This is a genomic window from Shewanella basaltis, assembly GCF_023283885.1.
GTDB lineage: Bacteria > Pseudomonadota > Gammaproteobacteria > Enterobacterales > Shewanellaceae > Shewanella > Shewanella basaltis.
Window position 1 is genome coordinate 57,672 of the sequence record NZ_JAKILA010000014.1, and the last position, 57,488, is coordinate 115,159.

The window sequence follows — 57,488 nt, forward strand, 5'->3', positions numbered from 1 at the left end:
GAACAGCGTATATATCAGTGGTTACGTCAGCTAGACGAACAAAAAGCGGTCAACGAATATGACGATGAGCAAGATGAAAAAGACCGCATTATTTATGTGTTATCGAATGACCCTAACGGTATTTTTGTTGAATTCAAACGCAGTAAACTGAATAAAAAAGGCCAATATAATAAAGGCAGCAAGCTGGCATTAACCGATATTCGTTACAGTATGCCATGGTGGATTGCCCCAGAAGATAAACAAATCATTAGTTTGTTATTGTCGTCCAATAATCATGGCTCAAAAATTTATATCGATGGCGAAATATCCTATTTAGCGTTAACCAAAATGCTCGCTGAGCAAGTGTGCTTTTGGGAAGAAAATCGCACCCCACTCACCTGGGCTAAATCTATCGCGCCAGAGTTTGTCTGGTGTGAGCTTGATAAAAAGCACACACAAATGCAAATGCGCATGCCCGGTCTTGAAAACTGGGAGTTTATAGCCACAGAGCCGCCATTGTATGTTGAATTAGATTACTTACGCCTAGGTAAAATCAACACCGATTTATCGGCCAAAAAGCTCAGTTTATTGCAACACATGCCGCCAGTGCCACTGACGCAGGTGGACCAAATTAGTCACAAAATGCTGCAACACTTTTCACCTAAAACCGTGCCAGTGCCAAGTGAAATCGATTTTTGCGAAATTAACGATCCACTGAAAACAAAATTGATTTTTACTCGCGAAATTTATGCTAACAACCCCATATTACAACCGGTTATCCGAGTAGAGCAGCATTATGGTGCGGTCAGTTTTAATGCCTCACTCAAACCTGAGCGTATTAGCTTGGTTAAAAAAGGTCATGTGCAGTATCAGGTGCACCGAAGTGTTGAGCAAGAATTAGCTATATTACAGGCATTAACCGAAGCCGGTTTAGTGAGTTTTATTCCTAGTGAATATGCCAATCAGCCTGAGTATTATTTAAGCGTGGGCTTGTTGCCAGAATCAATTTTTGAATGGTCTGATTTAACTGAAAATGGCCTAGAGGCATTAACTGCATTAGGTGTAGACATTGAGTTTGAAGATGACTTTGACTTAAAAATTGTCGATGCGCAGCTAGATGTAGATTTGGTTGATGATGACGAGTCTGGCTGGTTTTCGCTGTCGTTGAGCGCCGATATAGAAGGCCAAAATGTCCCCTTGCTCGCGTTGGTTGCCCGCTGGTTACAACAAAATGGTGAACCCGCCGACGAAGACGAATTGATTTTACCCGGGCCAAATGGCGGCTTTATTAAAATTAAAGCCAAAACCATTAAGCCATTGATTTCTATTATTCAAGAATTGTTTAACCGTCATTCGGGCGAGCAACTGACAATCCCGCGTAACCGTGCCCATATTCTTAATGACTTGTCTGCCAGCGATGTGCGTTTACTTAATGGTGAACGGGTGCGCAACCTTGCGGCAAAATTAGCGGAATTCAAAGGGGTAACAGAAGTTGAGTTACCTGCAGGCTTAAATGCCACATTGCGCGACTATCAAAAACAAGGGTTTGATTGGCTGTGCTTTTTAAAAGAGTATCAACTGGGCGGTATTTTGGCCGACGACATGGGCCTTGGTAAAACCATTCAAACCTTGGCTTTTTTACTAAAAGCTAAGCAAGAGGCCACACAGCATCGCACCAGCTTAATTGTGTGCCCAACCAGTTTGGTGGGTAATTGGCTTAAAGAAGCCAACAAGTTTGCCCCGTCACTGAATGTGGTGGTGATCCATGGGCATAAACGTCAGCCATTGTTAGAGCAAATCGACGATTTTGATGTGGTGGTGACAACCTACCCGTTAATGCTGCGCGATGAAGCGATTTACAGCGATTATGTCTTTGAGCATATTATTTTGGATGAAGCTCAGCAGATCAAAAATGCTCAGGCCAAAGTGACCCAAGTCATTAAAACTTTAAAGGGTAAATTCCGCTTATGTTTGTCAGGCACGCCGCTGGAAAATCATTTAGGCGAGCTTAAATCATTGATGGATTTTTGCTTGCCGGGCTTATTAGGTCAGCACACTTACTTTAATAAAGAGTTTCGTGGGCCGATTGAAAAGCAAGCGGATGTTGAAAAATCACTATTGCTAAGCAAACGAATTTCGCCGTTTATGCTACGACGCACCAAAAAAGAGGTGGTGTCCGAACTGCCTGAAAAAACGGAGATTATCCAAACACTTGAGCTTGAGAAAGATCAGCGTAATTTGTATGAGTCTATCCGCTTAGTGATGGAGAAAAAACTTCGTGAATTATTTGCCAAAAAAGGGGTGTCGAGCAGCCATATTGAGTTTTTAGATGCATTGCTAAAATTACGTCAGGCCTGTTGTGATCCACGCCTTGTTAAACTTGAGCAAGCTCAACATGTCAAAGACAACGCCAAGCTCACCTGGTTAATTCAAAACCTGCCAGAAATGATTGAAGAGGGCCGTAAAATCCTTATTTTCAGTCAGTTCACCGGTATGTTGGCGTTGATTGAAGATGAACTTAAAACCCTGGGTATTCGCTACAGTAAATTAACCGGCCAAACACTCGACCGCCAACCCCAGATAGATGCTTTTCAAGAAGGCGATAACTCGGTGTTTTTAATCAGCTTAAAAGCCGGTGGTACAGGGCTTAATTTAACTGCGGCTGATACGGTTATTCACTTTGACCCCTGGTGGAACCCTGCCGCTGAACGTCAGGCAACCGATCGGGCTCACCGTATTGGTCAGCTTAATCCGGTATTTGTGTATAAGTTAATAGCCCAGGGCACGGTTGAAGAGAAAATTCAAGAAATGCAGCAGCATAAACAAGGTTTGGCTGACAGCATTTTATCTGATGGCACTCAAGGGCCATGGCAAGGCAACGCCGAGGATTTACTGGCGCTGTTGAGTTAAGACTGGGTCGTTAGGTGTTGATCATTTTGAGTAAACGCGAGCTAATTTGAGGTTACAGCATTGCCATCAATGTACTATAAACGTGGTTCTGGTGCACCAAGGTCAAGACGTGGTAATCGTGCAACGCCTGCATTGCACATGGACTATTTTGAGCAAGTGTTTGCTGAACTGCGCCGTCACCCAGAAAAAATCGCTATTGTGAGACACAACATTGCAGAATTTCAAGCGCAGCCTTTTTTGAAAAAGGGCTTGCATACCGCCATTGATAGATTGCTACTGGTGTTTGAAGACAATGATGACATTGAATTGCTCTATAGGCAGGTCATGAGCGACGATATTGGTCAGCGGGTAAGACGCTACCCGCTGATTTTTAAAGGCATTATTTCACCCGCTAGCAAAACAGCAGATGAGCTATAACAAGCTTTGCATTACTCTGTGAGCAAACTCAGCTGGGCCGGCTAAAATCGCCCGGCCTACCGCCACTAAATCCACTTGCTTGGTGGCTAAAATGGTTTCGATGTAATCTACGCTTTCAATACCGCCAACACCTATAACCGCCGCAGTGGTTTTGCCGGTTAACGGCGCGGCATCTTCAACTAAAAAGCCTTCTCCACGTTTATCTTTAGGGCGATTCCAGCCGCCAATACCTGACGAAACATTGAGTATTTCAACGCCCGCAGCCACTAACCATTGGCTTATTTGTGCCATGTCTGCATGAGATAACCCGCCCGGATAGCCATCTTGCCCCGGAATACGGGTCATTACCGCTAATCTCGGTGCCAGTTGTTTAATGTGAGTCACAATTTCAATTAATATTCTGGCGCGGTTTTCAAGCTTACCGCCGTAAATGTCTTCACGTTGGTTGGTTAATGGCGATAACCACTGATTAATGCCGTAGCCGTGTGCACAATGGATTTCAACTAAATCAAAACCGGCTTTGTCTGCACGTATTGCCGCTGCCACAAAATCTTGTTGCCACTGTTTAATATCGTCTATTGTCATGGTCCGTGGGGTGGGTAATACACGATCGTATGCGGGCACCGTAATGCCAGAGGGCCCCATGACATCACTGCTAATACCTGCGCTGTCTTTGCCACCGCAATGGGTAATTTGTAATCCTGTTTTAACGCCAGCGTTATGCAGTGTTGTGGCTATCTGGGTTAATCCTGGTAAACATGCGTCATCGTGGGCACCGAGCTGGTTAGCTTCACTGCGCCCTGCCAAATTAACATGGCTGTATTCAACCATCACAAGGCCCGCACCTGATTGAGCAAGATGATGATAATGCGCAATGGTGGTGGGTGTAGCTAAGCCATTTTCGTCCGCAGTTTGTGATGCCATGGGCGGTACCACTAAACGGTTTTTAAGGGTTAATCCGCTGGTTAAGGTTAATGGAGTAAAGCGCAGTGCGGTCATTGAAAATCCTATAGGGTAATGGCAACCAAGATACCTGCTAGCAGCATGATACAGCCAGCTGTACGATTAATCATAATGGCAGCTCTAGTTGAGCTAAACACTCGCTTGGTACTCGATGCCAAGTATGCATAAACAAGGTTTACTGAACCAAAAGCACCAGTGGCGATGGTTAAAATAATGATGACATCCAAAAAGCTGACATGGGTCATAGGTACAAATGCCGGGAAAAAGCTCACATAAAAAATCAGCGCTTTAGGGTTTCCTAACGTGATTACAATGCCAGTGAAAACATTTTTAGTTAAACTGGCTTTAACCGTATCCACAAGTTGGACGCCATGTGCTGTTGCGCGCAACATACTTAAACCAAGCCAACACAAATACAACGCGCTGACGTATTTAATCAGTTCAAATGCTGGTCCAATTGCCTGAGCGATGGCAGCTAAACCAAACAAGGCTAATAAAATATACAAAAAGTCGCCAAGCAATACGCCAAGTGTTAACGCTGCGCCATGCATAAAGCCATTTGAGAATGATCGTGACACCACCGCAAATACCGCAGGCCCAGGGACAATAGCCAAAATAACCATGGTAAAAAATAACGCGATAATCTGTTGGTAAGCCATGAATTGTCGTTAAATTCGGTGTAGGAACATTCGGGCGATTATATCGTAAGTTGATACAGAAAATGGCGCGATAAACTATCAATTGTGTAATCCATTATGTCTGAAAATAAGAGTGTCTAAAAATAAAAGCGTCTGAAAATAAAAGCGTCTGAAAATAAGAGTGTCAGTAAATAACAGGGGAGATGTGCTACATTATTTGCTAATTCAAGCCGATAGCCATTTTTGCAAGGAATGTTGTGCAGTTTATTTTATTAACTCATCCAAGAGAGCGGCTTCGCGCCACCAATACCGGCCAATTAGTGTTACAAGCATTAGGTGAACGCGCTCAAGTGATTGAATGGCATCGCAAACAGCCTGATGCGGCATTACTTGCAGCAATTGAGGCTGCGCGTGTGGGGTTGGTGTTTCCAACTGATGAACCGCTAAATATGACAGTCGACTCTGCTGGAGATTTACAAGCGTCCACACAAGAGTGTGCGCCGCCTTTTGAGTATTTGCTGTTGATTGATGCCACCTGGCAAGAAGCCCGTAAAATGTATAATCAAAGCCCATATCTTAAAAGCTTAGCGAAAGTGGGGTTACAGCCAGCCCACGCCTCTATTTATCCCCTTAGGCGAAATCAACTCGAAGGCGGGTTATGCACCGCAGAATGCGTGGTGTTATTGCTTAAAAAAGCCGGAGAGCTTGAATTAGCACAGCAATTAATTGAAAGCTTAATGGAGTTTATCAAGCGCTAGTTTACCCTTTATGAACAGCCTTCTCTGCGCGGCGTGATTTATACCATTCCGCGTTAGCAAGTGATCTCTCAGCGAGAATTTAAAAGGGCTTAAACAAGGCGAATGACTGAATGAATAGTGATTCTCTTTCGAAGTCATGCAACGCAGTGTAAGCCCTTTTAAAACTCGCCTGAAAGGAATGCCCCAGCGGCTTTTGCTCTGCGTTCTCGCTATTTGAAAGGGAACAACCATTACTACATAGCGACGCCTTAATCAAAAACAGCTGGACGCATTCTGAGTGGTCACTTATTAATGCGGAATGGTATTACTGAAAATCGATAAATATATTGGCGGTAAGGCGACCGGTTTGTGGGTTGGCATCGATGTCGGTTTTTGGATTAACTAGGGTTGAATGCAGCAAGTTTCCGGGGTAAATCACTACACGATTTGGCCGATATTCTACCTGGTGAAACAGAGTGTAATGTTGATTGCTGGCAACACAATAGCGCGGACTTGTTTGGGTTATGTGATCCACAAAAGCTTGGGCCTTTGTAAAATATAAGTCAATGTTGTCGTGATTAATCCGCTCAAAACCGCTGCTATTGTGCCTAAAAAAACCTGTGTTGCCATGGGGGCCGTCATTAAGGTAATGCAATATGGCAAAATAATACGGATTAGGTGTGTCAAAGTGTGGCAAACATTGCAGAGGTACTAGGTCTTTTTCCTGAGTATCGATGAGCGAAAAAACGCATTGTTGCGGTTTTAAACGCCGAGTTGTTGGTATGCGATACACGTCGTAAATAAGCTGAAATACTGCGTTAAGCACATCGATAATATACTGCCTTGGCAACGCGGTGCGCTGACCGGGATAAAATGAGCTTTTATCCCTTATAAATTGGCTGTCATTAATGGCAATATCAATTAGCTCAGAAACATCACCGACAAAGTTATCAATAATAATAACCGGTGTTTGTTGTTGGCCAATCAACTGCACCTTGGGCACAATTTGATTGACCTGTATTAGCGGTTGAGTTGCTTGTAACGACATGGTCAGCTTAGCCTTACATCGCTGTTGATTTGCAATAGTGTTGCACAAAGTCATTATGCGCGGGCAGGGTGTCAACTTTGCGTTTTACTGTGGCTTTAATGTTGTTCAAAAAGCTTTGTAACTCAGCAGGCTCCATTAAATCGACAATCGGGTGATACTCTTTGGGCATTAAGCCTTGGCCCATCATGACCTGGATCCACGAGCTTTCGCCAAACAGTTCATTACCATACTTGTACACTTTGCCAGATTGACTAAACATGTCGATACGGTGCTGTAATGAGGCTGGGATTGGCATGTTTTTGCAGTAGCGCCAAAAACGACTGTCCTCACGGTCGGTAACCTTATAATGCAAAATAATAAAGTCGCGTATGTTGTCCATTTCTATTTTGGTTTGTTGGTTAAATTCATCCACGTCAGCCTGAATGATGCCATGAGCCGGAAACAGTTGCAGTAAACGCACAATACTGCGCTGGATCATGTGAATGCTGGTGGACTCTAGTGGCTCTAAAAAACCGGATGATAACCCTACTGCAACACAGTTTTTGTTCCAGTGCTGGCGACGTGTGCCGGTTTTAAATTTAATTACCCGTGGCTGATTAATGGGAGCGCCTTCAATGTTGTTAAGCAGTAACTCGGTCGCATCAGCGTCCGAAATATATTTGCTGCAAAACACTAAGCCGTTACCTGTGCGGGTTTGCAGCGGAATACGCCATTGCCAGCCCGATTGATGCGCAATTGAGCGAGTATAAGGAATAGGTTGTTGTATCGCTTCGGTTTGTACTGCAATGGCACTGTCACACGGTAACCAATGGCTCCAATCTTCAAAGCCTGTATTTAAGGTTTGTTCAATTAATAGGGCTCTAAATCCGGTGCAATCAATGAATAAATCGCCCTCAACGAGCTCGCCATTTTCAAGTTTTAGCGCTTTAATATTGCCAGAATCATCGTGTTGTAACACATCGGCAATTTTACCTTCTATGCGTGTCATACCGTGGTGTTCGGCAAATTTGCGTAAGAATTTGGCATATAAACTGGCGTCCATATGATAGGCATGGTTGTAGTCTTGATTGGGTAATACCGCAAAACGGCCCTGACGAGCGGCTAAATGCTCGGTGCAGTAATCGCCTATCTCACTGACCATGTTTTGTTGTTTGCCTTTAACCCAAAAATGCTGAAAGCCACAGGCCCAGCAGTCTTTGCCTAAAAAACCAAAGGAATGCAAATAGTCTTTGTTGACGTCATGCCAGTTTTCAAACTGGATCCCCAGCTTAAATGTGGCATTGGTGGCGGCCATCACATCTTGTTCTTTTAAGCCTAATAATCGATGAAAAAGATGTAAGGTAGGGATGGTCGCTTCACCTACACCCACAGTGCCAATATCGTCTGACTCAACCAAAACCACCTCAAGGTTTTTACCCATGAGTTTGCTAAACGCGGCTGCGGCCATCCAACCTGCAGTACCACCGCCAGCGATAACAACTTTTTTGATTGATTTATTCATCTTAGGCTTCCTGTTTAATGGTTGCTGTGCTCAGCATTATCGTTTTAATTTATTGATTAAATCTGCGCGTAACTTACGTGCATTTAACTCATCTAATGGTTTAGTTAACATGCCTTTCGCATTCTGTGGAATATAGCTATCGTCTACGTCATCATGTTCAAAAATATAATTATCAAAAATGGCTTTCCAGGCTTGTCGTTGTGCTTTGGGCAGTGACCGTAAACTTAATATACTGTGCAGTAAGGCGTTATTTGGCCTACCTAAATACCCTGGTGTGTCACGCCACCAGTGGGTAATCAGCACGTTTATATCGTCAATGCCGCGTACATGGTGCCACCACATGCTGGGAATAAATAGCACATCACCTGGGGTTAACTCAGCGGTTAATGACGCATCTAACGCCTGCTGGAACTTAGGGAAACGCTCAAAATCTGGTTTTTCAAAATCAACCATGCTGATATCTTGCCCACCCGGAGCAAATTCCATTGGGCCAACATACAGGTTGCTGATTTGTTCTGGTGGAAACAGAGTAAAGGTTCGCCGACCCACCACGTTACAGGCTAGGTTTAGCGGAAAGTCAAAATGAGCAGCAACCTTTGTTTTATTGCCTAACCAAATGCTGGTCAGTGGATTGATAGGGTGTAAGTTCAGGCTGTTTTGCTCACCAAGTCCTGGCAAAAATTGATGGATATCGGTGGAGCCCATATAAATACCGGCAGGCGTTGAACTGGCATTTTCTTGTTGTAAGCGCGCTAATAGCTGGTTGAAATCAAGGCGGCCGGCCTGGTAATTAAAACCATCGAGCTGCTGATTGTAAAACACTCGTCCTTGTTGCTCTGGCGGCAGGTAATAGGCGGTAACGGCAGAGCCTTGATAAAACTGGCGTAAATAGTCTAATGCTTTGTCGGGTGAGTCGAGTCCTGCTTGCACTAAAGGCCACTGACGGCACAAACCTTTAAATACCATGGGTTTGTCGGCTTGTTCTATGTGCGTCATCACTTGCGATAACGTCCAATCGCTGACGCAGTCGACGGCTGTTAATGTGTCATTGGACATCAGCAGGGCTCCCTTAGCCTTGAGCATTTTTAAGGTTAAGTAAATCGCGAATGTTGCTTTGTGATGCCAGTGCCATGTAAATGGCCTGTAAGTAACCTTGTTGGTGTAATTGGGCTAATGCCTCTGCTGATAGCTCGGCTAATGTGTTTTCGTTAATGGTGTAAAAACCAATCATTTGATGCTTTTTACCGTTGTCCAGTTCGATATCTAAAGTGAAAGACTCAAGTAACTGATATTCAATTAGCGTTTCAATAAAACGCTGGCTGTCGATAAGCCCATGGTGAATGACTTCTAACATTTCACCGACTTCATCTAATAACGGGGTGTTACCGCCGTAAGGCAAAAACAGCGCTTCACCTTCAGTTTGGTTGACTCTTGGGTGATCTAAATCGATATGAATAACCCGTTGTAGGCGCTCAACCCCGTCTTCACGTACGGTTTGTTGGCCAATTAAAAAAGGCTGACGACGAACAGTGAGCGGTACATAAGTCGCATTCCAGCCAGCATCCGATAAAAACAGGTTTTCATTTTGGGCAAAACCAAATAGTGCGACTGAGTAAAACTGTCCGGTTGCCGCATCTTTGTGAAAGAAAATAGGGTAGTGGGCCTGAATACTGCGAAACTCTTGTGGAAAGGTCACACTATACCAAAGGTTATCGCCTAAGGCGGCAGAGCGGCGAGTGTTTACCTTTAGGTCTTTATGGTCGATGCTGTTCAATAATACGTGTTGGCTCATGCTGATGTCCTATCCTATTCGTTCAAATACAGTATGTTGTTTTGGTTTTTTGTAGATGATTTTGCTGGTTTAATTTGTTTGTTTAAAAAGTCTTTAAAGCTTAGGGAACCCATATTGGGCCACTTTATCTAATAAAGCACGGTTAGTGGGTAAGCTTTTACTCAATGCCTGAGTGCGCTGCTGGTTATCGGTAAACAGCCGCTGGGCAAGTTGCTGCATTGAAGGTTTAACATGTTGAGGCCATTGCGTTTTAAACCCCATCCCATAAAGCACATATTGGTAACTGGCGGCAGGAAAAAGCGCTTCTTTATAACTAATGTCATGCTGGCTGGGTGCCTGATAGCGCCACAAATCAAGTTGTGCCTGTAAGCGTTCGGGTATTGAGCTGCTGTCACGATGGTCGCGCCAATAAGCATCGGCCTCGCGCTGGCTAATAACATAATGCAGTTTTAAAAAGTCGATAATTTGTTGCCAATGCTGCTGATAACGTAAGTTGATTCGCTCAGCTATGGTGTCCATTACCTGGCGATTAGGCGGTAATTGCTGCGCTAATGTCGACGCTGTCCACTCAATTAGTGCAAGGGCTGAGGCTTCTAATGGCTCAATAAAGCCTGCCGCCATACCAATGGCAATACAGTTGTTTTGCCAGCATTTTGCATGATACCCCGGATTGATATTGAGTTTGCGTGGCTCAAGCATTGAGATCGACTCGTTACTGGTACCGTTGGCGGTTAAGTAATCTCGCAGCACTTGCTCTGCTTGGTTGTCGTTACTGTGGCTTGATGAGTAAACATACCCAACCCCTTTGCGGGTTGGTAAGCCTATATCCCAAATCCAACCATTGGTTTGCGCCGTTGAGTGAGTGCAAGAGGCTATAGGGCTGCTGGGGCTGTTGTAAGGTACTTGTACGGCCAAGGCACTGTCATTAAACAGCACTGACTTTTGGCATAAAAAAGGCACCTGTAAATGCTCGCCTAGTAGTAATGACTTAACGCCAGTACAGTCAATAAATAGTTGCCCTGAAATATCGCCATGTTGTTTTGTTACCAGTGTTTCAATGTCGCCTTGCTCATTATTAATAATCCGCTCAACATGATCGTAAATATGATTAATCCCCAATTTTTGGGTGCAATGTTCAGTCAGTAACTGGCTAAACTTACCCGCATTAAGGTGGTAACCGTAATTGTTTTGAAAATGATACTGGGCAGTGGATATGGTTTTTGGCGCAAGCCCAAGTTGCGATAATACCTCTTGGCTACAAACGGCCTGGGCAAAGCTCACTTGCTCTGAGTGTGGTAACCAAAACGGGCATAAATCGAGTTCTTGGTGGCCATGAGGCAGGCTAAATGGATGTAAATAACTGTTTGATTGAGTTGTGTTTGTATCAAAACGCCAATCAATAAATCGAGAGCCTTGTTTAAAGCTGGCATCACAACGGCGAATAAAATCATTTTCATCGATGCCTATTTTGCTCAAAGTTGAGCGCATTGAAGGCCATGTGCCTTCGCCCACACCTATGGTGGCTACATCGGGTGATTCAATCAAGGTGATATTGAGTTTTGGGGAGTGAGCCAAGATGCCCTTGTCAACATTATGCTCGGCAGCCAGTAATCCTGCCGTTATCCAACCGGCTGTGCCGCCACCAATAATGACTATTTGGGTGATTGGTTTTTGCATAATATCTACCTACGCTTTGGGCGTTATTGTTATTTTTATGATGTTGCAAGGTTATGACGTAAATTGAGCATCACTACATCATAAGTAGAAATTTATAAAATGTAAGCACTTTCATGTTTTGATTATCACATTGTGTTTTTTAATACGTTGATATTAAAGCTCGGTGCTGTGCTATCTCGTTTTGTGGTCGGTATTAAAAAAGCAGTAACGTCCATGTTACTTAATATGTAGCAACAAAAAGAGGTGCCAATGTGTGAGCACCTCAACGACCTAAATAGAACCTTGATGTATCCCGTTCAAACTGGGGTAAGACGGGATAACATCAAGTATAAGGGTGCTTAGAAGGTGTAACGTGCACCAATGCTATAACGTGCACCCGTTTCGGTGAGGTTTAGCACCTGCTCATCGGCACGACCATGAACTCGGGTATATTCTTCAGTAATGTTAAGTCCTTCGAAAAATACCGTTAAGCCTTCAACTTGCTCGATGTCATAACTGACTGATAAGTCAATTTGCGAGTAAGCTTCAGTATATTGTGGGTTAGCGCCAGTGCCTTGACCGCGAGAATTTAAGAATTCGTCACGCCAGTTGTAAGCTACACGAGCTTGAAAACCGTAGTTTTCGTAAACTAATACCGCGTTTGCCGTGTCACTTAATCCCACAAGGGCAGGTTGGTCTTCTAGTAAGAAGTTGTCATATTTGTCATCACTGTTAACTATGGTGTAGTTAGCAATAACACCAAAACCGGTTTCGCCGAAGAAATGCTGTACCGCAAATTCCCAACCATCAATGACCGAGTTACGAGTGCTGTTAGATGGCGTGTCGATGAAGAACTCTAATAGTTCATCATTATTAGCCGAACTACCTTCAATGGTACCGACTAAGTTATTTGGGTCACTGGCATCTGTAATATTAACGGCACTGTTATCGGCAAAGTTTTCAAATATGTATTGGCGAACAGTTCCGGCGTCGTTTGAGCCCGTGGCGGCCAACGCTGCTTGGTATAAATCACCAGAGGCTGGGTTATAAATACCATCGTATGTGGTGACTACGTTGGTGTTACTGATAAAGTTTTTGGTGTCTTTATAGAAGTAACCCACAGACACATAGCTAGATGGCGCATAATACCACTCGGCAGATAAGTCATAGTTTTGTGATTCTAAAGGTAATAAACTTGGATTACCTGACGAACCGCTACCATTACTTTGGTTTGCGAGCGTGCCACGTACCGTACCACCTTGAATAGACACATAGTCTGGACGACCAATGGTTTCGCTATAAGCGGCGCGCAATTTAACATCTTCTACCACTTCTATATTAAAGTTAATATTTGGCAGTAGGTAATCATAATCACCCTTTTGGGTTTCAAATACGCGATCACCAGATGCTACAAGTGCGATTTCTGTATCACCTACCCAGCTTGTGCCATTGTAACCAGCCACAGCCGAAGTTGAGGTGACGTCAGTTTGCTCGTAACGTAAACCAACATGGAAGTCGTACGGCATGTCACCGATTTCACCGTCATAATTGTACTGTACGTATACTGCAGTAGATTCTTCTTCGGTATAACGGTCAACATCTGAAGCATAATCTGTAGATGGACAGAAACCGTTACCGCAATCGCCCGCAACTGATGAGCTGTAATTTGCCGCGGCGTAATCACGTACTGAGGCAAAATCCCATACAAACATGGTGTTAAGAATGTCGTATGTGCCAGTGCCATTAGAGAAATCGCCACCGTTTGCACTAAATTTATCGTGAATAGTGTCAGCAGGGAACCAAGCATCATCTAGGTCGCCTGGGCTACCTACACCACCCCAATCGTTGCGTTGCACGTTAACTGATTGCGAATGGTTATTTACCGTTGTAAGGGCTAAACCAAAGTCGATACTGCCTGCATCTTCAAAAAGGTATTCGCCATCAAATTGGTATTGATCAATTTCAGATTTATTGCGTGAACTGCCAAATACAGAACCTGTTACGACCATATCTGCAGGGGTAATAGCATTACCACCACCCACAGCAAGAACCGGTAAATCGCCACTGAAGTCGGTTGCGGCGCTGGTGCGCACAAAACCTGCGGTACTTAACGTATTGCTTGAGCCATAAATACTATTGGGTTTGTTTTCTGCCACAGAGTTGTGAGCGTCAAATGTCAGCGTTAAATCATCACTGGCTTGCCATTCGATATTAAAACCTAATGAGCCACTTTCGTTACGCACGCCATAATCACCGGTCGCCATTGATAAATCTTGGGCGCTGGTATAGGTTTCTGAATAAATGAGAGGAGAAGAAATTGGGCCATCTGTCCAGACGTTTTCTGATGGCGCAAAGGTAAACCAAGCTGATACGTCATTGTATTGTGTATCAACATCATTACGCATGTAGGTATAGTCTAATGTCGTGGTGATGGTATCAACCGGGCGATATTGCAATACCAATTGGCCATTAGTACGTTGGCGTTGTTGCTCTTCAAAACGATAAACAGTGGTTTGTGGTACAGAGTAGATGTCACCTTCACCTGGGCGATTAACTTGCCCCTCTTGTGGTACGCCACCCCATTCTGCAGTGCCTGCGCCCCAATCGTTGTCTACTGTGCCTGGGAAGCTGCGCCAGCCAGTCCCTACTTGTGCCTGGGCATTACCTGATTCGCGCTCTTGGAAACTAGCCGATATCGATACGCCAAATTTATCATCGGCAAATGTATTTGAGTACAAACCTGACAGCTCTGGTGTCATACCGCCTTCACGAGTGGATTTGTCATCCATGGCTTTAGCGCCAAACGTGGCTTTTAATCCAGGAGCGCTGAGTGGCTTGTGAGTTAAAATATTAATGGTTGAACCAATACCACCGGTTGGGTTTTCAGCTAGTGCCGTTTTAAAAACCTCTACACCACTGATACTTTCGGAGGCAATGTTAGCAAAATCAAATGAACGTGAACCTGTGGTTACCGGCATTTGACGGCCGTTTAGCGTGACGAGGTTAAAATCTGGACCAAAACCACGAACCGTCACTTTACTGCCTTCACCGTTGACACGGTCAATCGATACACCACTGATACGTTGTAGCGATTCTGCTAGGTTAGTGTCTGGAAACTTACCAATGTCTTCAGCTGAAATAGAGTCTACAACGCCACTTGAAGAACGCTTTACATCCATCGATTTAATTAAACTGCCACGAATACCCGTAACCGAAATGACTTCGATATTTTCTTCACTGACTTCATCAGCAGCATGAGCGGGTAAAATACTGCTCATACCAAGTACAAGCGATAAACTGGTCGCTAGCTTGGTTTTATTAAATGTTCTTGTTTTCATCTAGGAAATCCCCATTGACTAGATTTTATTTCTTTCAATATTGCGAGTTGGGCGCAAATCGTTTTTTGTCATTCTTCATTGGCGCTGTGATCATTATTTATAAATTCTTGTCATATAAAACTGCTAATGTAAGCGCTTACATAAAGCTAGTGTAATTTGTGAACTTAGTCAACAAAAACAAGTTTAAATTATTACATTTCATTAACCGATGTGATAGGGAAAGTCGATTTGTTATTTTTAGTAATTGTTTTTATTAGATTAAATTATCAGCTGTTTAACTGCCATAAAATGTAAGCGCTTTCTTTTGTTGCGGGTAAATGTTGCCGAATTTGGGCATATTTATCTGATAAATAGTCGCGATAAACAGTATAGAAGGGTGGCATTGACCGAAATGTGTTAAGAATTGTTTTAAATATGGAGGTAATCATAAATGCAATAAGGCAATAAACCAGCCGCGGCCAGTTTATCACTGTTTATTATGCAATGAGATTAGTCTATTGCTTTGGTCGAGGTGCGGATAAAAAGTTCTGGCGAAAACGAGCTTTCGACCACGATTTCAGTGTCGTTGTATACGTGTTGTAATACCCACCGAGCAGCCATTTTACCCATTTCGTGGATCGGGTTACTGACCGTTGACAGTTTCGGTGAGATATATTGTGGAAAGGGGATGTTATCGTAGCCAATAAATGAGATGTCTTCTGGTACGCGAAGGCCGTGCTCTAGGCATACAGATATTGCCCCAGATGCCATTTGATCGTTTGCACATATCACAGCAGTAATGGTTTTGTTCATTGCCAATAGCTGTTCCATCGCTTCACTGCCACCGGCTTCTTTGAAGTTGCTTTCAATATGTAGGGTGGTGTCAAAATCGATGTTGTATTGCTTTAATGCACGTTTATGGCCTTTTAAGCGATCTCTTACGTCGAGCTTAAATAATGGTCCTGAAATGTACGCAATGTCTTTGTGGCCAAGGGACAGAATATGATCGGTCGCCATAAAACCACCTTGTTCATTTTCAAGGTAAACGCAACGGTCTTTAATCGCGTCGATGTAGCGGTTAATAAACACCACTGGCGTGGCCCCTTTGCTCAGTTCAATTAAGTATTCGTCTGAAACCGCTTCAATATCTAAAATCAGCGCATCGCAACCACGGCTCATCAGAAACTCGACACTGTCTTTTTCTTGGGCTTCGTCACTGTGGCCAGCGGCAATAATCACGTGCTTGTTAGCACCACGAAGTACCGATTCTATTTCGGTCATCATAGGGCCATAAAATGGACCATCGAGTTGCGACACCAATACGCCAATGCTATTAGAGCAATTGGATGCTAACGATTGGGCAATAGTGTTAGGGCGATAGCCTAACACTTGCATTGCATCTAATACTTTTTGTTTGGTTTTTTCACTGACTTTGGCGTTGTTGTTCATGACTCTAGATACTGTTGCTAGAGACACTCCCGCCATTACCGATACGTCATATATTGTTGCCATAAAGTCATTTCACGTAAATAATTTCAAGTTAGCCTTGGAGCACAAGACGCCAAGACTAACATGCTTTTATTTTACTTCTCTATTTAATTCTAAATGAATTCGATCAACTTGTTGGTTATCAAGAATATACCAACGCATCACAAACGCCACCAAAATAGAGCCAATAGCAGGATAAATGGTAAACGACAATAAGATACCTTGTTGGGTGGCTTCGGTTTGCGCAGTATCGGCTTGATAGCCGTAACCTGCTAACAACCAACCCGCAGCAGCACCACCAATAGCAACACCTAATTTAATGAAAAATATCACCGATGAGTAGATCATCCCTGTGATACGCACACCATTTTTGTATTGACCGTAATCGACCACGTCAGCCATTTTGGCCCATAACAGTGGGGTTGCCATGTTAAAAGTAAAGCCCCAGGCAATAAACATAAAGAACGCTAACACCACTTGATCGCTTGGAACAAAGTAACTGAGTACACATAACGCCGCGGCAATAATTTGCAGGCTAATATAGGCTTTGACTTTACAAATGCGCTTAGCGAGCGGTTCGGCCAAGATACAACCAAAGATATTACCCACCATACCAAGGGTAATAAATAAGGTGATTGAGTCCGGCATGTTGAGGTAATACTTAACATAGTAAATGGCTAAGCTGCTGCGCAATACCATGCCAGAGAGCAAACACACTGCGGCAACAGCCAGTACGCGCCATTGATCATTTTTAAGCATGTCGCCAAAATCTTTTTTAAAGCTAGATTGTTGATCAACAGGCGGGTGTAAACGTTCTTTTGTGCCCCAAAAGCACACTAAAAACATCGCTACGCCCAAGATACTCATGGCGGTAATCGTCAGTTGGTAGCCTTTGGCTTGATCGCCCTGGCCTAAAAATTCAACTAAAGGTAAGGTCAGTCCCGATACCAATAACCCGCCTAGCATGGCAAACACAAAACGATATGACTGCACCGAAACACGTTCTTTAGGATCGGCCGTTAATACGCCGCCCAATGCACAATAAGGAATGTTAATGGCGGTATAGACCATCATTAATGCTGTATACGTCACGAAGGCATAAATCATTTTGCCGTCTTCGGTTAAATCGGGGGTGGTAAATGCCAGCACACTGATAAAGCCAAAGGGCAGGGCAAACCATAATAAGTAAGGTCTGAATTTACCCCAACGGGTGTTGGTTCTGTCAGCCAGTGCCCCCATTAATGGGTCGGTTACCGCATCAATTAACCGCACTGCCAAAAACATGGTGCCGACAAAAGCGGGTGAAATACCAAAAATATCGGTGTAAAAAAAGGTTAAAAACAGCATAACCGTTTGGAAAACGATATTGCTTGCTGTGTCCCCAAGTCCGTAAGCGATTTTCTCTTTAATACTGATCATACGTGCCTCAATAATTGTTGTTTTTTATTTTAATATGATGCGGTTATAAGTATAAAATAAAGCCGTTCACAAGAACGGCTCTGCAGTGTCACTATGTTCTGTTAGCTAATAAGTCTTTGTAGGCATAAGCGCTCGATTTAAGCGTACGCTTTTGGGTGTCGTAATCAACATAGACAATACCAAAACGTTTTAAGTAGCCTTCAGCCCATTCAAAGTTATCCATGAGGCTCCAAGCAAAATAACCCACCACATTTACGCCTTGCTCTATTGCATTGTTAACGGCATTTAAATGGGCATCATAGTAGGCAAGTCGGTCTTGGTCATCTACTTTACCATCAATGAGCTTGTCTGCCATGGCTGCACCGTTTTCGGTAATGTAGATCGGCGGCAATGGGTACAATGCATGCAGTGAGGTTAATAAATCGGTAAAAGATTGCGGATAAATCTCCCAACCAATATCGGTTTTAGGGTTATCCACCATATCAATTTGGCTAAAACCTGTAACTGCATCTGCTTTATATACTGCACGGGTATAAAAGTTAATCCCTAAAAAATCGATAGGTTGCGCGATAATGTCAAAGTCACCTTCTTCGATGACCGGCATATCTTCTGGCTCAAAGTCGTTAATAATCTCAGGGTAGCAGCGGTCAAATAAGGGTTTGATGTACCATTGGTTAAAATACTGGTCGGCTTTACTGGCGGCTTGCACATCGGCAGCTGAGTCTGTTGCGCTGTAACAAGGGGTAAAATTAAGCACGATACCGTTTTTTGAATGAGGGCTATTTTTTTGCAGCACCTGCATTGCTAAACCATGGGCGAGTAATAAATGGTGTGCAGATTGGCGGCCATAAGATTTTTTAGCTAATCCAGGCGCATGAACACCTATTTCATAGCCTAAATACGAACTGCAAAAAGGCTCGTTAAACGTGGCGTAAGAGTAAACTCGATCGCCAAAAGCCTGGGTGATTTTGTCTGCGTAATCGGCAAACAGATAGGCGGTTTCACGGTTTAACCAGCCGCCATTGTCTTCAATGTGTTGTGGTAAATCCCAGTGATATAAAGTTACAAATGGTTTAATGCCACGGCGATTAAGCTCGTCTAATAAGTCGATATAAAACTTAACGCCTTGGTCATTTAAGCTGCCATCTTTGTGCAACACGCGCGGCCAAGAAATTGATAAACGGTATGCATCTACGCCGAGCGATTCAATTAAATCAATATCTTCTCGCCATAATTTTACATGTTCACAGGCTTGCTCACCGTTTGAACCATCACGAATTTTGCCAGGTGTTGCACAAAAAGTGTCCCAAATACAGGCTAAACGGGTGTCTGCAGCCCCCTCGATTTGAAACGAAGCAGTCGCCACACCATAGGTGAATGCTTTTGATTGCATCTTAGAGTTAGCTGGTAACATTATTTTCATATGATTATTCACTTCGCTTTAATTTAGTTTGAGTCTTTATTACTGATAGTCTTTGCGCTGAAACACCCGTGATAACTCGTTTATGTCGATTTACTCAATGATGAAATATTCTATTCGAATAATTAAAAATCGTTGACATCAGTTATCGATATGTTAAAAATGAAAGCGCTTACATTGAGATTAGTGATTAATTACACAAAGGTCAATATTTGATTTTGAAAATAGGTTGCGAACGGGGCCAAAGGGGAAATGCTTAACTTAAGTTTGTTTAGTTAATGATTTACGGACCAATTTGCAACGACTGACTCGAACTGATTAACCATATTAATTGATAACAACCCAATATAACGATTTATAACATAGGGAATGTCATGGCGACTTCACAACAGCAACCAGAATTAACAAGCGTTGATTCGACTCATCAAGTGGGCGACTTTCGTTTTGCGTTAGTTGCATTAACTTCATTATTTTTTATGTGGGGCTTTTTAACCTGCCTCAATGATATTTTGATCCCTTATTTAAAAAACATGTTTGAGCTTAATTATACTCAGGCGATGTTAGTGCAGTTTTGCTTCTTTGGTGCTTATTTTATTGTATCGATTCCGGCTGGGTCGTTAGTGGGTAAAATTGGTTACCAAAAAGGGATTATTACTGGATTAGTGATTGCCTGTATTGGGTGTTTGCTATTTTATCCGTCAGCGAGTTACGGCTCGTACAATATGTTTTTATTTGCCTTTTTTATTCTTGCCTCTGGTATCACCATTTTACAGGTATCGGCTAACCCTTATGTTAGCGTACTTGGTCCTGCTAAGACGGCATCGTCACGATTAACGTTAACCCAGGCATTTAACTCCCTTGGCACAACCGTTGCGCCATTTTTTGGTAGTTGGTTAATTTTATCAACCGTGGAGCACGATGAAAAAATCACTGAAGTAGGCGAGGTTATTGGCCAGTTATCTGTACAGCAACAAGCCACTGCTGTTCAAACGCCGTATTTAATATTAGCGGGAGCTTTATTTGCGCTAGCGGTTATTTTTATGCTGCTCAAGCTGCCTTTGTTAGGCAAAAAAGTGGCAAGTACTGATAATCAGGCTGTTGGCAGTGCCTGGCAGTATCCGCATTTAGTGTTGGGCGCCGTGGGTATTTTTGTTTATGTTGGCGCCGAAGTCGGCATCGGTAGCTTTTTGATTAGCTTTTTAACTCAAGACGATATTGGTGGCTTGTCTGAGTCACAAGCGGCGCATTACATTGCTTATTACTTTGGTGGCGCAATGGTTGGGCGTTTTATTGGCGCGGGCGTGATGCAAAAAATCAAAGCAGGTAAAGTATTAGCCTTTAATGCGCTGTGTGCTTGTGCCCTGGTAGTGGCGGCAATGTTTAGTGCTGGCACAGTGGCAATGTGGGCATTATTGCTGGTGGGACTGTGTAATTCAATTATGTTCCCGACCATTTTCAGCTTAGCGTTACAAGATTTAAAACAACATACTAGCCAAGGCTCAGGCATTTTATGTTTAGCCATTGTCGGCGGTGCTGTTTTACCTTTGCTTCAAGGGGTAATGGCTGACAGTTTTGGTATTCAATTAGCCTTTATTGTGCCCTTAGTTTGTTATGGTTTTATTGGCTATTACGGTTTAGTGGGCTGCAATGTAAAGCGTCCTCAGTTTAACGCGCAGCAGCAAGGATAAGGAAACACCATGAACAGGAATCAAGTTATTAACGGGTTAACCCCACGCCAATTTACACTGCCATTAAGTACACTGAGTTTAGCGGTACTGTTAAGCATAACAGGTTGCAGTGAATCGGCTCACGTTGAGCAAGCCCCTAACACGCCAACGGTAGCGGTTGAGGACAGTGCAGCAAAGTCTGGCATTGATTTATGGCCAGCACTCACACCTGCTATTGCTAAAGATGCAGCGCTTGAAGCTAAAATTGCGGCATTGGTTGCTAGCATGACCGTAGAGCAAAAAGTGGCGCAGATGATCCAACCTGAAATTCGCGATATCACCGTTGAAGATATGCGCAAGTATGGTTTTGGTTCATACCTTAACGGCGGCGGCGCTTACCCCAATAACGATAAACATGCCACACCAGCAGACTGGATTGCATTAGCAGAAACCCTCTATCAAGCCTCTGTTGATGACTCTGTCGATGGGATCAATATTCCTACCATGTGGGGCACTGACGCTGTGCATGGCCACAATAATGTGATTGGCGCTACGCTATTTCCGCACAACATAGGTTTAGGTGCAGCCAATAACCCCAAGTTGATTGAACAAATTGCGGCGATTACCGCTAAAGAAGTCATGGTTACGGGTATTGATTGGGTATTTGCGCCTACGGTTGCTGTGGTTCAAGACGACCGTTGGGGCCGCAGTTATGAGGGCTACTCTGAAGATCCAACCATTGTAAGAGACTACTCTTTTGCCATTGTTGAAGGGCTACAAGGCGCTGTGAGTGGTGACTTTTTATCTGACCAACGCGTGCTGTCAACCGTTAAGCATTTTCTTGGCGATGGTGGTACAGAAAAGGGCATTGATCAGGGCGACAATATTGCCAGTGAACAAACATTGGTTGATGTGCATGCTCAAGGGTATGTTGGCGGTTTAAATGCGGGGGCACAAAGTGTCATGGCGTCGTTTAACAGCTGGCATGGGGTTAAAAATCATGGCAATAAATACTTACTGACCGACGTACTAAAAGATCGCATGGGCTTTGACGGTTTTGTGGTAGGTGATTGGAATGGTCATGGGCAAATTCCGGGCTGTACTAATGAGTCATGTGCCCAGGCGGCCAATGCAGGGTTAGATATCTTTATGGTGCCTACCGCGGCATGGAAACCGTTATTTGAAAATACCGTCGCACAAGTCAACAGCGGCGAAATTAGTCAAGCTCGCCTAGATGATGCGGTGTCGCGTATTTTACGGGTTAAATTTAGAGCTGGTTTGTTTGACAAGCCAAGCCCTGCTAACCGCCCGCTATCAGGTAAAACCGAGTTAATTGGTCATGCAAGTCATCGTGAGGTTGCCCGTCAGGCGGTTCGTGAGTCGCTGGTGTTACTGAAAAACAATCAAAATATATTACCGTTATCGCCTAAGTTAACGGTTTTGGTTGCAGGCGATGCCGCCGACAATATTGGTAAGCAGTCTGGTGGTTGGACGATTACCTGGCAAGGTACAGACAATAAAAATGCCGACTTTCCAGGTGCAACCTCGATTTATGCCGGTATTGAGCAAGTGGTTAAGCAAGCTGGTGGTCAAGCGCTGTTAAGTCCTACTGGTGAGTTAAGCGCACAACAAAAACCAGATGTGGCCATTGTTGTGTTTGGTGAAGAGCCTTATGCCGAAGGTAACGGCGACATTGATAATCTAGAATACCAACGCGGAGATAAGCGCGATCTTGCCTTGTTAAAGCAACTAAAAGCTCAGGGTATTCCTGTGGTGTCGGTATTTATCAGTGGCCGTCCAATGTGGGTTAATGCTGAATTTAACGCATCCGATGCGTTTGTCGCAGCCTGGTTACCCGGTTCTGAAGGACAAGGCATCGCCGATGTGTTGTTTACCGACGCACAGGGTAAGGTGCAGCATGATTTTGTGGGCAAATTGTCATTCTCATGGCCTGCTACACCACAACAAGCCACCGTCAATGTGCCATTGCAAAGCGCGTCAGCGGAACAAAAAGCACAATACCAACCCCTTATTCCATTCGGTTATGGCCTAGATTATCAGTCGGATATGTCAAAAGCCCTGGTATTAGATAATTTATCAGAAGACAACCTTGCCGCTGAACAAACCATTACTGATTTAGCCTTGTTCGAAAGAGCCGTTAAGTCACCTTGGTCAATGTACATTGCCACGCGTGAAGAGCGTCAGGGGTTGTCTAGTAGTGTGGCGAAAAACAGTGCGTTAACGATTCGTACCATGGATCGTGTGGTGCAAGAAGATGCCCGATTTGTGTCATTTAATGGCAGTGAGCAAGGTGTAGTTGGTTTAATTAGTAACTTTCCTCGTGACTTTAGAGCCTACAGCAATAGTGATTCAGCATTATCGCTTAGTATTAAGAGTTCAGCCCTGATGCAAAAACCATTATGGCTAGGTATGGCTTGTGAAGGTGATTGTCGCAAGCAAGTTGATATTGCTCGGCAGGTTAATAGCAAGTTGGGTGAATGGCAGGCGTTAAGCTTTTCACTGGCTTGTTTTGCCGATGAGCCAATGGACTTTGGTAAAATCACCATGCCGTTTTACCTAGCGACCGACGCCAAAGTCGACATCAGTTTCAGTGATGTGGTTATTCAAGCTCAGCCGAGCGAAAACACAATAACATGTAAAAAGTAACACCCTGTTTACCGTTAGTGGGCTCATCGATTTTAGATGAGCCCCAGCTAAACTCAACCCCAATTTGTGCTCTGTGATGTGGTTAATGGTGTTTTAGACACTGTTATTGGCAACGCGCGAATAACAATAAATGAGGAAAACAATGAGCCAAATTAATAATAAATATTCATTTTTACTTTGTTTAACCACACTGGTTTTATTGCCTGGTTGTCAGTCTGATAATGACGCTAACATGGTTGAACCAGACACCAGCGTGTCGGACAACACAGACAGTGACTGGAAATTGGTCTGGCAGGACGAGTTTGATGGCAATGCAGTCGATAGCAACAAATGGAGTTTTGCTGTTGACTGTTATGGTGGCGGTAATAACGAAGCTCAATGCTACACCGCCAGAACAGAAAACGCCTCAGTTGCCGATGGCATGTTAACCATCACCGCCATCAAAGAAACGTATTCAGGCCCCGCGGTCAATGACTCAGACCCAAGCTATGATATTAACGACACCTCTAAAACCCTTGACTATACCTCTGCACGGTTAGTGTCTAAAAATAAAGGCGATTGGAAATACGGCCGTTTTGAGATCCGTGCCAAGTTGCCTCAAGGCCAAGGTACATGGCCTGCCATTTGGATGTTGCCAACCGATTGGGTATATGGCCCATGGGCTGGCTCAGGTGAAATTGACATTATGGAAGCGGTGAATCTTAAGGTGGAAGTTGACGGTGAGCCCCCAGTGTCAGCCATTCACGGTACTTTGCATTATGGTAAACAATGGCCAAACAATGTTTACACAGGGCAGGAGTACACCTTACCTGATGGGGCCAATCCAGCAGATGACTTTCATGTGTATGCCGTTGAATGGCAAGAAGATGAAATACGTTGGTATGTTGACGATGTGCATTTTGCCACGCAACAATCTTCTGGCTGGTATAGCCAATACGTAGACGACGAAGGCCAATTAGTTAACGCACCAGACGATGCTCCTTTCAACCAACGCTTTCACATGTTACTAAACCTTGCGGTTGGCGGTGCCTGGGCGGCAAATGTGCACAACACAGGTATTGATCCGTCAGTATTTCCGCAATCTATGGTAGTGGATTATGTGCGTGTTTATGAATGTGCAAAGTCGCCAAGCACGGGGGCAGGTTGCGAAACCATCGATGAAAATGTCACGGTAACACAAGGGCAAACACCACCAGATATCGTGATACCTGATACCAGTTTTGGTCAACAATCACCTTTAAACTTATTTAGTGTTGGCGATCAAGATGCTCTGGCTGATGGCTTAATCTTTAACAGTTACAACCCAGATAATGCCATAAGTTATCAGGTGGTAACGGACGACACCTTGGGAAACGTATTACAGATTACTAAAACGGGTGATACTGGTAATCTGTATTTTGAGTACACCCCAAGAGCAGATTTAAGCCATTGGCAGGCATTAGGTGCGTTAGTGTTTGATATTAAAGTATTATCAATTGCTGACGGTACCGAAGTGTTAGTGAAAGCTGACAGTGGTTGGCCCAATGTCGGTGACGCAACCATTGAATTACCAACAACGCTTGACCAGTGGCAGCAAGTGAGTGTGCCACTGGCAACACTTGTGGCTAATGGTAACCGTTTTTCACCAGGTAGTACGGTCAACTTTGCTGATATCGTCAACCCGTTTGTGATTGAACCGACAGGCCCAATTGCGTTGCAAATCGATAATGTGCGTTATCAATACCAACTCGATAACCACACTCAGCTGAGTGTGTATGACGACGCAACCAATGCCCCTTTTGCCTACGGTCAATATGTTGCCTCTGGTGAACTTATCGAAGAACAAATTGATGTTGGCGGCGAACACAACATGGTGACTCAATTAAGCTTTAATACCAATGAGGCTGTTGGGTATTTCCAAAGCCCTACCGTATTTGATTTGAGCGACTTTACTACCTTATCTTTTGATTTGTATGTGGTATCAGATCCAAGAGCGTCACGTTCGTTAAACATTAAAATGGATTGTCAGCACCCGTGTAGCTCAGGGGACTTTGCCATTAACGCGCCAGAGATAGGTGTGTGGACACATTATGATATCAGTCTGACAGACCTACAAAACAATACCGGCTCCTCTCTGGATTTAACCAAAGTGGATACACCCTTAGTGATATTCCCTAATTGGGGAGATCAACAAGGCGTGGTATTACAAGTGGACAATATAACAATAACCAAAGCGCTATGATATTTGGCCTTTAAGTATGATGAATATGGAAAAGGCAGCTTGTTCGATAACATTCATTAACCTCAACTCTGGATAAGAGATGTATTGATAACGATATAAATCAATAGATTGACTAAAATCCACTGTCAAGCTTGTGATTTGTTTTGCTAACAAGGCGAATTAACGCGTCAATAGCTAGCCTATTGCAAGTTAATTCAACGCAGTGAGGAAGGCAAAGGACTGCTTGAAAGGCGTTTGTTATCCAGAGCTGAGGTTCATTACCTTTTCAATGTATTCTCAGCGTTTTAGTGAAATATTGATTATGCCAATGATTGAATACGAATGCAGAAATGCACAGTTTGCTTTGCGCCTTGTGGCGCTTAGCTTAGTATCAACAAACACAGTTATGTTGCACCTTTGTTGTGTAAATGCGGGCGTTGTTTAAGCCACAGCGCGTTAAATTGGCTTAACTTCGAACAAATCAATATATCCGTTTATGATGCGAACAATGGCATAATGCAAAGTAATCATATTGAATCGCTGTAAATTTTAAGGAATTGATTTGTCTAACTTTACATTTTCGCTCGCTGATTTAGAACGCATAATCGCACTGGCAAAAGATGCAGGTAATGCGATTATCCAGGTTTATGCCACTGCCGATTTTGGGGTTGAGGTTAAACAAGATGACAGTCCGGTGACCGCAGCTGACATTGCTAGCCATCACGTGATTGTTGCTGGGCTCAGCACGCATTTTGCACATATCCCGGTGATGAGTGAAGAAGCGGCTGACATCAGCTGGGCAGAAAGACAAACATGGCAAACCTATTGGCTAATTGATCCACTGGATGGCACCAAAGAGTTTATTAAACGCAATGGTGAGTTTACCGTCAATATTGCGCTTATTCATCAAGGTCATGCAGTTGCCGGTGTGGTTTACGCTCCGGTGCTAAAAAAGTGTTACAGCGGCATACTGGGGCAAGGCGCTTGGCTTGAGCAAGATGGCTTAATCACCCCGCTTGATATTAGCGAGCGGAAGATACAACGTCCGCCAACGGTGGTGGGGAGTCGCTCACATGTTAGCCCAGATGTTGCTCAATATTTAGAACAAGTCGGTGAGCACAATATGCTCAGCGTAGGTAGCTCGTTAAAGTTTTGTATGGTGGCAGAAGGGCAAGCTGATGTGTACCCAAGGCTTGGCTTGACCAGCGAATGGGACACTGCCGCTGCACAAGCTGTGTTAGAAAGTGCTGGTGGCGTGGTGTTGGCCTATCCCGCAATGACACCACTTAACTATAACCAAAAAGAAACGATTTTAAATCCATATTTTATTGCTGCGTCTAGGGCGTGGTTTGCAAAAAATTAGGCATGACCTGAATTTGCAAGTATGGACATAACTTACACGAATAATGGAGAAACTAGTTATGATGCGCATGGGCGTCGACCTCGGTGGGACTAAAATTGAAATAGTAGCGTTAGCAGAAGACGGTGCCGAAATATTCAGAAAGCGCATTCCTACGCCTAGAAACTACCCTGATACAGTGCAAGCCATTGTCAGCCTAGTGGCAGATGCTGAAGCCGAAACAGGCCAGACTGGCTCAGTTGGTGTGGGGATCCCTGGCGTGGTTTCTCCTTTTACGGGTTTGGTTAAAAACTCCAATTCAACTTGGATAAACGGTCACCCATTAGATCAAGATTTAAGTAAAGTATTACACCGTGAAGTCCGTGTGGCCAATGATGCAAACTGTTTTGCAGTATCAGAAGCTGTCGACGGTGCTGCAGCGGGAAAACGTGTGGTATTTGGCGGTATTATTGGTACTGGTTGCGGTGCTGGTGTGTCTATTAATGGCGCGGTACATGGCGGTGGCAATGGTATTGGCGGCGAGTGGGGCCATAATCCTTTACCATGGATGACCCCAGATGAATTTAATACCACAACCTGTTTTTGTGGAAATCGTGACTGTATTGAGACGTTTATTTCTGGCACTGGTTTTGTGCGTGATTTTCGCGCCGCTGGCGGCGATGCATCTAGTGGTATCCAAATAGCTGAAATGATGCAGCAAGGCGACCCATTAGCGACAGCCGCATTTGAGCGCTACATCGATCGTTTAGCACGTTCACTTGCCCATGTGATTAACATGATGGACCCTGACATGATAGTGCTAGGTGGTGGTGTATCAAATATCGATGCCATTTATACCGAGCTGCCTAAAGTGTTACCTAAATATGTCGTTGGTCGTGAGTGTGGCACTCAAGTCGTTAAAAATAAATTTGGTGCATCGTCAGGTGTTCGCGGTGCAGCCTGGTTGTGGGGCAAAGACGAAAAATAGTCATCATATAGACTGCATTTTATGGGTATATACAAAAACGGCACTCAATAGTGCCGTTTTTGTTTTGGGTTGATTCAATTCGCCCTTTGGGGCAGCGTCACAAACCCGATTACGGCTTAAAATGACGCAGCCTAAAATAGATCATATTCTAATAAACCTCAGCTCTGGATAACAAACGCCTTTCAAGCAGTCCTTTGCCTTCCTCACTGCGTTGAATTAACTTGCAATAGGCTAGCTATTGACGCGTTAATTCGCCTTGTTAGCAAAACAAATCACAAGCTTGACAGTGGATTTTAGTCAATCTATTGATTTATATCGTTATCAATACATCTCTTATCCAGAGTTGAGGTTAATAAGGATTGGTATTACACTCGCGCCAATATTAGAATGACAGACTAAATAAACTGAGCTCGGGATAATAAATGCCTTTCAAACAGTCCTTTGCCCTGCTCACTGCGTTGAATCGACTTACAATCGGCTAGCTATTGACGCGTCAATTCGCCTTGTTAGCAGAACAAATGACAAGCTTGAAAGTGAGAATGGATAACATGTTGATTTTAAATAGTATAAGTTCATCCCTTATCCCGAGCTCAGGTTAAATAAGGGGTGAGTGAAACATTCATGTTTTGGTTAAAAAAAGTCTTGTCGCAATTGGTGATGCCCGTTCCGTTGACTGTGTTGCTATTACTGTTAGCGGCCTGCTTATGGCGCAGCCAAGGTCAATGGTTGCTCAAGCTTGGTAAAGTCAGCTTATCACTCGCTATCGCTGTGTTGTTTTTGTGCAGTCAATCGCAAGTGAGTTATTGGTTAACCAACTCTTTAGAGTCACGTTTTTCACCAAATCATCAAAATATGACACAAAGATGCGTGGTGATGGTACTTGGCTCGAGCAATATTGAAAAATCTGGTCTAACCGCGGTGCAGCAATTATCTGCCACGGCATTAGCGCGCTTAAATGAAGGAATAAGACAATTGAGTTTGGGGCCGCAATGCACTTTGGTGTTAAGTGGCTACAGTGGTGGCATACAACCGACACCCCACGCCAGTATCATGGCCAATGCGGCAATTGAGCTTGGGGTCAATCCCGCCAATATCGTTAAATTTGACCAACCCAAAGACACCATAGAAGAAGCGTACGCCTTGCAAAAATTGATAGGTCATCATCCGTTTAAACTGGTGACATCAGCTACTCACATGCCACGGGCAATGAGCATTTTTACCCAATTAGGCATGCAACCACAGGCGGCACCCACCGATTTTATTGCTCGCCAAGGTTTCTGGTGGCGATTAGACGCCGATCAGTTATTGGCTTCTCAGCGCGCAATTCACGAATATATCGGTATGCTTTGGTTACAGGTCAAAGGTTTATCTGTACCGCCCAGTCCCAAGGAGACGCTATAAATGACTGATGAGCTTTTGATCAGCCCTTTCTCGAAACGTAATGGCATCACTTTAACGCTATTTGGCGCAGTTAGCCTGTTAACCAGTTTGACTATTTTTATTGGTTTTAGCGGTTTATTTGCCCTAGGGATGATGTTTTTTGCACTGGGGTCTGTTGGCTTAATTTTAGGTATCGCCAAAGTCTATCAACCCGCCATTAGCTTTAAGTTAACCGCCCAAGGAATGTTTTTTTATCATCGTCGAGGGCAAGTGTTTATTGAGTGGCATAATATACAGCGGCTTGATAATGTGAGAGTTAATCAAAATATGGAGTTGATTGAATTACCTTATATTGGGGTAAAACTTAAAAAAATTAATCCAATTTTAGATTGTATTTCACCGCGTTTAGCCACAGGTTTATTAACCGAGCAGCGACCACTGCTGATGACCGCAGCAACACAAGATGAAGACTTACAGAGCCTCGAAGGCTATTTGGGCGCCGAATACACGCCATTAATTGTTAATGGCGATCGTTATCGAGGGGTGCTGGCGATGTTTGGTCACCGCTGTCAAACCTTAAATGAGCAGTTGGGGTATCATGTGTATTTATCAACTGACAGCTTAGATCGCGACCCAAAAGAGTTTGTTAACTTATTACGCAAGTTTCAGCAACAGGCGAGTGAACCTCAAGCGTAGTGATTATCGAGTAAAGGAGGCATGATGAAACAAGCCATAATGTTACAAGGCGGGTGTTTATGTGGTGCACTGCGTTACCAAACCCATAGCATGCCATTTGATGCCGATCATTGTCATTGTAGCCAATGCCGAAAAAGTGCTGGTGCGGTTGTAATGAGTTGGATGGACTTTAACACTGAACAGGTAACATGGCTGCAAGGGCAGGTGACAGAGTTTGCTTCTTCTGCTCAAATTCGCCGTGGTTTTTGTCAGCAATGTGGTACCACAATGACCTATAGGCATGTTGATTACCCACAGTATTGCACTTTGTCGATAGCATCGCTTGATAACCCAAACAAAGTGCAGCCCAGATCCCATGAGCAGGTCAGCTGGTTAACCATTGATGATACTTGCCAACGTTTTAAAACCAATAAAACCAGCAACTAGCCTAAGCGTTAACCTTAAGCATTATTAGCGATGTTGGTGTCAGTATTGGCCAAGGTTGCCAAAAGTGGGTCACGGTGCCGATAACCTAAAAATTGACCGCCGTCTAATATTTCAATGTGTTCACAATAGGCATCGCCTTCAAACACGCCTTGAGCATGTAGGGTGATTTTTTTGCAACGCGCCTCTCCAGACATTTGGCCCGCAATCATTAATTCGCGACATAAAATATCGCCAGCAACAGTACCACTGGCCTCTATGGTCACATTGCCTTGCGCCTGAATATCGCCACTGATATGACCGGCAATCAGCACATCGCCACTAAAAATTAACTTACCGGTTAAATGGCATTCTTGTGCGATAAAACTTAACGGATTAACAGGCTTTTTTTGACCAAACATCTTAGTGCCTTTGGGTATATGGTTATATAGGGGTGCTAATATAGCGTTAAAGACAGCATAACAAAATGACAAACTGTGCTTACTCAGTTGATATCAAGGTAATTGCATCCGACGGGCAAGGTGATACACATGCACCACACGCGGTGCAGGCTGCTAAGTCTATTTGTGGTTTAGGCACTTGTCCTACCGCCATGATAAAGCTAATTGCCCGTGGCTCGCAGGCGTCTTTACAGCTTTGGCACCATACACCTTTTGCGGTTAAACAGGTGTCATTGATGTTTGCCACAAGGGGCCAGGGACGTTCTGTGCTGGTGTCAAAAACGGGTTCAGGGCATACCTCAACACATTGCTTACAGAATGTGCATTCATCTTGACTGAAGTCTATTTCAGGGAACCCGCCAGCACCGCGTTTAATAATCTTAGTTTCGCACGCATCGATACATTTATCGCAACGGGTACAATTGTCTGTAAAGCTGTGCTCAGGTTTACTCCAAGGCGGGCGAATAACATGAGTTTTACGACGGCTAAACAGGTTGCGGCGGCTTTGATTGATACCCTGAGTCATTATTTTTCCAATCGGCTTTATGATTTGCTGCAGCTAATATTAGCATTAGCTGCAGCAAAAAATTGTTAAGCACTTGGCAAAAAGAGTTGCTCGTTTAATTTATTGGCTTGGTATTGTAGCCATCTGGGTTATTTGATTGCCATTTCCAACTGCTGCTTGCCATGTCTTCTACGCTATGGGTTGCGCGCCAGTCTAATTGTACTGCGGCAAAACTTGGGTCGGCATAACAGGCGGCAATATCACCAGGGCGGCGCGGACTGATTTGATAAGCAATGGTTTTGCCACAGGCTTTTTCAAAGGCTTTCACCATATCTAACACACTATAGCCAATGCCGGTGCCTAAGTTATAAGTCACTAAGCCTGGTTTAGTTTGCAGCTTTTTAAGCGCTTGTAAGTGGCCAATGGCTAAATCGACCACGTGAATATAGTCACGGACACCTGTGCCATCTGCCGTGTTGTAATCATTACCAAATACACTTAACTGTTCGCGTTTGCCCACGGCAACCTGAGCGATAAATGGCATTAAGTTATTAGGAATGTCGTTAGGGTCTTCACCAATTAAGCCGCTTTCATGTGCCCCTACAGGGTTAAAATAGCGTAAACGGGCGATATTCCAGCTGTTATCTGAGTGATGTAAATCCGCTAAAATGTGTTCAACCATTAATTTTGATTGGCCATAAGGATTAGTCGCACCTGTTGGAAAGTCTTCTTTAATGGGTAAACTTGCAGGATCACCATACACAGTAGCAGATGAACTAAACACTAAGTTTTTAACGTTATTCTCGGCCATCACTTGGCATAAAATGATGGTTCCAGTGACGTTGTTTTCGTAATACTTAAGTGGTTTAGCGACAGATTCTCCCACGGCTTTAAGGCCCGCAAAGTGAATGACCGATTCAATCTCATGGTCGGCAAATACTTTCTGTAACAAGGCTTTATTTAAAATATCACCCTGATAAAACACCACATCTTTACCTGTAATGGTTTTTACACGTGCTAAGGCTTCAACACTTGAGTTAGATAAATTGTCTACGATGACCACTTCCTGTCCAGCATTTAGTAGCTCCACAACAGTGTGCGTACCTATATAGCCAGCGCCACCCGTTACCAAAATTGCCATAGTTTAATCGTCCTGTGAATTGATAAGTCATGTTTGGTCTACATTGTAAATTATCACAGTTCAAGTGCCAGTAAAATTATTGATACGCATTACAAAAACCACAAAGGTTAACGAAAAATCATTGATGATCTTCGCCCTAATCAACGCTATTTCATGGCGGCGGTGAATGGGTTTTGTATCTATTTGTTTACAAATAGTGGCGCTTTCTTAGCAGACAATAAACTGTGAGGGAGTTAACAAAACACTTTCGTTAGCACAATATGTACTAAGTGAAGTTTACGTAAAGTGGAACCTATGACTACAGCAACAAAGTATATTGCCCATCAACCCGATGCTCAGGGTTACATTGATTACTCAGAACATGAGAATCAACTATGGCAACAATTATACCAACGCCAGGTGACAAATTTACCTGGTCGAGCATGTCCTGCCTACCTGAATGGTTTAGATGCACTTGGGATGTCAATTGATCGTATTCCACAGTTACCCGATATAGACAAAGTCCTACTGCAAGCTACCGGTTGGAAAACCGCAGCGGTGCCCGCACTTATTTCTTTTGGGCGCTTTTTTGAATTATTAGCAAACAAAGAATTTCCCGTGGCGACGTTTATTCGCAGTAAAGAAGAGTTCGATTACCTGCAAGAACCCGATATTTTCCACGAAATATTTGGCCATTGCCCGTTATTAACTAACCCTTCATTTGCACATTTCTCTCACATGTATGGGCAACTTGGGTTAGCGGCAAACAAAGAACAACGAGTGTTTTTGGCTCGGTTATATTGGTTTACCATCGAGTTTGGTTTGGTGCAGGCAAAGGGAGAGTCGATGCAAATATACGGCGGTGGTGTTTTAAGTTCGCCCGGAGAAACCCTGTACGCATTAAGTGGCAAACCTGAGTGTAAACCGTTTGATTTACTTGACGTACTGCGAACGCCATATCGTATCGATATTATGCAGCCAATATATTACGTTATTGAAAATATTGACTACTTAGACGAAATTGCTCGTATGGACATTATGAGTATGGTGCACAAAGCACAGCAGTTAGGGTTGTTTACACCTAAATTTGAGCCCAAAGTCAAAGCCTGTTAACAAGGTTATAGCAGTTGAGCGTGGCGCTCAATAAGCTGCAAACATGATAAATATATCCAAGGAGTAAAAATGAGCGCGTTAACCGAAATGAAATGTGAAGCATGCCAAGCAGATGCACCTATAGTGACCGACGCTGAACTGGCAGAGCTTATCGGTATGATCCCTGACTGGGGAGTCGAAGTTCGCGACGGCATTATGCAACTTGAGCGAGTGTATAAATTTAAAAACTTTAAATTGGCCATGGCGTTTACCAATAAACTTGCTGATCTTGCTGAAGCAGAATTTCATCACCCAGGTATTTTAACCGAATGGGGCAAGGTAACAGTAACCTGGTGGTCACATTCAATTAAAGGTTTGCATAAAAATGACTTCATTATGGCAGCCAAGACAGACCAGTTGTTAGATTAAAAATTAACACATCGATATCAGCATGTTACGTTAACGTAATGTGCTGAATACTTTCTCTGTTACAATTCTGCTGTAAACTTCACTTGCCACTGAGGCAATATCCATCTAACGTTGTCACCAATTTCCGCAACATAACTTTAATAATAGGGAATCGTTACATATGCGTTTGGAAGTCAGCTGTATTGATCGCGTTGGTTTAGCGAAAGACATCCTTGTCGTGCTCGAAAAACATGGCATTAATTTAATCGCCATTGATGCCAGTAATAAAGGCTTCCTGTTTTTGCAATTTGCAGAAATCAGTTTTGAAACCTTGCGTGAACTGATGCCACAAATCCGTAAAGTCGAAAGTGTACACGATGTTCGCACTGTGTCTTTTATGCCATCAGAACAAGAACACTACGCTTTAAAAACCTTACTCAAAACGCTGCCAGATTCTGTTTTTTCAACCGACACCAAAGGCCGAATTCGCATTGCTAATGAGTCTGCACTACTGACCTTAGACATGGCTGAGCACGAGGTGGTAGATGAGTCACTTAATCACTGGGTACAGGGATTTAATTTTGCGCGCTGGATGAGCGAAACCCCAGTGTTAGCTCAAGCAACTCGAGTGCAAATTAATTCAAATGAATACCTAGCAGAAATGCTGCCCATCTACCTACCAGACGATAACGACACCACCATTTTGGCGGGCGCGGTAATTTCGCTTAAATCACCGGCAAGAGTTGGTAAGCAATTTAATGCATTACAAAATCAAACAACGGGTTTTGATAATGTGTTGGCCAACAGCGACAAAATGAAAGATGTGCTTAAGCAAGCCAAACGCATGGCTCAGCTAGATGCGCCGCTGTTAATAACAGGTGAAACCGGCACAGGCAAAGAACTGATGGCCCGTGCCAGTCACGATGCCAGCATGCGCCGAGAGCACCCCTTTATTGCCATTAACTGTGCGGCATTGCCCGACAGCGTGGCCGAAGAAGAACTGTTTGGTTTTGTAACCAACGGCACAGTTGTAAAACGCGGCTTATTTGAAGAAGCCAAAGGCGGGACGGTATTTTTAGACGAAATAGCTGAAATGTCGAAAGCCGCTCAAGTCAAATTATTGCGTTTATTACAAGATGGCACCTTTAGACGTATTGGTGGCGATGTCGAAGTGCGGGCCGATGTACGCATTATTTGTTCGACACAGAAAAACCTTGCAGAGCTTTGCCAAACTGGTGAGTTTAGAGAAGATTTATATTACCGCATCCACGTGTTGAGCTATCACATGCCGTCGCTGCGTGAGCGAAGAGTGGACATTATTCCACTGACAGAAATGTTTTTAGAACACTACAGTCAGCAACTATCGAGCCCTATTAGACGGATTTCGGCCGCGTGTCGTGATTATTTGTTTACTTATGCCTGGCCTGGCAACGTTCGTCAGCTTAAAAATGCGATTTTTAGAGCCGTATCGATGTGGGATGGTTCAACCGAACTGACCGTTGAGCAGTTAAAATTACCGTCTTATGCCGAAGGCTTTGGTTACTTTGATGAAGAGTTTGAAGGCACATTAGATGAAGCGATGAAAGAATACGAAGCTGGTTTATTACGTCGTTTGTATCCCGCTTACCCAAGTACCCGCCAATTGGCTAAAAAACTGGGCGTATCTCATACCGCTATTGCCAATAAATTGCGCGACTACGACATAAGCAAGAAAAAGTAATGTAACGATTTTCTGCCAGCTATTGTGCTGGCATCTTGGCCATTTCAATGCTGCAACGCCGCATTGGTGTGGCCTTTTAGTATTTGTAAATAAAATTTTACGGATCCTGTTTTATATCGATAAAGTGTGATTTGTCGCACGCTATAGGATTTTGTGGCTTTGTGTGGTCAAAATGAGTGACTACCGCCATTGATGATATTGATACAGGCGTAAATACCCAGAATTTAGGAGCAGTAATGAAACTTGCAAGTTATCACAACGGACGTCGCGACGGCCAATTGATGTTAGTCAGTAAAGATTTGACCAAAGCGGTAGCTGTGCCGGCCATTGCGCATACAATGCAGCAATTACTGGATGCGTGGGATTTATTGTATCCGCAATTAAATGAGTTATATGAGGCATTAAATAACGGCCAAATGGATAACGCTATTGCCTTTGATGAGACTCGTTGCCTATCGCCATTACCACGCGCTTTTCAATGGGCTGATGGCAGTGCTTATGTTAACCATGTTGAACTGGTCAGAAAGGCACGTGGTGCAGAGATGCCAGAATCATTCTGGACTGATCCATTAGTGTATCAAGGTGGTTCAGACAGTTTTATTGCACCTAAAGCCGATATTGAAATGGCCAGTGAAGAATACGGTATCGATTTCGAATCAGAAATCGCCATCGTCACCGATGATGTAGCAATGGGTGTTTCGCCCGAGAATGCCGGCAAACATATTAAATTACTTATGCTGGTTAACGATGTGTCATTGCGTAACTTAATCCCTGGCGAGTTAGCTAAAGGGTTTGGCTTTTTTCAATCTAAGCCTTCAAGCGCGTTTTCGCCGGTTGCCATTACCCCTGATGAGTTAGGTGACAAGTGGCAAGACAGCAAGGTGCATTTACCGCTAGTGACACATTTAAACAATGAACTTTTTGGCCGCCCAAATGCAGGGGTAGACATGACATTCAATTTTAGCCAATTGGTGTCGCACGTTGCTAAAACCCGTCCTTTAGGCGCAGGTGCTATTATTGGTTCTGGTACTATTTCTAACTATGATCGTAGTGCGGGTTCAAGCTGCCTAGCTGAAAAACGTATGTTAGAAATCATTGCCGATGGCAAAGCCTCAACCCCGTTTATGCGTTTTGGTGACACGGTTCGCATTGAAATGTTTGACGAAAACGGCGTGAGTATTTTTGGTTCGATTGACCAAAAAGTTGTTGAGTACAAAGCATAACATTATTCAGTGCTTATCAATTATTAAGGCAATAGCGACCCCTCGTTATTGCCTTTTTATTTAGCACGACAATCACACAGGAAATTGATATGAAACTCTATGGTTATTGGCGTTCAAGCGCGGCTTACCGTGTCCGTATTACATTAAATTTAAAGCAGTTATCGGCAGAGCATATTTCGGTCCACCTGGTAAACAACGGCGGTGAGCAACACTTTGCAGCCTATCACCAGCTTAATCCGCAACATTTAGTCCCCACCCTTGTTGACAAAAATGCCGATACAGAGCTCAATTTGTCGCAATCACTAGCGATTATCGAATACCTAGAAGAAAAATTCCCACAAAGCCCTGTATTGCCAAACGATGCCGAGCAACGTGCCATTGTGCGCAGCATGGCACAGGCTATTGCGTGTGAAATTCACCCACTGGATAACTTACGGGTGTTACAGTACCTGGTTAACGAGATGGGCGTGTCTGAAGCCGATAAAATGCGTTGGTATCATCATTGGATTATTGTGGGTTTTACAGCTCTAGAGCAACAACTAAGCCAGCATTCAGGCCGTTTTTGCTTTGGCGATAGCCCAACTCTGGCAGACATTTGTTTGGTGCCGCAGGTGTATAATGCCAAACGCTTTAATGTGCCGCTTGATGATTTTCCTCACATTGTCCGTATTTATCATGAGTGCAACCAATTAGCCGCGTTTGCCGCTGCCGCACCTGAGCAGCAACATGATGCAAGCTAGCATCCCCACATCAATATAGGTTTGATGCTTGATAACCTATACATTAAATACCTCTTTTGTCACTTTTTAGTTAAATTTAGTGATCTACATCAAGACCAAAGCATGCAATGTGGTACTCCAATAGGGGTACTGCATTTTTGTTGATCTAAATCAATATTGTTAATGAATAACTTCGGTAGGTTAGCTGCAATTGTTAAGGATGTTACAGAGTTACATCTAATTATTGCTGTTATGGAGTGTAAAAATGAATAATAAAATGACCCTTAGTTTAGTTGCTGCATCGTTATTAACCGCGGGTTTATCGTTTGGTGCTGCTGCGCATCAAGCTGGAGACATTATTGTCCGTGCAGGTAGTGCAACTGTCGCTCCTAATGAGTCAAGCCCCGTTGTGGCAGGTATTGCCGAATTTAGTGTCGATAACAACACGCAACTTGGGCTTAACTTTGGTTACATGCTAACAGACAATATTGCAGTTGAATTATTAGCGGCAACGCCATTTAGCCATGACGTAGCCCTTGGTGATTTGGGGGTTATTGCTAACACTAAACATTTACCACCTACCTTAGTGGCTCAATATTATTTTGGTAATGCGCAGTCTGCGCTTCGTCCTTATGTTGGTGTTGGGGTGAACTTTACTAACTTTTTTGACAATGATTTTAATCAAGGTGCTAAAGATTTAGGCTTAGATAACTTGTCGATGTCTAATTCATGGGGCGTAGCGGCACAAGTCGGTATTGATTATCAAATCGATAAAAAATGGTTAGTTAACGCATCGGTGTGGTATGCGCAAATTTCTACCGATGTGAGCTTCGATCTAGGGGCAGATCATGTGGTGATTGAAACCGACATTGACCCTTGGGTGTATATGGTGAGCGTGGGTTATACCTTCTAATCAGGTTAGTGGTAGTTGAAGCCATTAACGATGTATTGCAAAAAACAGGAGCCATCAGGTTCCTGTTTTTATTTGCTTAACCGCGTTTCTTTTTTGGCTTCCAGTGGCGGGTGTTGTAAATGTATTCAGGCAGAAGTCGGTTTATCCACGCAACAATCCGCCAACGCTTGGTAACATACACGCGGCGCTTGCCTTTTTTCAGTGCCGTTAATATTTGTCCTGCCACATTATCAATGGGCGACAACAATAATTGGGTGCGTAAATGCACCGCTTTATCAAATAATCCCAGTTGAATGTCGGTAATGGTTATGGGCAACTTTAAACGCTGTGCGTGCATGCTTAAACCTTGCAGATAATTTGCCGCAAAGGCTTTTGAGGCATGATAAGCCATATTAGGGCCACCACGCTGGCCAGCAATTGAGTTAATCGCGGCCAATTGGCCGTAGCCTTGTTCACACATCAATTTAAAAATACATTGGCTCGCCGCCGCAAACCCCATCACATTGATGTCGATAGTGTGTTGATCAATAGACCAAGGTAGTGATGGGTCATACTCATTGACACCCGTATTGACTATGACTAAGTGCGCGCCGTTATGTTTTTCCCAGGCTTCATTAAGCTGTGAGATAGCCATTTGTGGTTGGTTAATGGCTAGGGGATACACGCTCACCTCACCAGCAAGGCTCTGGCTAAAGGCGTTTATGGCATCGGGATCATTAACAAAAAGCACTAGCGAGACATTTTGTGCCGATAATTGTCTGGCAAGTGCTTGGCTGAGGGTAGAGCTTGCACCAATAATCATTGCTGTCGCAACAGACATAGTTAACCTCGTTGGCAGTAAATCCTTTAGGAGTGTTTTACAGCAAATGGATCTGCTGTAGCTGTTGTTTGAGCTAACACCACAACCCAAAATTAATGGCTATGGATTAACTATGGGGACGGGCGATAAATGAGCCAAAAAATGCGCTAAATCAACCCATAGCAAGCCACATAATAGAAATATCGCCACATGATAACAAGAACGAAAAAAATTCAACTAAAGACGTGTAGACTTCTAGACATCCTTGTGTATGATTGATGACATCAATAAGTGCTTGTGTGACTATTGCTTTATCGTGCGTGCTAGCTGTGTTTCGAGTCACTTGGTGTGCAAACCGCTTTGGAGAGCATACTCAGTGTCAATGCGCAGCGAGTGTATAAGTAGAATGTTGAAATTGTGATCTGTGAAACATATTGATTAACAGCGCGTTGGCTGTTTATTTGTCGCTACACACATGGTCTGTGTTTAATTAACCCAAAAGGTGAGTCGTATGCCGGTTCGAATTCCAGATAATCTTCCTGCAGCAGGTATTTTAGAGTCCGAAAATATTTTCGTGATGTCTGAAACCCGCGCGGCGAATCAAGATATCCGTCCTATGAGGGTATTAATCTTGAATTTAATGCCTAATAAAATAGAGACCGAGACCCAATTACTCCGATTACTAGGCAATACGCCATTGCAAGTAGGGGTAGACTTGTTGCGTATTCACGACAAAGAGTCAAAGCACACCTCTGTTGATCACATGAACACTTTTTATCGTGATTTTGAAGAGGTTCGACATAACAATTACGATGGCTTAATTATCACTGGTGCGCCGCTTGGGCAAATAGACTTTAAAGATGTGGTCTATTGGGATCACATTCGTGAAATCATTGATTGGTCGCAAAAACACGTTACGTCTGTACTGTTTTTATGTTGGGCTGCCCATGCTGGCTTGTATCATTTGTATGGTTTAAAGCGTCAGCTACTGCAAAATAAACGCTCTGGTGTGTTTATTCACAAGCGTACTAGCGATCCACATCCCTTATTACGTGGATTTGATGATGAGTTTTATGCCCCTCACTCTCGTTTTGCTGAAATGAAAATAGAGGAATTACGCCAACACCCCGACGTTGAGGTTCTGGCTGAATCTGATGAGGCAGGTGCTTACATTGCAATTAGCAGCGACAATCGCAACTTATTTGTTATGGGGCATCCCGAGTATCAAAAAGACACATTAAATGATGAGTACCATCGTGATATCGGCCAAGGTCTCAATCCTGATATTCCGCAAAATTATTATCGAAACAATGACCCAGCACAAGAACCGGTTGCCCGTTGGCATAGCCATGGTAGCTTGTTAGTCAGTAATTGGCTCAATTATTATGTTTACCAGTTAACGCCTTATGATTTAACCGACATGAGTGCCAAAACGCCTTGGGAAAACAAAAAAGCATAATCAGTCACTAACTGACCCAAAAGCCGTCTTAACTTTCCCTAAAGTAATGCGGCTTTTTTTGTTTTTACTCTCGTTACAACTAAAGTTTAACCTTAGCTATCTTCACTAATGCGTTCAAGTTGCCTTGTATTTTATATCAATATAAACATGGTGTTATCTATAATTTAATCTCGCTTCCTATCAAGTGTAAATCTGCAATGACAACCCCATCGGATTAACATCACATTTTCGAGCATTTTTTACTTGCTTTACGTTAGCGTCAACGTCAAAGTGTTGTGATATGGTTTTGATATTTTTTTATGCGCATAAAAAATGGAGTGGTTATGAGTACAGAGCAAACAGGTCAAGATATCGTGATTGTTGCCGCGAAACGTACACCAATGGGTGGGTTTCAAGGTGCATTGTCTGAGGTTGCATCACCCGTGTTAGCGGCTACCGCTATCAAAGGGCTGATTGCCCAAACGGGGATCAGCCTTGATGCCGTAAACGAAGTGTTGATGGGGTGTGTGTTACCTGCAGGTTTAGGCCAGGCGCCGGCTCGCCAGGCCACATTAGGCGCTGGTTTACCGTTAAGTGTTGGCGCAACAACAGTCAATAAAGTGTGTGGCTCTGGGATGAAAACCGTTATGTTAGCCCATGACTTGATTAAAGCCGGCAGCAGCCAGGTGGTCATTGCAGGCGGCATGGAAAGCATGAGCCAAGCCCCATATTTACTTGATAAAGCCCGCAGTGGCATGCGAATGGGCCATGGCAAAGTAATGGACCATATGTTTTTAGATGGTCTTGAAGATGCCTATACCGGTGGTGCGATGGGCACATTTGCGCAAAAAACGGCCGATGACTTTGGCTTAACTCGCGAACAAATGGATGCTTTTGCGTTAAGCTCGCTAGAAAAAGCCAACGCCGCGATTAGCTCTGGCGCATTTAAAGATGAAGTGGTTCCAGTAACCGTCAATAGCCGTCGCGGTGATGTAATCGTAGATACCGATGAGCAACCCGGTAACGCACGTCCTGAAAAAATCCCCACACTGCGACCAGCATTTGCCAAAGATGGCACTATTACCGCAGCCAACTCGAGCTCGATTTCAGACGGTGCAGCGGCACTCATGTTAATGACTCGCCAAAAAGCGGCCGAATTAGGCTTAACCGTTATGGCAACCATTAAAGGCCACACCACTCACTCGCAAGAACCGTCAATGTTCACAACCGCCCCAGTAGGCGCCATGCAAAAGCTGTTCGAAAAAGTGAACTGGAACAAGGACGAGGTCGATTTATACGAAATTAACGAAGCGTTTGCCATGGTAACCATGCTCGCGGTGTCTGAATTAGGGTTAGATGCCAATAAAGTTAACGTTAATGGCGGCGCATGTGCACTAGGACACCCTATTGGGTGTTCGGGGGCGCGTTTGCTGGTGAGCCTCATTTATGCACTCAAAGCACGAGGCCTTAAGCGAGGTGTGGCGTCATTATGTATCGGTGGCGGCGAAGCAACAGCCATGGCTATCGAGCTGTAACAATAATAAGTAATTCAACAAGACCACTGCACAGGTAGATATTAACGCAGCCACAATGAATGTGAGCCTGACAAATACAATAAATGATGTCACCTGTGCAGACACTCAATACGCGTGAGCCAAGCTCACCAACATGTTCACGGATCGAGGAAAGCAACATGATCACACAAGTTAAGCACTACATTGATGGCGAATTTACTCATGGCAGTGGCGAGCGAAATATTGATGTGACTAACCCTGCCAATAACAGTGTTATCGCTAAAATAAATTGTGCCACAACCGCCGAAGTCGAATTAGCTATTCACAGCGCCAAAGAAGCCTTTAAAACCTGGAAAGAAGTACCGGTTTCTGAACGCGCGCGGGTCATGTTGCGATACCAACACCTACTAAAAGAGCACCACGACGAACTGGCCACGATTTTAGCCCAAGAGACCGGTAAAACCTTTGAAGACGCCAAAGGTGATGTCTGGCGCGGTATTGAAGTGGCAGAGCATGCCTGTAATGTAGCGTCGTTAATGATGGGCGAAACAGTCGAAAACGTTGCCCGTAATATTGATACCTACAGCTACACTCAGCCACTTGGCGTATGTGCGGGTATTACGCCGTTTAACTTTCCGGCGATGATCCCGCTATGGATGTTCCCGTTATCCATCGCGTGCGGTAACACCTTTATTTTAAAACCTTCTGAACAAGACCCAATGACGCCACAGCGTTTAGTGGAGATATTTGTCGAAGCCGGCGCGCCAAAAGGTGTGTTACAGCTTATTCATGGTGACAAAACCGCAGTTGATATGCTGTTAACCGACCCCGCAATTAAAGCCATTTCGTTTGTTGGCTCAGTGGGTGTGGGTCAATACATTTACAAAACCGGAACCGACAACCTAAAACGTGTACAGGCCTTTGCCGGCGCCAAAAACCATTGCGTGATAATGCCTGATGCCAACAAACAGCAAGTGATAAACAACATGGTTGGGGCATCGGTCGGCGCTGCTGGTCAACGTTGCATGGCCATTTCGGTTGCCGTTTTTGTTGGAAAAGCCAAAGAGTGGATCCCTGAGTTAAAAGAAGCGCTTGCCAAAGTTCGCCCAGGGTTGTGGAACGACAAAGATGCGGCCTATGGCCCGGTGATTAGCCCTGCAGCTAAAGCGCGGGTACTTAAGCTCATTGCGCAAGGAAAAGCAGAAGGGGCAGAGTGTTTACTCGATGGCAGTGACTTTACAGTGGCCGGTTACGAGTCTGGCAACTGGGTTGGGCCAACCATGTTTACCAATGTCACCACAGAGATGAGCATCTACAAAGAAGAAATTTTTGGCCCAGTATTGTGCTGTATGGAAGCCGAAACCCTAGACGATGCTATCGAACTGGTAAATAACAGCCCATACGGTAACGGGACATCAATCTTTACTGCATCTGGCGGCGCTGCGCGTAAATATCAGCACGAAATTGAAGTCGGTCAGGTGGGGATTAACGTGCCTATTCCTGTGCCATTGCCTTTCTTCTCATTTACCGGTTGGAAAGGCAGCTTTTATGGCGACCAACATGCTTATGGTAAACAAGCCGTGCGTTTTTGCACCGAAACCAAAACCATTACCACACGTTGGTTTGACTCCGAAGCCGTCAGTGGCCCTAACATGAGCATCAACCTGAAATAAGCATGTGTAATGCCGCGATAGCCCTAGTTTATCGCGGCAAATACCATCCATTAAACAACAAGACAACTTGTTCCCTCAAACAATAAAACGCCAACCCCAGTGAAGGCTTTTATAAGGTCAGTGAACAAGTCAGCAAATGACCCAAGAGTCATACCCAATAATATTAGGAGTCCAACATGGATTTTAATTTAAACGAAGATCAGCGCCAATTTGCTGATTTAGCACGCCAGTTTGCCGCAGATGAGTTAACCCCATTCGCCGCCAAATGGGACGAGGAGCATCACTTTCCTAAAGACGTGATTCAAAAAGCCGGCGAGCTGGGCTTTTGTTCTTTGTATTCGCCAGAGTCAGAAGGCGGTATGGGCTTATCTCGTTTAGATGCTTCTATTATTTTTGAAGAACTGGCCCACGGCTGTACCGCCACCACCGCTATGCTAACGATTCACAATATGGCGACATGGATGGTGACCACCTGGGGCACAGAAACACTGCGTAAACAATGGTCAGAGGGGTTAACCACAGGGCAATTATTAGCCTCATATTGCTTAACTGAACCCGGCGCCGGCAGCGATGCGGCGTCACTGCAAACCAAAGCGGTACGAGATGGCGACGACTACCTTATTACTGGGTCAAAAATGTTTATCTCTGGTGCCGGCGAAACCGAATTATTAGTGGTGATGTGCCGCACAGGTGAAGCAGGCCCTAAAGGGATTTCAGCCATTGCAGTACCAGCGGATACGGCCGGCATTACCTATGGCAAAGCCGAAGATAAAATGGGCTGGAATGCTCAGCCTACAAGGCTTATTAGCTTTGAAAACGTGCGCGTACCTGTAGCCAACTTACTGGGTGATGAAGGTCAAGGGTTTACCTTTGCCATGAAAGGCCTTGATGGTGGACGCATTAACATTGCCACCTGTTCTATTGGTACTGCGCAAGCCGCGTTGACACGTGCCACACAATACATGAACGAGCGCAAGCAATTTGGCAAACCATTGGCGGCCTTTCAAGCCCTGCAATTTAAGCTAGCTGATATGGCAACCGAGTTAGTGGCAGCGCGCCAAATGGTGCGTTTAGCGGCATTTAAACTCGACACTCAAGACCCAGAAGCCAGTGCCTATTGCGCCATGGCAAAACGCTTTGCAACCGACGTGGGCTTTCAAGTGTGCGACAGCGCGCTGCAAATCCATGGTGGTTATGGTTATATTCGCGAATATCCATTAGAGCGTCATTTTCGCGATGTTCGTGTGCATCAAATCTTAGAGGGCACTAACGAAATTATGCGCCTCATTATTGCTCGTCGCTTGCTCGATGAAAATGCCCACCCAATCTTGTAATGGGTTGAGTACAGGTAATCTTAACGACTATTTTGACGGCACAACCTGCAATCGGGTTAACCTAAGGACATAGCATGATGACAGCGCACACAGCAATTATTGAACATATTATTGGCCACACGGCCATATTGACTCTCAACAACCCGCCAGCCAACACCTGGACAGCAGACAGTTTGCAACAGTTAAAGCAAATTGTGATTAAGTTAAACCAAAACAAAGACATTTATGCCCTGGTCATTACAGGTCAAGGTGAAAAGTTTTTCTCAGCAGGCGCCGATTTAAATTTATTTGCCGATGGCGATAAAGGTAAAGCTGCCTCCATGGCAAAGCATTTTGGCGAAGCTTTTGAAGCCTTAAGCGCGTTTCGTGGCGTGTCTATTGCGGCCATTAATGGTTACACCATGGGCGGCGGGTTAGAGGTTGCCTTAGCGTGCGATTTACGCATAGCAGAATCACAAGCACAAATGGCGCTACCAGAAGCCACCGTAGGCTTACTGCCCTGTGCAGGAGGCACGCAAAACCTCACCGCCTTGGTGGGAGAGGGCTGGGCTAAGCGAATGATTTTATGTGGTGAGCGCGTAGATGCCGCTAAAGCGGAAAAAATTGGTTTGGTCGAAGAAGTCGTAGAAAAAGGCCAGGCCCTTGATGCCGCTGTTGCACTTGCCGCTAAAGTGGCAAAACAGTCACCGAGCAGTGTTAGCGTCTGTAAAACCTTAATTAATGCTGGGCGAGCAATGCCACGCAGCCAAGCACTGCCGCTTGAGCGTGAATTGTTTGTGGGCTTATTTGATACCGACGATCAAGCTGAAGGTGTTAACGCCTTTTTACAAAAACGCGCCCCAATTTGGAAGAACAGCTAATGACTCAAGAAGTAATATTTCAAACATTAGGCACGCTATCTGGACAATCTATCGGTATCGTGACCCTCAACATTGAAAAAGCCCTCAATGCACTAACCTTAAATATGGTTGCAGCAATGCAAACCCAATTAAGCCGCTGGCAGGCAGACGACAGCATTGCCTGTGTGGTGTTACAAGGGGCTGGCGAAAAAGCATTTTGCGCCGGTGGTGATGTGCGCGCCATTTATCATGCATCCATTGCCAATCCCAATAACATCACAGACGAGGCATGTGGATTTTTTACCCAAGAATACCAACTGGACTATTTACTGCATCAATACAGCAAACCAGTATTAGTGTGGGGTGACGGCATTGTGATGGGCGGCGGACTGGGGTTAATGGCGGGTGGCAGTCATCGCATTGTGACTGAACGCAGCCGAGTTGCCATGCCCGAGGTCACTATCGGTTTATACCCCGATGTGGGCGGCAGTTATTTTTTAAATCGCATGCCAGGTAAAACAGGGCTATTTTTAGGCTTAACTGCCTACAACATGAACGCTAGCGATGCGCTTTATGTTGAACTGGGTAATCATTATTTGCCAAGCGATCAACAAGAGCCATTATTTGATGCCATGGCCGATCTCAATTGGAGCCATGACATTGCACAAAATCATCAGCTGTTAACTGATTTGTTGACCAATATGTCAGCAGCGCACCGTGCCACATTGCCAATGAGCCACTTACAGCAATTTCAAGCTCAAATCGATTTATTAATGGCAGGTGACATTGAAGATGTACACCATCAATTATCGACCTTAAACACTGAACTAGAATGGCTTCAACGGGCGCAAAAAACGGCTTTAGCTGGTAGCCCAATAAGCTGGCATTTAATTTTTGCCCAAGCCCAATTAGGCACAGAACTGAGTTTAGCGCAATGCTTTCAATGGGAGCTTGGTGTCAGCGTAAATTGCTGCTCTATAGGGGACTTTTGCGAAGGCGTTCGAGCACTGTTAATCGATAAAGATCGCCAACCTAACTGGCAATTTAGCCATGTGAGTTCGGTTGAGCCGAGCCGAATTAAGCAACTGATCACATCGCCCTGGGACCCTAAAGCCCACCCATTAGCTGACTTTAAGTAATAAGGAATATTATCATGGCAACAGTAGCATTTATTGGTTTAGGTAATATGGGCGGCCCAATGGCGGCCAACTTGATTAAAGCGGGCATGACAGTCACCGTATTTGATTTAAACCCTGCCGCGGTTGACGCCTTAACAGCGCAAGGGGCGCTCAGTGCAAAAACGGCTTGTGGTGCAGCGGCAGCGGCCGACGTTGTGATTACCATGTTGCCAGCGGGTAAGCATGTGCGAGGCTTATACCTGGGTGATGCCAATAACAAAGGCCTGCTGGATGTGGTTTCTAAACATGCATTATTAATTGACTGCTCAACCATCGATGCCGACACTGCGCGGTTAGTAGGGGCTAAGGCTGCAGAAAAGGGCATTGAATTTATGGATGCGCCAGTATCGGGTGGTACCGCAGGCGCCGCAGCGGGCACACTGACCTTTATTTGTGGCGGTTCAGATGCTGCCTATGCTAAAGCCCAAGCGGTATTGACCGTAATGGGCGGCAATATTTTTCATGCTGGTGGCGTCGGCGCAGGGCAGATTGCCAAGATATGTAATAACATGCTGCTGTCGGTGTTAATGGTGGGCACTAGCGAGTCATTACAATTAGGTCTCGATAATGGCTTAGATCCTAAGGTGTTGTCTGATATTATGAAGGTCAGTAGCGGTGGCAACTGGACGCTAGAGAAATACAATCCATGTCCAGGTGTGATGGAAAACGTCCCCTCGTCTAAAGGCTATCAAGGCGGCTTTATGGTTGAGCTTATGGTAAAAGATTTAGGCTTATCGCAAGAAGCTGCCCTTGCTTCTAACTCGAGTACACCTATGGGCTCACTGGCTCGCAGTTTGTATGTAAACCATGCTCGTCAAGGCAATGGTAGTCGCGATTTTTCGAGTATTTTTGAACAGTTTTCAAAGAAAAAATAAAGGATTCAGTTGATGGAATTAAAAGATAAGGTTGTCGTCATTACTGGCGGAGCAGGTGGTTTAGGTCTGTCTATGGCACACGATTTAGCTGCTCAAGGGGCTAAATTGGCGCTTATCGATGTTGACCAAACCAAGCTTGAACAAGCCTGTGCAGATTTAGGCGCAACAACTGAAGTACAAGGTTACGCCTTAGATATTACCGACGAAGAAGATGTCGTCGCCGGGTTTAAATACATTGTTGAAGATTTTGGCCAGGTGAATGTGTTAATTAATAACGCCGGTATTTTACGTGACGGCTTAATGGTGAAAGCCAAAGATGGCGTGGTGACCGACCGCATGTCGTATCAGCAGTTTCAGTCGGTTATTAATGTCAATTTAACGGGCAGTTTTTTATGTGGGCGCGAAGCGACTGCAGCCATGATTGAAACCAAGCAAGCTGGGGTGATTATTAATATTTCTAGCCTAGCTAAAGCCGGTAACATGGGCCAATCTAACTATTCGGCATCTAAAGCCGGTGTTGCGGCTATGTCTGTGGGTTGGGCCAAAGAGTTAGCGCGCTACAATATTCGCAGCGCTGCGGTGGCTCCTGGTGTCATCGCCACTGAAATGACCGCCGCCATGAAGCCAGAAGCACTAGAGCGTTTAGAGAAAATGGTGCCAGTAGGGCGTTTAGGTCAGCCAGAAGAGATCGCATCTACGGTGCGTTTTATCATCGAAAATGATTATGTAAACGGCCGCGTATTTGAGATTGACGGTGGTATTCGTCTATAGAGCAGTGGTATTTAGCTAACTCTGTTTGTTATGATGCAGTCACGCCGAGCTTTTGCTCGGCGTGACTTTTTATTTTTAGGGATTAATCACGTGGCAAAATTAGAACTCATTTTAAAAAAAATCATGCTTATCGTGGGGATCCTAGGTGTGGTTATTATTTATGGCGGCTTTTTGTTTTTGTTTTTTTCAGGACGTTCAACCGCTGCGCTGCCGTGGTTTTTACTTATTTCGCCATGGATTTGTGTGTATTTTGGCCTAAGCCATGTGCAGCAGGTGGCGGTGATTAACTGGTTTGTGGGTAAGTTCAGTTTTAAAAAGTCATCTAAGTAAGGTTATCTTATGGCACCTGCCTCGCCGCTATCACGTAGCGCACTGACATTTTACACCTTAATCGCCTTAATCGCATTTGCCGCTAATTCGGTACTTTGCCGCCTTGCACTGTCAAATGAACAAGCTTTGCCACTCATTGACCCGAGTAGTTTTACTGCCATACGCTTAGCATCCGGTGCGTTAATGCTGGCGTTATTGATGCATCTTAGCTCAGCAAAAAACCGTACAACATTGAATAATTCTTCAGCACAACCTCATGGCAGTTTTCTTGCTGCGGCCTTGTTGTTTGTTTATGCCATTGGGTTTTCGTACGCTTATGTGCTGCTAGACACCGCAACGGGTGCATTAGTATTATTTGCCGCAGTGCAAATGAGCATGATGTTGATGAGTTACATACAAGGTCATCGCCTAAACCGGCTTGAAATCCTTGGCGCACTAATCGCGTTTGCGGGCTTTGGCTATTTAGTTTGGCCAAGCGTTGTGGTGGCTCATGGCGAGTTATCAATCACTGGCATGGTACTTATGGCCATCAGTGGTTGTGCATGGGGCGGTTATACACTCTTGGGTAAAGGTACAGCTAAGCCATTGTTTGCTACTGGGTATAATTTTATTCGCACCATACCCTTAGTATTATTGATGCTTGCTCTAGTCTGGCTGTTATCTAGCTTGATGCCCGTCGATGCTATGCAATCATCAGCAGGGCTGGCATTTAATGTCAGTTCACAAGGCGTGTTACTGGCAATATTGTCTGGTGCGTTGGCCTCGGGCGTGGGTTATGCATTATGGTATCGAGCGCTTAGCGGGTTAAGCGCCAATCATGCGGCGGTATTACAACTGTTAGTTCCGGTCATTGCCGCTGTGGGTGGCGTCATTTTTGTTGGCGAGCAACTGAGTGTTCATCTGATCCTTTGCGCCAGTATTATTTTGTTTGGCATTGCGCTGGTGATTGTCGCTAAAACAACCAATAAACTTTAACTAGCATTAACCAGAAAAGAGGTTTCATGACAGATTCGACCCCATACCACATCGGCACTCCAGGGCAAAAATGGACCGATGCAGATAAAGCCCAATGGCTTGCACAAGTGACCATAAAACGCTCATATCAAGATGAAGTGGTTAGCAAGTTAAGCCCGCTTGCCAAGGAGTTTGAACAGGTGCAATACGGCGCGTTATCTTATGACGTCGATAAGTATCCGTTATTTGCTTTTAAGTCTCGCAATTGGGATAACAGCAAAAAGACCATTTTAGTCACAGGCGGCGTGCACGGGTACGAAACCAGTGGTGTGCATGGTGCTATTCAATTTTTAGCTACAAAAGCCAAACATTACAGTCAGTTTTTTAATATTGCCGTGGCTCCGTGTATCAGCCCATGGGGATATGAAACCATTAACCGTTGGAATCCTAAAGCGATAGATCCCAACCGTTCATTTTACGCCAATAGCCCAGCTGAAGAGTCGGCGGCATTAATGGCGTTTGTGGCTACCCTCGGTGAGGTGTATGCCCACATAGACTTACATGAAACCACCGACACAGACGAACTCGAATTTAGGCCGCTATTGTCGGCCCGTGATGGTGTCGAATACGAAAAAGGCATTATTCCTGATGGTTTTTATTTGGTTGGCGATAGCGATAATCCCACCCCTGAGTTTCAAAAAGCCATTATCGATGCCGTGGCTAAAGTGACTCACATTGCACCAGATGACAATGGCCAGTTGATTGAAGTACCCATTGAGCAATTTGGCGTGATTAATTATCCAGTTAAAAAGCTTAGCCTGTGCGCCGGCATCACTCACAATCACTTTAACACCACCACCGAAGTGTACCCCGACAGCCCTCATGTGACCGCTCAACAATGTAACGATGCGCAAGTCGCCGCAATTACTGGCGGGCTTGATTATATTATTAAAGTAATTAAATAATTAATGCGTTGCTGGTGCGATTTTTTGTTGCACCAGCAAAGCCGTATGATAGGTTGATAAATAAGCCAGAAATCCTTACAATGTCGCGCTTTACATTCACTCCTTCGGCGATGCCGTATACCAGTTTCAATCTCATTATTTTTTGGTTTACAGTCAGTTTACGTCATAGCGATGTCAAATTGCGCCATTAAGCTATAATGTGATACCGGTTTAAACACACAACACGATTTGGAATTTCATTTTGATTACAACAGCTAACATCACAATGCAGTTTGGCGCTAAGCCACTGTTTGAAAATATCTCTGTCAAATTTGGTGGCGGTAATCGCTACGGTTTAATTGGCGCGAATGGTTGTGGTAAATCCACCTTTATGAAAATCCTTGCCGGTGATCTAGAGCCATCAAGCGGTAACGTATCGTTAGATGTTAACGAGCGCATGGGTAAATTAAACCAGGACCAATTTGCCTACGAAACATATTCAGTGGTCGACACTGTGATCATGGGCCACCGTGAGCTATGGAAAGTAAAGCAAGAGCGTGACCGCATTTATTCTTTACCTGAAATGAGCGAAGAAGACGGCATCAAAGTGGCCGAGCTTGAAATGGAATTTGCTGAAATGGACGGTTACACCGCAGAATCTCGCGCCGGTGACTTATTATTAGGTGTAGGCATTGGCACCGAACAGCACTTTGGGTTAATGAGTGAAATTGCCCCAGGTTTTAAACTGCGAGTATTGTTAGCTCAAGCATTGTTTTCTGATCCAGATTTGCTGTTACTCGATGAGCCAACCAACAACTTGGACATCGATACCATTCGTTGGTTACAAGACATGTTAAACCAACGTAACAGTACCATGATCATCATTTCCCATGACCGTTACTTTTTAAACTCAGTGTGTACCCACATGGCTGACTTAGATTACGGCGAACTGCGTGTTTACCCAGGTAACTACGACGAATACATGATGGCTTCTCAACAAGCACGTGAACGCTTAATGAGCGACAACGCCAAGAAAAAAGCCCAAATTGCTGAACTGCAAACCTTCGTTGCCCGTTTCTCGGCTAACGCATCTAAGGCAAAACAAGCTACGTCGCGCGCTAAACAGATTGATAAAATTAAGCTTGATGACATTAAAGCCTCTAGCCGTGTTAATCCGTTTATCCGTTTCGAACAAGAAAAGAAACTATTCCGTAACGCATTGGTTGTCGAAAACCTTGCAAAAGGCTATGACACGCCGCTGTTCAGCAAGTTTGACCTAATGGTTGAAGTGGGCGAGCGCATTGCCATTTTAGGCCAAAACGGTGTGGGTAAAACCACCTTGCTACGTACCTTAGTGCACGACATTCCACAAGATGAAGGTACCATTCACTGGTCTGAAAACAGCAACATTGGTTACTACGCACAGGATCATGAAGCAGACTTTGCTAACGACATGACCTTATTTGAGTGGATGAGCCAATGGCGCAAAGAAAACGATGACGACCAATCTGTACGCGGTATTTTAGGCCGTATGCTGTTTGGCGCCGATGACATTAAAAAGTCTGTTAAAGTATTGTCTGGTGGTGAAAAAGGCCGCATGTACTTTGGTAAACTTATCATGCAAAAGCCAAACATCTTATTGCTCGATGAACCGACTAACCACATGGATATGGAATCAATCGAGTCATTAAACAACGCCCTTGAGAAATACGAAGGCACACTAATGTTCGTCTCTCACGACCGTGCATTTGTATCGTCACTTGCTACGCGTATTCTTGAAATTACCCCACAAGGTATTAACGACTTTAAAGGCACTTACGATGAGTTTCTTGCCAGTAAAGGTATTGAAGGTTAAGTTAAGCCGCGTCTAATACTTGCAAAACAACTTAAAAGCCCTGAACAAATGTTCGGGGCTTTTTGTTTTTTAATTATTGTTTTAGCAATATACTCAAGCCATTAACCATTGCCAGGCAGACAAACACATGAGCATCACCCTCGAACAAGCCGCAAGCACCTTGAATGAACTCAAATGTCGAACTAACTTTAATATTAAGAATGTTACCGAATACATGCTCCCCGAGCTTAAAGAGCCAGTTTATGTGCATGTTGAAGGTAAAACGCCGTTATTGATAATTCGCCCAGCCTTTGAAGTTTTTTCAACTGAGCTTGCCACTATTGACGGCGTACATGCCAAATACGATTATTATCACAATGCACAAATGACCCGTTTTCCGACAAGGCAATATAAAGGCCTTAATGAAACACATTACGGCCTGGCATTTAGATTTGATACTGTTCAAGCCGTTGAACTGTTCATTAAACGCTTAATCGACATCGTTAAAGGATAATAAACCGTAATGCTAATAATCTGCGTGGCGATAACTAATTAGGAGGCCAATTATTATGACAGAGCAATTTAATATTAATCAGTTTAATTGTTCTATTAGTGGTAAAGGCAGCACCTTATTATGGGCCCATGGTTTATGTGGCTGTATGCAAAGTGAAGATGCCATTGGCGTTTATGCATGGCATCGTTTTCCCAAAAAACTACAACTTATTCGTTTTGACGCTATTGGCCACGGACTCTCAGCCCCTGGCGAGTCTGTTGAGGATTACCTTTGGCCAAACCTTGCCAAAGACATGTTGCGAGTTGCAGCACATTATCGTGCACCTATGCCTCTTATCTTAGGCGGTCAATCAATGGGGAGCGCAACCAGTTTATATGCGGCATTAGCACACCCAGATAAAGTTAAAGGCTTAGTGTTAATGACACCGCCTATTGGCTGGCAAGCAAGGGCTGCACAAATTGATTACTATCATAAAATAGCCAAAGCCGCACAAATACTAGGCGGAAAAGGCCTTGCAAACATGAATGCCAAGCATTTAGATAAAATGTTACCGGCGTGGTTAATTGATGCCCACAAACACAGTGTGCTGGGGATGTTAGATGGCTTAAAGTCAATGAAGCGTCAAACACTCCATCAACTGTTTACCGCAGCCGCGCAAAATGATTTGCCCAGCAAACAGCAACTTGCCACTATTGATGTTCCAACACTGATATTGGCATGGGACGGTGACGATGCTCACCCTGTTGAAAGCGCAATGACCTTACAGCAATCGCTGCCTAACGCGCAATTGCATGTGGCTAAATCGATGGTAGATGTTAATGAATGGCCAACATTAATCAGTGATTTTTGTCTTGCATTAAACCAATAGCGTATATGGGCACAATGTATACCTCACAGTAGGTACAAGGGGCAGGTTACAACAATATTTGCTAAATTAGCTGTGAGCTATGTCAGAGTTTTATCTGTTTTTAATACCAAAATTAATCATATCAATTACCCTGAGCCGACTATGATTATATTGACATAAAATAACAAAGGAATGTGTATGAACTTGCAGTGGATTAGTAACTTAAAAATATCGCGTAAACTTGCTTTGTTGGTGTTGCCGCCTTTAGTGACCAGTATCATATTTGGTGGCATGTATGTCAGTAACGAGTACCGTACTCAGCAGCAACTTAGGTTAGTGATTGATTTATCCAATGTGGCTATTATCAATAGTGCACTTGTACACGAACTGCAAAAAGAGCGTGGTATGAGCGCAGGTTTTATCGGCTCAAAAGGCCAGTCATTTAAAGACGGGCTCCCTTCGCAACGCAGCCAAACCGATAACCAAATTAGCCGCTTTAAACAATTTGCTCAACAAGATGATTTTCCGGTTCAATTACAATCTACTTACGATCAAGTCGCCTCATCATTAACGCAATTGGCCAACATGCGGACAAAAGTCAGTAATTTAAGCGTGACAGTGGCAGAGCAGGTCGGTTACTACACCCAATTGAACACACAACTATTGTCTATGGTCGATGAAGCTGCAAGTCAAAGTCTAGACAGCGAATTATCTATGCGACTCAAAGCATTTGCAGCTTACTTGCAGCTAAAAGAACGAGCAGGCATCGAGCGCGCTGTATTAAGCACAACTTTTGGTAATAGTGAGTTTGCGCCAGGTTTATACCGCAAATTTGTAACCTTAGTCGCCGAGCAACAAACCTACGCAGAGCGTTTTAGCGCCGCCGCAACAACGAACAATGTCAATTTATTTAAGCAAGCACAACAAGGTTCAGCTACCGCAGAAGTGCAATCATTACGTGAAATTGCGTTTACTCAAGATGCCCAAGCCATGTTGCAGCAAAACCCAGAAGATTGGTTTAAAAAATCCACAGCACGGATCGAGATCCTAACCGATTTAGAAAAACAATTTGGTAGCGAACTCATTCAACTTAGCCAAACTAAACTGGCCCAGGCAACGCAGCATATGTACTACACCACAATATTACTGGTGTTGGCATTAGCCTTTGTTATTGTTATTAGTATCACCATGTCAGGATACCTGCACCGCAGTTTAAGTGTATTACACAAACAAATGTTACATGCCGGCACTCAATTTGATTTAACCACACGTTTACCCCAGCAGTCAGACGATGAATTTGGCCAAATATCCAACGCATTTAACCAAATGATGGCAGAGTTTGAAGATATCATTATAAAAGTGCGATCTAACGCTATTAACCTGGTCAATGCCGTTGAGCAAATGAATGGCTATACCCGTTCAATGCAAGCCGATGTACAACAAGGGTCGTCAGAGGCAGAACAAGTAGCCTCCGCCATGACACAAATGAGCGCAACCGTAAATGAAATTGCAGCCAATGCCGTTCAAGCCGCCGATGCAACAGCCAAAGTGAATATTGAAGCGAAAAGCGGTAATAATGATGTGAGTAAAACGGGCGAAGCCATTCAGATCCTTGCCAATGAAATTGCCGATGCCGCCGATGCCATAGGCCGTTTAGATGCCGATGTGCAAAGCATTGTTAGCATTTTAGATGTGATTAGTTCAATCGCAGAGCAAACCAATTTGTTGGCACTCAATGCAGCAATTGAGGCCGCAAGGGCAGGAGAGCAAGGCCGAGGCTTTGCTGTGGTTGCTGACGAAGTAAGAACATTAGCGCAGCGGTCACAAAGCTCAACTGAAGATATAAAAAACATGACAGATCGATTAAAGTCCGGTGCGGCGACAGCGGTTCAAGCCATGAAACGTGGCCAAGCACAAGCACAGCTTAGTGTTGAAGAGTCTAAACATGCAGGTAGTGAGCTTAAATTAATTGCAGAACATGTGGGGATTATTGACAGCATGAACGGGCAAATAGCAGCATCGACCCACGAGCAATCAGCGGTAGCTGAAGAAGTGAATCGTAATGCCATGAAAATCACCGAAATTTACCATCATACTCAGGAAGTATCACAACAACTGGCAGAGCTTAACGACAGCCTACTCAACGATGCCAGCAATATGTCACGCCAAGTGAGTAAGTTTACCTTATCCAAAGACTAAGCAGATAAACCAACAGCAGCACCTCAAGGTCATCACTTAGTCGCTCGAATTAAATGATGACGCCCACTGCTTCGTCATCATTTAAGCAACGCCCACTACTACGTCATTCCGGTAACGGCCACTATTACGTCATTCCGCTAATGCTCAACTACTACGTCATTCCGGCAACGTTTTTAAAGCCGGAATCCAGGTGTTGCTTTACGTTTTCAAGTAAGGTCAAAAGAAACACCTGGATCCCTGATACAAGCACTCAGGGATGACGAGCAAAAAACATAAAGCAAAAATTAATAACAAACACCGCCCACTACTACGTCATTCCGGCAACGCTTTTAAAGCCGGAATCCAGGTGTTGGCTTTAAGTTTTCAATAAGGTCAAAAGAAACACCTGGATCTCTGATAAAAGCATTCAGGGATGACGAGCAAAAAACATAAAGCAAAAATTAATAACAAACACCATCTACTACTACGTCATTCCGGCAACGCTTTTAAAGCCGGAATCCAGGTGTTGGCTTTAGGTTTTCAATAAGGTCAAAAGAAACACCTGGATCCCTGATAAAAGCATTCAGGGATGACGAGCAAAAAACATAAAGCAAAAATTAATAACAAACACCATCTACTACTACGTCATTCCGGCAACGCTTTTAAAGCCGGAATCCAGGT

The 57,488-nt window shown here is 44.2% G+C and carries 47 protein-coding genes (1 of these 47 only partly in view); 32 read left to right on the plus strand and 15 right to left on the minus strand.

Features of this window, described 5'->3' with window-relative positions; genetic code table 11:
- Both L2703_RS11390 and L2703_RS11395 read left to right on the plus strand, forming a co-directional pair.
- Positions 1-2,889, plus strand: partial view of a DEAD/DEAH box helicase gene (locus L2703_RS11390; protein ID WP_248971209.1) — the 3' portion only. It extends 318 nt beyond the left edge of the window; the window shows 2,889 of its 3,207 coding nt (coding positions 319-3,207); the start codon falls outside the window, past its left edge; its stop codon occupies positions 2,887-2,889.
- A 69-nt stretch (positions 2,890-2,958) separates the two neighbouring features.
- A complete protein-coding gene (locus tag L2703_RS11395) occupies positions 2,959-3,306 on the plus strand; it encodes a hypothetical protein (RefSeq protein WP_248971210.1) in 348 nt (115 codons plus the stop codon).
- Here the strand turns inward: L2703_RS11395 and L2703_RS11400 are convergent.
- Together L2703_RS11400 and L2703_RS11405 are read right to left on the minus strand one after the other, a co-directional pair.
- On the minus strand, positions 3,301-4,305 hold the full coding sequence (locus tag L2703_RS11400) for an NADH:flavin oxidoreductase (protein ID WP_248971211.1): 1,005 nt from the start codon (positions 4,303-4,305) through the stop codon (positions 3,301-3,303). The two genes, L2703_RS11395 and L2703_RS11400, sit on opposite strands and share 6 nt — an antisense overlap.
- Before the next feature lie 8 nt (positions 4,306-4,313).
- Complete coding sequence (locus L2703_RS11405; protein ID WP_248971212.1) at positions 4,314-4,928, minus strand: LysE family translocator; 615 nt, start codon at positions 4,926-4,928, stop codon at positions 4,314-4,316.
- A gap of 236 nt (positions 4,929-5,164) precedes the next feature.
- Here L2703_RS11405 and L2703_RS11410 point away from each other — a divergent pair, with 236 nt between their 5' ends.
- Positions 5,165-5,665 (plus strand): DTW domain-containing protein, encoded by a 501-nt coding sequence (locus L2703_RS11410; RefSeq protein ID WP_248971213.1) that lies wholly within the window; start codon positions 5,165-5,167, stop codon positions 5,663-5,665.
- Positions 5,666-5,969: 304 nt separating this feature from the next.
- Here L2703_RS11410 and L2703_RS11415 read toward each other — a convergent pair whose 3' ends face one another.
- The 9 genes from L2703_RS11415 to L2703_RS11455 form a co-directional block, all read right to left on the minus strand.
- Positions 5,970-6,692 carry a DUF6445 family protein gene (locus L2703_RS11415; RefSeq protein ID WP_248971214.1) on the minus strand — a complete coding sequence of 241 codons (723 nt, stop codon included), beginning with the start codon at positions 6,690-6,692 and terminating at the stop codon, positions 5,970-5,972.
- A gap of 13 nt (positions 6,693-6,705) precedes the next feature.
- Entirely contained in the window at positions 6,706-8,193 is a 1,488-nt protein-coding gene (locus tag L2703_RS11420; protein ID WP_248971215.1) for a tryptophan halogenase family protein, read from the minus strand.
- A 36-nt stretch (positions 8,194-8,229) separates the two neighbouring features.
- Positions 8,230-9,189 carry a cupin-like domain-containing protein gene (locus tag L2703_RS11425; protein WP_428848656.1) on the minus strand — a complete coding sequence of 320 codons (960 nt, stop codon included), beginning with the start codon at positions 9,187-9,189 and terminating at the stop codon, positions 8,230-8,232.
- A 73-nt stretch (positions 9,190-9,262) separates the two neighbouring features.
- A complete protein-coding gene (locus L2703_RS11430; protein ID WP_248971217.1) occupies positions 9,263-9,985 on the minus strand; it encodes a SapC family protein in 723 nt (240 codons plus the stop codon).
- Between the two features lie 93 nt (positions 9,986-10,078).
- Complete coding sequence (locus tag L2703_RS11435; protein WP_248971218.1) at positions 10,079-11,662, minus strand: tryptophan halogenase family protein; 1,584 nt, start codon at positions 11,660-11,662, stop codon at positions 10,079-10,081.
- A 338-nt stretch (positions 11,663-12,000) separates the two neighbouring features.
- Complete coding sequence (locus L2703_RS11440) at positions 12,001-14,979, minus strand: TonB-dependent receptor (protein WP_248971219.1); 2,979 nt, start codon at positions 14,977-14,979, stop codon at positions 12,001-12,003.
- A 489-nt stretch (positions 14,980-15,468) separates the two neighbouring features.
- Complete coding sequence (locus L2703_RS11445; RefSeq protein WP_248971220.1) at positions 15,469-16,470, minus strand: LacI family DNA-binding transcriptional regulator; 1,002 nt, start codon at positions 16,468-16,470, stop codon at positions 15,469-15,471.
- Positions 16,471-16,536: 66 nt separating this feature from the next.
- Positions 16,537-17,865 carry a glycoside-pentoside-hexuronide (GPH):cation symporter gene (locus L2703_RS11450; RefSeq protein ID WP_248971221.1) on the minus strand — a complete coding sequence of 443 codons (1,329 nt, stop codon included), beginning with the start codon at positions 17,863-17,865 and terminating at the stop codon, positions 16,537-16,539.
- A 91-nt stretch (positions 17,866-17,956) separates the two neighbouring features.
- Positions 17,957-19,288, minus strand: a complete 1,332-nt coding sequence (locus L2703_RS11455) for a GH1 family beta-glucosidase (protein ID WP_248971222.1) — start codon at positions 19,286-19,288, stop codon at positions 17,957-17,959.
- 371 nt (positions 19,289-19,659) lie between these two features.
- Here L2703_RS11455 and L2703_RS11460 point away from each other — a divergent pair, with 371 nt between their 5' ends.
- The 8 genes from L2703_RS11460 (at position 19,660) to L2703_RS11495 (ending at position 30,648) form a co-directional block, all read left to right on the plus strand.
- The gene (locus L2703_RS11460; protein WP_248971223.1) at positions 19,660-20,973 is read left to right on the plus strand and encodes a sugar MFS transporter; all 1,314 of its coding nucleotides are present in this window, start codon (positions 19,660-19,662) and stop codon (positions 20,971-20,973) included.
- Positions 20,974-20,982: 9 nt separating this feature from the next.
- Positions 20,983-23,619, plus strand: coding sequence for a glycoside hydrolase family 3 protein (locus L2703_RS11465; RefSeq protein ID WP_248971224.1), 2,637 nt, complete (start codon positions 20,983-20,985; stop codon positions 23,617-23,619).
- A 142-nt stretch (positions 23,620-23,761) separates the two neighbouring features.
- Positions 23,762-25,840, plus strand: coding sequence for a glycoside hydrolase family 16 protein (locus tag L2703_RS11470; protein ID WP_248971225.1), 2,079 nt, complete (start codon positions 23,762-23,764; stop codon positions 25,838-25,840).
- A 541-nt stretch (positions 25,841-26,381) separates the two neighbouring features.
- Positions 26,382-27,182, plus strand: coding sequence for a 3'(2'),5'-bisphosphate nucleotidase CysQ (cysQ, locus tag L2703_RS11475; protein WP_248971226.1), 801 nt, complete (start codon positions 26,382-26,384; stop codon positions 27,180-27,182).
- 58 nt (positions 27,183-27,240) lie between these two features.
- Entirely contained in the window at positions 27,241-28,146 is a 906-nt protein-coding gene (gene mak, locus L2703_RS11480; protein WP_248971227.1) for a fructokinase, read from the plus strand.
- Between the two features lie 621 nt (positions 28,147-28,767).
- The gene (locus tag L2703_RS11485; protein ID WP_248971228.1) at positions 28,768-29,547 is read left to right on the plus strand and encodes a YdcF family protein; all 780 of its coding nucleotides are present in this window, start codon (positions 28,768-28,770) and stop codon (positions 29,545-29,547) included.
- On the plus strand, positions 29,548-30,222 hold the full coding sequence (locus L2703_RS11490; protein WP_248971229.1) for a DUF2982 domain-containing protein: 675 nt from the start codon (positions 29,548-29,550) through the stop codon (positions 30,220-30,222). It begins immediately after the preceding gene.
- Positions 30,223-30,246: 24 nt separating this feature from the next.
- The gene (locus L2703_RS11495) at positions 30,247-30,648 is read left to right on the plus strand and encodes a GFA family protein (RefSeq protein WP_248971230.1); all 402 of its coding nucleotides are present in this window, start codon (positions 30,247-30,249) and stop codon (positions 30,646-30,648) included.
- A 14-nt stretch (positions 30,649-30,662) separates the two neighbouring features.
- On the opposite strand, the gene L2703_RS11500 is transcribed toward L2703_RS11495, so the two are convergent.
- From L2703_RS11500 to galE, 3 genes are all read right to left on the minus strand, one after another.
- Complete coding sequence (locus L2703_RS11500) at positions 30,663-31,046, minus strand: bactofilin family protein (RefSeq protein ID WP_248971231.1); 384 nt, start codon at positions 31,044-31,046, stop codon at positions 30,663-30,665.
- A gap of 79 nt (positions 31,047-31,125) precedes the next feature.
- Entirely contained in the window at positions 31,126-31,611 is a 486-nt protein-coding gene (gene napF, locus L2703_RS11505; RefSeq protein WP_248971232.1) for a ferredoxin-type protein NapF, read from the minus strand.
- 94 nt (positions 31,612-31,705) lie between these two features.
- Positions 31,706-32,731 (minus strand): UDP-glucose 4-epimerase GalE, encoded by a 1,026-nt coding sequence (gene galE, locus L2703_RS11510; RefSeq protein ID WP_248971233.1) that lies wholly within the window; start codon positions 32,729-32,731, stop codon positions 31,706-31,708.
- A gap of 294 nt (positions 32,732-33,025) precedes the next feature.
- Between galE and phhA the strand changes: the two genes are divergently transcribed.
- From phhA to ompW, 6 genes are all read left to right on the plus strand, one after another.
- Entirely contained in the window at positions 33,026-33,823 is a 798-nt protein-coding gene (gene phhA / locus L2703_RS11515; RefSeq protein ID WP_248971234.1) for a phenylalanine 4-monooxygenase, read from the plus strand.
- 69 nt (positions 33,824-33,892) lie between these two features.
- Positions 33,893-34,231, plus strand: a complete 339-nt coding sequence (locus L2703_RS11520) for a 4a-hydroxytetrahydrobiopterin dehydratase (RefSeq protein ID WP_248971235.1) — start codon at positions 33,893-33,895, stop codon at positions 34,229-34,231.
- A 160-nt stretch (positions 34,232-34,391) separates the two neighbouring features.
- The gene (tyrR, locus tag L2703_RS11525) at positions 34,392-35,930 is read left to right on the plus strand and encodes a transcriptional regulator TyrR (protein ID WP_248971236.1); all 1,539 of its coding nucleotides are present in this window, start codon (positions 34,392-34,394) and stop codon (positions 35,928-35,930) included.
- A gap of 236 nt (positions 35,931-36,166) precedes the next feature.
- Positions 36,167-37,153: a fumarylacetoacetate hydrolase family protein gene (locus L2703_RS11530; RefSeq protein WP_248971237.1), complete on the plus strand. Its 987-nt coding sequence runs from the start codon at positions 36,167-36,169 to the stop codon at positions 37,151-37,153.
- An 89-nt stretch (positions 37,154-37,242) separates the two neighbouring features.
- A complete protein-coding gene (gene maiA, locus L2703_RS11535) occupies positions 37,243-37,893 on the plus strand; it encodes a maleylacetoacetate isomerase (protein WP_248971238.1) in 651 nt (216 codons plus the stop codon).
- Between the two features lie 244 nt (positions 37,894-38,137).
- On the plus strand, positions 38,138-38,785 hold the full coding sequence (gene ompW, locus L2703_RS11540) for an outer membrane protein OmpW (RefSeq protein WP_248971239.1): 648 nt from the start codon (positions 38,138-38,140) through the stop codon (positions 38,783-38,785).
- Between the two features lie 76 nt (positions 38,786-38,861).
- On the opposite strand, the gene L2703_RS11545 is transcribed toward ompW, so the two are convergent.
- Positions 38,862-39,605 carry an SDR family NAD(P)-dependent oxidoreductase gene (locus L2703_RS11545; protein WP_248971240.1) on the minus strand — a complete coding sequence of 248 codons (744 nt, stop codon included), beginning with the start codon at positions 39,603-39,605 and terminating at the stop codon, positions 38,862-38,864.
- Between the two features lie 490 nt (positions 39,606-40,095).
- On the opposite strand from L2703_RS11545, the gene metA reads away from it, so the two are divergent.
- The 15 genes from metA (at position 40,096) to L2703_RS11620 (ending at position 56,828) form a co-directional block, all read left to right on the plus strand.
- Positions 40,096-41,043 carry a homoserine O-acetyltransferase MetA gene (gene metA / locus L2703_RS11550; protein ID WP_248971241.1) on the plus strand — a complete coding sequence of 316 codons (948 nt, stop codon included), beginning with the start codon at positions 40,096-40,098 and terminating at the stop codon, positions 41,041-41,043.
- Positions 41,044-41,366: 323 nt separating this feature from the next.
- Positions 41,367-42,557 (plus strand): thiolase family protein, encoded by a 1,191-nt coding sequence (locus L2703_RS11555; RefSeq protein WP_248971242.1) that lies wholly within the window; start codon positions 41,367-41,369, stop codon positions 42,555-42,557.
- Positions 42,558-42,715: 158 nt separating this feature from the next.
- Positions 42,716-44,209, plus strand: a complete 1,494-nt coding sequence (locus tag L2703_RS11560) for a CoA-acylating methylmalonate-semialdehyde dehydrogenase (protein ID WP_248971243.1) — start codon at positions 42,716-42,718, stop codon at positions 44,207-44,209.
- 176 nt (positions 44,210-44,385) lie between these two features.
- Positions 44,386-45,543 carry an acyl-CoA dehydrogenase family protein gene (locus tag L2703_RS11565; RefSeq protein WP_248971244.1) on the plus strand — a complete coding sequence of 386 codons (1,158 nt, stop codon included), beginning with the start codon at positions 44,386-44,388 and terminating at the stop codon, positions 45,541-45,543.
- A gap of 77 nt (positions 45,544-45,620) precedes the next feature.
- Entirely contained in the window at positions 45,621-46,403 is a 783-nt protein-coding gene (locus L2703_RS11570) for an enoyl-CoA hydratase (protein WP_248971259.1), read from the plus strand.
- A complete protein-coding gene (locus L2703_RS11575; protein WP_248971245.1) occupies positions 46,403-47,521 on the plus strand; it encodes an enoyl-CoA hydratase/isomerase family protein in 1,119 nt (372 codons plus the stop codon). Before L2703_RS11570 ends, L2703_RS11575 begins: the two co-directional genes overlap by 1 nt.
- Before the next feature lie 14 nt (positions 47,522-47,535).
- On the plus strand, positions 47,536-48,435 hold the full coding sequence (gene mmsB, locus L2703_RS11580) for a 3-hydroxyisobutyrate dehydrogenase (protein WP_248971246.1): 900 nt from the start codon (positions 47,536-47,538) through the stop codon (positions 48,433-48,435).
- Positions 48,436-48,447: 12 nt separating this feature from the next.
- Entirely contained in the window at positions 48,448-49,206 is a 759-nt protein-coding gene (locus tag L2703_RS11585; RefSeq protein ID WP_248971247.1) for an SDR family oxidoreductase, read from the plus strand.
- Positions 49,207-49,329: 123 nt separating this feature from the next.
- On the plus strand, positions 49,330-49,536 hold the full coding sequence (locus L2703_RS11590) for a hypothetical protein (RefSeq protein ID WP_248971260.1): 207 nt from the start codon (positions 49,330-49,332) through the stop codon (positions 49,534-49,536).
- A gap of 9 nt (positions 49,537-49,545) precedes the next feature.
- A complete protein-coding gene (locus L2703_RS11595) occupies positions 49,546-50,511 on the plus strand; it encodes a DMT family transporter (protein WP_248971248.1) in 966 nt (321 codons plus the stop codon).
- A gap of 26 nt (positions 50,512-50,537) precedes the next feature.
- Complete coding sequence (locus L2703_RS11600) at positions 50,538-51,455, plus strand: M14 family metallopeptidase (protein WP_248971249.1); 918 nt, start codon at positions 50,538-50,540, stop codon at positions 51,453-51,455.
- A gap of 241 nt (positions 51,456-51,696) precedes the next feature.
- Entirely contained in the window at positions 51,697-53,289 is a 1,593-nt protein-coding gene (locus L2703_RS11605) for an ABC-F family ATPase (protein WP_248971250.1), read from the plus strand.
- Between the two features lie 127 nt (positions 53,290-53,416).
- Positions 53,417-53,782 carry a hypothetical protein gene (locus L2703_RS11610; RefSeq protein ID WP_248971251.1) on the plus strand — a complete coding sequence of 122 codons (366 nt, stop codon included), beginning with the start codon at positions 53,417-53,419 and terminating at the stop codon, positions 53,780-53,782.
- 55 nt (positions 53,783-53,837) lie between these two features.
- Positions 53,838-54,650, plus strand: a complete 813-nt coding sequence (locus L2703_RS11615; protein ID WP_248971252.1) for an alpha/beta fold hydrolase — start codon at positions 53,838-53,840, stop codon at positions 54,648-54,650.
- A gap of 177 nt (positions 54,651-54,827) precedes the next feature.
- Positions 54,828-56,828 carry a methyl-accepting chemotaxis protein gene (locus tag L2703_RS11620; protein WP_248971253.1) on the plus strand — a complete coding sequence of 667 codons (2,001 nt, stop codon included), beginning with the start codon at positions 54,828-54,830 and terminating at the stop codon, positions 56,826-56,828.
- Positions 56,829-57,488 lie beyond the last annotated feature (660 nt).

Bases quoted from the DNA above. Each gene is read 5' to 3' on its own strand.
- L2703_RS11395 (WP_248971210.1), top strand. From the start codon at position 2,959: ATGTACTATAAACGTGGTTCTGGTGCACCAAGGTCAAGACGTGGTAAT.
- L2703_RS11400 (WP_248971211.1), bottom strand. From the start codon at position 4,305: ATGACCGCACTGCGCTTTACTCCATTAACCTTAACCAGCGGATTAACC.
- L2703_RS11405 (WP_248971212.1), bottom strand. From the start codon at position 4,928: ATGGCTTACCAACAGATTATCGCGTTATTTTTTACCATGGTTATTTTG.
- L2703_RS11415 (WP_248971214.1), bottom strand. From the start codon at position 6,692: ATGTCGTTACAAGCAACTCAACCGCTAATACAGGTCAATCAAATTGTG.
- L2703_RS11420 (WP_248971215.1), bottom strand. From the start codon at position 8,193: ATGAATAAATCAATCAAAAAAGTTGTTATCGCTGGCGGTGGTACTGCA.
- L2703_RS11425 (WP_428848656.1), bottom strand. From the start codon at position 9,189: ATGACGCACATAGAACAAGCCGACAAACCCATGGTATTTAAAGGTTTG.
- L2703_RS11430 (WP_248971217.1), bottom strand. From the start codon at position 9,985: ATGAGCCAACACGTATTATTGAACAGCATCGACCATAAAGACCTAAAG.
- L2703_RS11435 (WP_248971218.1), bottom strand. From the start codon at position 11,662: ATGCAAAAACCAATCACCCAAATAGTCATTATTGGTGGCGGCACAGCC.
- L2703_RS11440 (WP_248971219.1), bottom strand. From the start codon at position 14,979: ATGAAAACAAGAACATTTAATAAAACCAAGCTAGCGACCAGTTTATCG.
- L2703_RS11445 (WP_248971220.1), bottom strand. From the start codon at position 16,470: ATGGCAACAATATATGACGTATCGGTAATGGCGGGAGTGTCTCTAGCA.
- L2703_RS11450 (WP_248971221.1), bottom strand. From the start codon at position 17,865: ATGATCAGTATTAAAGAGAAAATCGCTTACGGACTTGGGGACACAGCA.
- L2703_RS11455 (WP_248971222.1), bottom strand. From the start codon at position 19,288: ATGAAAATAATGTTACCAGCTAACTCTAAGATGCAATCAAAAGCATTC.
- L2703_RS11460 (WP_248971223.1), top strand. From the start codon at position 19,660: ATGGCGACTTCACAACAGCAACCAGAATTAACAAGCGTTGATTCGACT.
- L2703_RS11465 (WP_248971224.1), top strand. From the start codon at position 20,983: ATGAACAGGAATCAAGTTATTAACGGGTTAACCCCACGCCAATTTACA.
- L2703_RS11470 (WP_248971225.1), top strand. From the start codon at position 23,762: ATGAGCCAAATTAATAATAAATATTCATTTTTACTTTGTTTAACCACA.
- mak (WP_248971227.1), top strand. From the start codon at position 27,241: ATGATGCGCATGGGCGTCGACCTCGGTGGGACTAAAATTGAAATAGTA.
- L2703_RS11485 (WP_248971228.1), top strand. From the start codon at position 28,768: ATGTTTTGGTTAAAAAAAGTCTTGTCGCAATTGGTGATGCCCGTTCCG.
- L2703_RS11490 (WP_248971229.1), top strand. From the start codon at position 29,548: ATGACTGATGAGCTTTTGATCAGCCCTTTCTCGAAACGTAATGGCATC.
- L2703_RS11495 (WP_248971230.1), top strand. From the start codon at position 30,247: ATGAAACAAGCCATAATGTTACAAGGCGGGTGTTTATGTGGTGCACTG.
- L2703_RS11500 (WP_248971231.1), bottom strand. From the start codon at position 31,046: ATGTTTGGTCAAAAAAAGCCTGTTAATCCGTTAAGTTTTATCGCACAA.
- napF (WP_248971232.1), bottom strand. From the start codon at position 31,611: ATGACTCAGGGTATCAATCAAAGCCGCCGCAACCTGTTTAGCCGTCGT.
- galE (WP_248971233.1), bottom strand. From the start codon at position 32,731: ATGGCAATTTTGGTAACGGGTGGCGCTGGCTATATAGGTACGCACACT.
- phhA (WP_248971234.1), top strand. From the start codon at position 33,026: ATGACTACAGCAACAAAGTATATTGCCCATCAACCCGATGCTCAGGGT.
- L2703_RS11520 (WP_248971235.1), top strand. From the start codon at position 33,893: ATGAGCGCGTTAACCGAAATGAAATGTGAAGCATGCCAAGCAGATGCA.
- tyrR (WP_248971236.1), top strand. From the start codon at position 34,392: ATGCGTTTGGAAGTCAGCTGTATTGATCGCGTTGGTTTAGCGAAAGAC.
- L2703_RS11530 (WP_248971237.1), top strand. From the start codon at position 36,167: ATGAAACTTGCAAGTTATCACAACGGACGTCGCGACGGCCAATTGATG.
- maiA (WP_248971238.1), top strand. From the start codon at position 37,243: ATGAAACTCTATGGTTATTGGCGTTCAAGCGCGGCTTACCGTGTCCGT.
- ompW (WP_248971239.1), top strand. From the start codon at position 38,138: ATGAATAATAAAATGACCCTTAGTTTAGTTGCTGCATCGTTATTAACC.
- L2703_RS11545 (WP_248971240.1), bottom strand. From the start codon at position 39,605: ATGTCTGTTGCGACAGCAATGATTATTGGTGCAAGCTCTACCCTCAGC.
- metA (WP_248971241.1), top strand. From the start codon at position 40,096: ATGCCGGTTCGAATTCCAGATAATCTTCCTGCAGCAGGTATTTTAGAG.
- L2703_RS11555 (WP_248971242.1), top strand. From the start codon at position 41,367: ATGAGTACAGAGCAAACAGGTCAAGATATCGTGATTGTTGCCGCGAAA.
- L2703_RS11560 (WP_248971243.1), top strand. From the start codon at position 42,716: ATGATCACACAAGTTAAGCACTACATTGATGGCGAATTTACTCATGGC.
- L2703_RS11565 (WP_248971244.1), top strand. From the start codon at position 44,386: ATGGATTTTAATTTAAACGAAGATCAGCGCCAATTTGCTGATTTAGCA.
- L2703_RS11570 (WP_248971259.1), top strand. From the start codon at position 45,621: ATGACAGCGCACACAGCAATTATTGAACATATTATTGGCCACACGGCC.
- L2703_RS11575 (WP_248971245.1), top strand. From the start codon at position 46,403: ATGACTCAAGAAGTAATATTTCAAACATTAGGCACGCTATCTGGACAA.
- mmsB (WP_248971246.1), top strand. From the start codon at position 47,536: ATGGCAACAGTAGCATTTATTGGTTTAGGTAATATGGGCGGCCCAATG.
- L2703_RS11585 (WP_248971247.1), top strand. From the start codon at position 48,448: ATGGAATTAAAAGATAAGGTTGTCGTCATTACTGGCGGAGCAGGTGGT.
- L2703_RS11590 (WP_248971260.1), top strand. From the start codon at position 49,330: ATGCTTATCGTGGGGATCCTAGGTGTGGTTATTATTTATGGCGGCTTT.
- L2703_RS11595 (WP_248971248.1), top strand. From the start codon at position 49,546: ATGGCACCTGCCTCGCCGCTATCACGTAGCGCACTGACATTTTACACC.
- L2703_RS11600 (WP_248971249.1), top strand. From the start codon at position 50,538: ATGACAGATTCGACCCCATACCACATCGGCACTCCAGGGCAAAAATGG.
- L2703_RS11610 (WP_248971251.1), top strand. From the start codon at position 53,417: ATGAGCATCACCCTCGAACAAGCCGCAAGCACCTTGAATGAACTCAAA.
- L2703_RS11615 (WP_248971252.1), top strand. From the start codon at position 53,838: ATGACAGAGCAATTTAATATTAATCAGTTTAATTGTTCTATTAGTGGT.
- L2703_RS11620 (WP_248971253.1), top strand. From the start codon at position 54,828: ATGAACTTGCAGTGGATTAGTAACTTAAAAATATCGCGTAAACTTGCT.